The sequence below is a fragment of the Bacillus cereus genome (assembly GCF_002564555.1).
GTDB lineage: Bacteria > Bacillota > Bacilli > Bacillales > Bacillaceae_G > Bacillus_A > Bacillus_A cereus_K.
Genome location: NZ_NUVD01000020.1, coordinates 631,736 through 689,406 on the forward strand (window position 1 = coordinate 631,736; position 57,671 = coordinate 689,406).

The following is a 57,671-nucleotide window of genomic DNA, read 5'->3' on the forward strand; positions in this document are numbered from 1 at the left end:
ATCATCTACTCTTATTAAGCAAACTGTTCGTAGTCAATTGATTGAAGATGAGTATAGCGACGACAATATTTTCATCCTAGATGGAATTGTGTCAACAAAGCGTGCCAATGAAAGGCATTGGCAGCTCGTTCGTGAAATTATGAGATTGCCTGCAACGAAAGTTGTGGAACATCCTGATGTATTTGTAAGTCAGTCAGAATACACATTGGATGATTTTGATTATATTATTGAGTTGCGTAACGATTATGATGAAGAAATTCAATATAATTTAGTAGATGAAATTGAACAAGGTACGCAAAATAATTTCTCTATGTTCGACTTTTAAAGAAATATTGAGGTGTTAGTAGTGACAGAATTAGGACAAAAGCTGAAAGAAGCAAGAGAAGCGAAAGGCTTGTCTATGGATCAGCTGCATGAGATTACAAAAATCCAAAAACGCCATTTATTAGCGATTGAAGAAGGCAATTATGATGTATTGCCAGGAGCTTTTTATGCGCGTGCATTCATTAAACAATACGCAGATGCGGTTGGGTTAAATGGAGAGGAACTGCTTGTAGAATATCAGAGTACGATACCACAATCTGAAAATCGTGAAGTTCCGCAAGTATCAACTGGACAAAAAACACAAGAAACAATGCAAAAATCTTCATCATTACCAATTGCGGACCATATGCCCAAAATTTTGATTGCATTAGTAGTAATTGCATTTGGAGTAGTAATTTGGTTTGTAGTTCAAGCATTAACTGGAAAAGATAATGAACAGACTCCGAATGCTCAAAGCGAGAAAATTGAAGTTAAAAAAGCAGAAAATTCGCCGCTAGATACGAAGAAAGATGAAGCGAAAGCGGAAGAGCCAAAGAAAGAAGAACCAAAGAAAGAAGAGCCAAAGAAAGAAGAACCAAAGAAAGAAGAACCTACGCAACCAACTGGACAACAAGAAGTGAAAGTAGTTGGAACGAGTGGTAAGGTATCTACTTTGGAAATTCATAATAATAAAACATTAGAACTGGAAATTACAGCGAAGGGTACAAGCTACGTAGATGTTAAAGATGATGCGGGTAACGAAGTTCTAAACACTACAGTGCAAAGTGGTCAAACAGAAAAACGTGATTTATCAACAGTAAAAGAAGTGCGTCTCAATATTGGAAGTGCACCTAATGTTGAAATTAAACTGAATGGCCAAGTGGTTCCTTTCCCGTTAGATCCTGAAAAAGAATATCACCAAAGATTGGTGATAAAAAACCAAGGGATAGGGCAACCTGCACAATAACAGTCATCGCTTCGATGACTTTTTTCAATGAACAAATGTTTTTGATATGATGGAGGAATAGTTGTGAATTTACCAAACAAAATTACAATATCTAGAATCTGCTTAATTCCAATTTTTATGGTAATTATGTTAGTGCCTTTTAATTGGGGCTCACTTACAATTGGTGATGTTGATTTGCCAATTCAACATTTAGTAGGAGCACTTATCTTTATCGTTGCTTCAGCTACAGATTGGATTGATGGACATTACGCAAGAAAGTATAATCTTGTAACAAACTTAGGGAAATTCCTTGATCCGTTAGCGGATAAATTACTTGTTTCGGCAGCACTTATCACATTAGTAGAGATGCAATACGTACCTGCTTGGATCGTTATTGTAATTATAAGCCGTGAGTTTGCAGTAACAGGTTTACGTCTTGTACTTGCTGGAACAGGAGAAGTAGTTGCAGCAAATCAGCTAGGGAAAATTAAGACTTGGACACAAATTATCGCGATTGCAGCGTATTTACTACATGATGTACCATTAAATTTACTTCATATTCCAGTTGCAGATATCTTCATTTGGATTGCATTAATCTTTACCGTTATTTCAGGGTGGGATTATTTCTGGAAAAATAGAACTGCTTTTGTAAACTCAAAATAGAAGTTTATGGGGGAATTGGGATGAATGCTGAGATTATTGCGGTTGGAACTGAATTATTACTTGGACAAATTGCAAATACAAATGCCCAGTTTTTATCTGAAAAGTTAGCTTCAATCGGAATTAACGTGTACTACCATACTGTAGTTGGTGATAATAACAATCGATTACAAAAGGCAATTGAAGTTGCGGAAGAGCGCGCGGATATGCTCATTTTTACAGGTGGATTAGGACCGACAAAAGATGATTTGACGAAAGAAACAATAGCATCTAGCTTAAGTGAAGAGCTTGTATATGATGAAAATGCATTAGCATCGATAAGCGATTATTTTAAGCGTACAGGTCGTGAGTTCACGGAGAATAATAAAAAACAGGCACTCGTTTTGAATGGAGCAACTGTATTTGCAAATGATCACGGTATGGCACCTGGTATGGGGTTAAATAAGAACGGAAAAGTTTATATTTTGTTACCAGGACCACCGAAAGAGATGAAGCCGATGTATGTAAGTTATGTAGAGCCTTTTTTACGTAACTTTACAGTAGGAGAAAACATTTATTCTCGTGTGCTTCGCTTCTTCGGGATTGGAGAATCTCAATTAGAGGTGAAAGTTCAAGATTTAATCGATGGACAAGCGAATCCGACAATCGCCCCGCTTGCAAATGATGGAGAAGTGACACTACGCTTAACTGCCAAACATCAAAATGTTGATGAGGCGGAGAAGCTAATTCAGCATGTGGAAAATTTGATTTTAGAAAGAGTAGGAGAATTTTTCTACGGATATGACCAAGAATTTTTGCATTATAAGGCAATAGAGTTATTGAAGAAAAAAGGGTTAACTTTAGCATGTGCGGAAAGTTTAACAGGTGGTCTTTTCGGAAATCAAGTAACAGAACATGCTGGTGTTTCTTCAGTATTTAAAGGCGGTGTCATTTGTTATCATAATGATGTAAAGCAACAAATTTTAAGTGTGCCTGAAGAAGTGTTGCGTACTGATGGTGCAGTTAGTAAAGAATGTGCTCGTTATCTTGCTGAAAATGTTAAGGAATTATTAAAAGCGGATATCGGAATTAGTTTCACTGGGGTAGCAGGACCAGATGCTTCAGAACATAAAGAGCCGGGAACAGTATTTGTTGGGTTGGCGATTAAGGATGAACGGACTGTAGTCTTTCCCCTTAATTTAAGTGGAAGTCGTCAACAAATTAGGGAACGATCGGCAAAATATGGATTTTATCATTTATATAAAAAGCTAGAAGAGATATAAGTTTCTTCTAGCTTTTTTTATGGATAAATTCAGTTTTATTTGATGGAAAATAAAAAAATCGAATAAATGTTCGATTTTTGTTGGCAAATTGAATTGAAAATAGGTATAATAAGATTAGCAATTCAGTTAAGGAGGAATTTTGAATGAGTGATCGTCAAGCGGCATTAGATATGGCGTTAAAACAAATAGAGAAGCAATTCGGTAAAGGTTCAATTATGAAATTAGGAGAACAAGCGGAGCGTAGAGTTTCTACGATTTCAAGTGGTTCTTTAGCACTTGATGTGGCACTAGGGGTAGGCGGATACCCACGCGGCCGTATTATCGAAATTTACGGACCTGAAAGTTCAGGTAAAACAACAGTTTCATTACACGCAATTGCGGAAGTGCAGCGTCAAGGTGGACAAGCGGCGTTCATTGATGCGGAGCATGCGATGGATCCTGTATATGCACAAAAATTAGGTGTTAACATAGATGAATTACTATTATCACAGCCTGATACAGGGGAGCAAGGACTAGAAATCGCAGAGGCACTTGTACGAAGTGGTGCGGTTGATATTATCGTAATTGACTCTGTAGCAGCGCTTGTACCGAAAGCGGAAATCGAAGGGGACATGGGTGACTCTCACGTTGGTTTACAAGCACGTTTAATGTCACAAGCACTTCGTAAACTTTCAGGTGCAATCAACAAATCAAAAACAATCGCAATCTTTATCAACCAAATTCGTGAAAAAGTTGGGGTTATGTTCGGGAACCCAGAAACAACTCCAGGTGGTCGTGCGTTGAAATTCTATTCAACTGTCCGTCTTGAAGTACGTCGTGCTGAGCAATTAAAGCAAGGTAACGACATCGTTGGTAATAAAACGAAAGTAAAAGTAGTTAAAAATAAAGTAGCACCACCATTCCGTGTTGCTGAAGTTGATATTATGTACGGAGAAGGTATTTCAAGAGAAGGCGAAATCTTAGATATGGCTTCTGAACTTGATATCGTTCAAAAGAGCGGTGCTTGGTACTCTTATAATGAAGAACGCTTAGGACAAGGTCGTGAAAATTCGAAGCAATTCTTAAAAGAGAATACGGATTTAAGAGAAGAAATTGCTTTCTTTGTTCGTGATCATCACGGAATTGGTGAAGATTCTGGTGTTGAAGACACGGAAGATGCAACTCTTCAAGATTAAAAAATAAAAGACACGNNCGTGTCTTTTATTTTTTAATACATTATGAAAGCGTTGTATATAGCTGGAGATAAAATATTTATTCTATCCCAAAGTCTATGTGTATCAGGGAATATTTATATGTTTTAAGGGAATGAATTGAGATTTACTAAGGTTTTCCAGGATAATATGCTATCTATTTTTCAAATACAGATAACATTCAGGGCTGAAGGTAAAGAAAGTAAAAGTAGACAACGCTTGACAATGAAAATTGCGATAGATACAATGAGAATGTATATTTTTTCTTATATACGATACACTCTTCTCAAGAAGAGAAGTAATATTCGGAGTAAGACTTAAATCTTGCCGAAATAATAATATGACATTTTAATTGTGAAATGAAGAAAGTCCCTTAAAAAAGCGGGACGACGGTCTTTGCTGTACGTTGTAATTCAATGTACATGCCGACAGTCTTTTTTCATTCATAGCAAGGGGAGGTGAAATCATGACGAGTACAGTTTGGATACTCATCTCCATTTTGCTTGCAACAGTCGGTGCAGTTGTTGGCTTTTTTGTTCGAAAGTCTATTGCTGAAGCGAAGATTAATGGTGCAGCTAATGAAGCGAGACGTATTTTAGACGAAGCGAATCGTGATGCTGAAGCACTTAAGAAAGAAGCGCTTTTAGAAGCAAAGGATGAAATTCATACACTTCGTACAGAAGCTGAATTAGAAATTCGTGACCGTAGAAGCGAATTACAAAAACAAGAAAATCGTTTAATGCAAAAAGAAGAGAACCTTGATCGTAAAGACGAAACGCTCGATAAACGCGAGCAGCAGTTAGAAAAGAAAGAGGATTCTCTTGTAGCGAGACAACAACAGATTGAAGAGTTGGAAAGCAAAGTGGGAGAGATAGTTCAAAAGCAACAAACAGAATTAGAGCGCATTTCCAATTTAACACGCGAACAAGCGAAAGCAATTATTCTTGGTAAAGTAGAAAGTGAAGTTTCTCATGAAATCGCTGTTATGGTAAAAGAAAGTGAAGTTCGCGCGAAAGAAGAAGCGGATAAGAAGGCAAAAGAGATTTTATCTCTTGCAATGCAAAGATGTGCAGCTGATCATGTTGCTGAAACAACCGTTTCGGTTGTAAATCTTCCAAATGACGAAATGAAGGGACGTATTATCGGACGTGAAGGTCGTAACATTCGTACACTAGAGACGCTAACAGGTATTGACCTTATTATCGATGATACACCAGAAGCGGTAATCCTATCAGGATTCGATCCAATTCGTCGTGAAACAGCTCGTATCGCTCTTGATAAACTGGTACAGGACGGACGTATTCACCCAGCGCGTATTGAAGAGATGGTCGAAAAATCAAGACGTGAAGTGGATGAGTATATTCGCGAAGTCGGAGAGCAAACAACGTTTGAAGTGGGTGTTCACGGTTTACATCCAGATTTAATTAAAATTTTAGGTCGTTTGAAATACCGTACAAGTTATGGGCAAAACGTCTTAAAACACTCTATGGAAGTTGCATACCTAACTGGACTTATGGCAGCAGAGCTTGGCGAGGATGAAAAACTAGCAAGACGTGCAGGTCTATTACATGATATCGGAAAAGCGATTGATCATGAAGTAGAAGGTAGCCACGTTGAGATTGGTGTTGAACTCGCAACGAAATATAAAGAGCATCCTGTAGTTATAAACAGTATCGCATCTCACCATGGTGACACAGAACCAACTTCTATCATTGCAGTTCTAGTTGCTGCAGCAGATGCATTATCAGCTGCAAGACCAGGAGCTCGTAGTGAAACGCTTGAGAACTACATTCGTCGTCTTGAAAAGTTAGAAGAAATTTCAGAGTCTTATGAAGGCGTAGAAAAATCTTTCGCAATTCAAGCAGGACGTGAAGTTCGTATTCTGGTAAAACCAGATACAATCGATGACTTAGAAGCTCATCGTTTAGCTCGTGATATTCGAAAACGTATTGAAAATGAACTGGATTACCCAGGACATATTAAAGTAACTGTTATTCGTGAAACACGTGCAGTGGAATACGCAAAATAAAGTGGTGAAACACCACTTTATTTTTTTGTGTTGGAATTGGATAAAATAAAGAAAAACAAGTGAAACGAACTTATAATAAATATATTGTAAGGAAGTCGCTTGAAGCTACAGCAATAAAAAATGCAGTACATAGAAAGGGTAAGACATATGAGAATATTATTTGTTGGAGATGTAGTAGGATCTCCTGGTAGAGACATGATTCAACAGTACGTACCGGCATTAAAGAAAAAATATACACCTACAGTAACAATCATTAATGGAGAAAATGCAGCAGGTGGACGTGGTATTACAGAAAAAATATACCGAAACTTTTTAGAGTGCGGAGCACAAGCAGTTACGCTTGGAAACCATGCTTGGGATAATCGTGAAGTATTTGAATTTATTGATGACGCAAAATATCTTGCACGACCAGCTAACTTCCCAGAAGGAACTCCAGGGAAAGGTCTTATTTTTGTGAACTGTAATGGAACAGAAGTTGCGGTTATTAACTTACAAGGACGTACTTTCCTTCCTCCGATTGATTGTCCATTCCGTAAAGTGGATGAATTAATTAGCATTGCAAAAAAACGTACGAATATTATCTTTATTGATTTTCATGCTGAAACGACAAGTGAGAAACAAGCGCTAGGTTGGTATGTAGATGGACGTGCTACAGCGGTAGTAGGTACACATACGCATGTTCCTACAGCGGATAATCGTATTTTACCAAGCGGAACGGCATACATTACGGATGTTGGTATGACAGGACCGTATGATGGAATATTAGGTATGGACCGTGAAGCAGTATTGAAGAAGTTTTTAACAAACTTACCAGTACGATTTGAAGTGACAAATGGCAGAACACAATTAAGTGCAGTGCTAATTGATGTGGATCCGAATACAGGAAAAGCAAAGAAAATTGAACGTATTTTAATTAATGACGATCAACCATTTTTTGAGTAAATCCTTATGAAATTTTAGATAAGTTATTATATTTTAATTTTTTAGAAAAATTACAGAAATTTAGCAGGAATACGCGCCATTCCTCGTGAATATAAGTTAAAGTGAAATAATTGCTAATACTTTTTAAAGAAACGAGGAGGAAACGCGGAATGGAAATATTAAAAGTTAAAGCAACGTCGGTCCCTAATTCTGTAGCTGGTGCACTTGCAGGTGTTATTCGCGAACGCGGAACAGCAGAAATTCAAGCTATTGGTGCAGGTGCATTGAATCAAGCGGTAAAGGCAGTAGCAATTGCAAGAGGATTTGTAGCGCCTAGTGGTTTGGACCTGATTTGTATCCCAGCGTTTACAGATATTATGATTGATGGAGAAGAGCGTACAGCAATAAAGTTAATTGTAGAACCTCGTTAAGTTTAGACAACCTGTTTGCATACTGCAAACAGGTTGTTTTTATAGTGGAGGAATGAAAATGAAAATTTTTGATGCTCATTGTGATGTACTCTTTCAGTTATGGCGTGCACAGGGAAAAAAGAATTTTAAAGATGATTCACAATTACATATTACATTTGAACAATTAAAGAAAAGAAAAGGAAGTATACAATGCTTTGCTGTATATGTACCAGAAACAGTAGCATATGAAAAACGTTTTGAAGCAGCATTACAAATGATAGATATTTTTTATAATGAAATTCTATCGTTACCAGGTGTGAAGTTTATCCGAACAAAAGATGATATAAGTATGTTAAAACAGGATGAGATTGGAGCGCTATTAACATTAGAAGGATGCGAAGCAATTGGGAAAGAAGCGATGAAATTACGTTTGTTTTATCAGTTAGGTGTGCGTTCTTTTGGATTGACATGGAACTATGCGAATTTGTTAGCTGATGGGGCGCTAGAGACCCGTGGAGCAGGTTTAACTACTTTTGGTAGACAAGTTGTACAAGAACTTAATACGTTACAGTTATGGACCGATCTGTCCCATTTAAATGAGAGAAGCTTTTGGGATGTTATAGAAATTGCTAATAACCCTGTTGCATCTCACTCAAATTGTTATAAACTTTGTCAGCATCCACGCAATTTAAACGAGGAACAAATTAAAGCCCTTATACAGCGAAATAGCATAATCGGTGTCACTTTTGTACCTCAGTTTCTAAACAGTGAAAGACAAGCGAATATAACAGACATAGTAAAACATATCGAATATATTTGTTCGCTAGGTGGAGAGAATAATATAGGGTTTGGTTCAGATTTTGATGGGATTTTAGAAACTGTTATAAATGTATCAGCGTATAGAGATTATGAAAATGTAGTGAATGAGCTGTATAAACACTATGCCGCATCTACTATAGAACGATTTTTATATAATAATTTTGTCGAACGAATAAGTTTTTAATTTTGTTTTAATAATTCAGAAAATTTGAAATTAATTCACTTGATTTTATTGCTTTTTTTAAGACCTAATACTAGAATGAAAAACAAAATAGTTTTATACTAAAGATTCAGGGAAATCAGAAGAGGCATAATTTGCGTCCATTGTAGTTTATTTGCATAAAAAATGCTAAACTAATACTGTAAAAAAATACACTACAATGAATGCAGCCAAAAGGGGTGTAGGAGATGATTAGTCAACTTTCATGGAAAGTTGGAGGCCAACAAGGTGAAGGAATTGAAAGTACAGGGGAAATCTTCTGTATAGCATTAAACCGATTAGGATATTACCTATACGGTTACCGCCACTTCTCATCACGTATAAAAGGCGGCCATACAAATAATAAAATTCGCGTAAGTACAACAGAAGTACGTGCGATCTCAGATGATTTAGATATTTTAATTGCTTTTGACCAAGAAACAATTGATTTTAACTTCCACGAACTGCGTCCAGGCGGAATTGTAGTTGCGGATGCGAAATTTAATCCAACTATACCTGATAATGCAGATGTAAATCTATATGCGATACCGTTTACAGATATTGCTTCGGAATTAGGCACATCATTAATGAAAAATATGGTTGCTGTTGGGGCATCTAGTGCGGTATTAGGATTAGATGAAACAGCTTATTTAGAGGTAGTTGAAGAAATCTTCGGTCGTAAAGGAGAGCAAGTCGTTCAAAAGAATATGGAAGCAATTAAACGCGGCTCTCAATATATGAAAGAATTGCTAGGTGAGAAAGTAAACATGATGCAGCTTGAAAAAGCTGATGGCAAGAAACGTATGTTTATGATTGGAAACGATGCAATCGCATTTGGTGCGGTAGCTGGTGGCGCTCGTTTCATGTCTGCATATCCAATCACACCTGCATCTGAAATTATGGAATACTTAATTAAAAAATTACCGAAAGTCGGCGGAACAGTAATCCAAACTGAGGATGAAATTGCAGCTTGTACAATGGCAATTGGTGCAAACTATGCTGGTGTTCGTACTTTAACAGCATCTGCGGGTCCGGGTCTTTCTTTAATGATGGAAGCGATTGGCTTAGCAGGTATTACAGAAACACCATTAGTAATTGTTGATACACAACGTGGTGGTCCAAGTACGGGATTACCAACGAAACAAGAGCAGTCTGATCTAATGGCGATGATTTACGGTACGCATGGTGAAATTCCAAAAATCGTAATGGCGCCAAGTACAGTTGAAGAAGCTTTCTATGACATTGTAGAAGCGTTTAACTTAGCTGAAGAATATCAAGTACCTGTTATTTTCTTAACGGATTTACAGCTTTCCTTAGGGAAACAAACTGTAGAACCACTTAAATTAGATAGAGTGGAAATTCGTCGTGGTAAGCTTGATTTAGAAATAGAATTACCAGAACGTGAAAATAAAGCATACTTCAAACGTTATGAAGTAACAGAAGATGGCGTTTCACCACGTGTTTTACCTGGTATGAAAAATGGTGTTCACCATGTTACAGGTGTAGAACATGATGAAACGGGTAAACCATCTGAATCAGCAATAAACCGTAAAGATCAAATGGACAAACGTTTCCGTAAAATGGAGAACTTAAAGTTTAATACCCCTGTTTATAAAAATGTTAAGCATGAAGAAGCAGACGTATTGTTAGTTGGATTTAACTCAACTCGTGGTGCGATCGAAGAGGCAATGCAGCGTTTGGAACAAGAAGGAATGAAAGTAAACCATGCTCATATACGTTTAATTCACCCGTTCCCAACAGCTGAAATCGATCCACTTGTGAAAAATGCGAAGCGTGTTGTAGTTGTAGAAAACAATGCAACTGGTCAGCTTGCTAACATTATGAAAATGAATCTTGGTAATGGTGAGAAAATTTCTAGTCTTTTAAAATATGACGGAAACCCATTCTTACCGAAAGAGATTTACAACGAATGTAAAAAAGGGGTTGTATTAAATGGCAACATTTAAGGACTTTCGTAACAGTGTAAAACCGAACTGGTGCCCAGGTTGCGGAGACTTCTCAGTACAAGCTGCGATTCAACGTGCGGCAGCTAATGTTGGTTTAAATCCAGATGAACTAGCTGTTATTTCTGGTATCGGCTGTTCAGGTCGTATTTCAGGTTATATTAATTCATACGGTTTGCATAGTATTCATGGACGTGCTCTTCCAATCGCACAAGGTGTGAAAATGGCAAATCGTGATTTAACAGTTATCGCATCAGGTGGTGACGGTGATGGATTTGCGATTGGTATGGGACATACAATTCATTCTATTCGTCGTAACATTGACATTACGTACATCGTAATGGATAACCAAATTTATGGATTAACAAAAGGGCAAACTTCACCACGTAGTGAAGCTGGGTTTAAAACGAAAAGTACACCACAAGGCTCAATTGAACCATCACTAAATGTTATGGAAATGGCTTTAACAGCTGGTGCGACATTTGTGGCACAAAGCTTTTCAAGTGATTTAAAAGAATTAACACAAATTATTGAAGCTGGTATTAACCATAAAGGATTTTCATTAATTAATGTATTTAGTCCGTGTGTTACTTACAATAAAGTAAATACGTATGATTGGTTCAAAGAGAACTTAACGAAACTAAGTACAGTAGAGGGATACGATCCATCTAATCGCATGATGGCAATGCAAACGTTAATGGAAAATAACGGATTGGTAACAGGTTTGATTTATCAAAATACAGCACAACCGTCATACCAAGAACTTGTAAAAGGTTATAGTGAACAGCCTTTAGTGCAAGCTGATTTAAATATGGATCAGAAAATGTTTGATGAGTTAGTTGCTGAATTTATGTAATATAAGAAGATCAGGTTGCCATTTGGCAACCTTTTTTAATGAATGAAAAATATAGGTTGGTTTTATTTACTTAGAATATTCAGAATGGTAAAATAATATATAAGTCGTTGTATGAAAATGTCAAGTTCATTGCTTATGAAATGTAAAATAAGACAGAACCTATTTATTGTTAAAATTGGCGAAACGCTTCATACTATGGTAATGTGTATAGGGATAAAGCAATATGCTTTTCAATAGGACAACAAGAAATAATAAAGTGAAACTTTAATCAGTGATGGGAGTTTTACTGTCCGCAAATAGCGGGATAAAAGGGAATGTCTATTTGTGTGGGGAAGACTGCATTCTTACGGATGATTAGATCGATTACTCAAGTTTCAAAGGACAAGTTATCTCTCAAACTATCTAACATTCTTGGGGCGGGTCTAAGCGCATGGAAATGGACTGTGTATAGTTAAGGTTGAAAGGAGATTACCGATGAACGAGCAACAACGATTGGCAAGTCAACAAGCAAATTCCTCTACGAAAAAAGAAGAGAAAGATTATAGTAAATACTTTGAAAGTGTATATCAACCACCTTCTTTGAAATTGGCGAAAAAACGCGGGAAAGAAGAAGTTAAAATTGAACGGGATTTTGGCTTACCTGAAGAGTTCCGCAATTTTGGATCAGGAAGAAAGTTTTACATTCGTACATATGGCTGTCAAATGAATGAGCATGATACAGAAGTAATGGCTGGGATTTTTACAGCGCTTGGATATGAGCCTACATTTTCAACAGAAGACGCAGATGTAATTTTATTAAACACTTGCGCAATTCGTGAAAACGCTGAAAATAAAGTGTTCGGTGAACTTGGTCATTTAAAATCATTAAAACGTAGAAATCCGGACCTTTTAATTGGTGTATGTGGTTGTATGTCTCAAGAGGAATCTGTTGTAAATAAAATCATGCAAAAAAATCAGCATGTAGATATGGTATTTGGAACGCATAATATTCATAGATTACCGTACATTTTAAAAGATGCGATGTTCTCGAAGGAGACAGTAGTTGAAGTTTGGTCAAAAGAAGGAGACGTAATTGAAAACCTTCCGAAAGTACGCCGTGGTGATATTAAAGCGTGGGTAAATATTATGTATGGCTGTGATAAATTCTGTACATATTGTATTGTACCGTATACACGCGGAAAAGAGCGAAGCAGACGTCCGGAAGATATTATTCAAGAGATTCGTCATTTAGCTGCGAATGGTTATAAAGAAATTACGTTACTTGGACAAAACGTAAATGCATATGGTAAAGACTTTGAAGATTTAGAATATGGCCTTGGCGATTTAATGGACGAACTCCGTAAAGTTGATATTGCTCGTATTCGCTTTACAACAAGTCATCCACGTGACTTCGATGATCACTTAATTGAGGTACTTGGAAAAGGTGGAAACCTAGTAGAACATATTCATTTACCAGTTCAATCTGGTAGCACAGATATGCTTAAAATTATGGCGCGTAAATATTCACGTGAGCACTATTTAGAGCTTGTAAGAAAAATTAAAGAAACAATTCCAAACGCAGTATTAACAACTGATATTATCGTCGGTTTCCCAAATGAAACGGATGAGCAGTTTGAAGAAACAATCTCGCTATATCGTGAAGTAGAATTTGATACTGCATTTACATTTATTTATTCCCCGCGCGAGGGTACACCAGCTGCAAAAATGAAAGATAATGTACCGATGGAAGTGAAGAAAGAACGTCTTCAACGTTTAAATACACTAGTAAATGAATTGGCGGTTGAAAAGAATAATCGTTATAAAGGTCAAATTGTAGAAGTATTAGTTGATGGAGAAAGTAAGAATAACCCTGAAGTACTTGCAGGTTATACACGTACGAATAAACTTGTAAACTTCGTTGCCCCAAAAGCTTTAATTGGTCAGCTTGTAAAGGTAAAAGTAACGGAAGCAAAAACTTGGTCTCTTAACGGTGAATTAGTTGAAGAGCCGATTGAGGTGAAATAATAGATGAAAGCATATACGAAAGATGAAATTGTTGAACAAGCGAAAGAATTAGCAAAAATGATTTCTGAAACAGAAGAAGTTGATTTCTTTAAGCGTGCAGAGGCACAAATTCATAAAAATGAAAATGTAAAACGCGCAATTGATGAAATTAAAGCTCTGCAAAAGCAAGCAGTAAACTTGCAACATTACGGGAAATGGGAAGCTTTGAAAAAAGTAGAAGCTGAAATTGATGCCCTGCAAGATAAGTTAGACAGTATTCCAGTTGTGCAGGAATTTAAATCTTCACAAACATATGTAAATGACTTACTACAATTAGTTGCTAGTACCATTTCTAACAATGTTACAGATGAAATATTAGTTTCAACTGGCGGCGATGTACTCAAGGGTGAAACCGGCGCCGCGGTAGAAAGTAAAAAAGGAAATTGTGGCTGTTAAAGAGATGTCGTATTGACATCTCTTTTTTTTATGGATTAAACGTAAGTTCTTCTCAAAAAAAAGAATGACACATTCCGCTATTGTCACGCATATGATTAAGTGAATAGTGATTGAGGAGGGTTACGAATGTCCGAATTTAGAGAGATTATTACAAAAGCAGTGGTTGGAAAAGGACGTAAGTATACAAAGTCAACGCATACATGTGAATCGAATAATGAGCCAACAAGTATTTTAGGGTGCTGGGTGATTAACCACTCGTACGAAGCAAGAAAGAATGGAAAGCATGTAGAAATTGAAGGTTTCTATGATGTGAACACTTGGTATTCATTTGATGGCAACACAAAGACTGAAGTTGTAACAGAGCGTGTGAACTACACTGATGAAGTAAGCATTGGTTATCGTGATAAAAACTTTTCTGGTGACGATTTAGAAATTATTGCTCGTGTTATTCAGCCACCAAACTGTTTAGAAGCTCTTGTATCGCCAAATGGTAATAAAATTGTTGTAACTGTAGAACGTGAATTTGTAACAGAAGTAGTTGGGGAAACGAAAATTTGTGTAAGTGTAAATCCTGAAGGTTGCGTAGAATCAGATGAGGATTTCCAAGTTGATGATGATGAGTTTGAAGAATTAGATCCGAACTTTATTGTCGATGCAGAAGAAGAGTAATAGAAAGCTAGGGAGAAGTTCTTCCTAGCTTTTTACTTTACATAAGTGTTGCTGAATGAACATGAATCTTTATGAAATGTGCTATAATGAGGAGAGACTCCTGAAATAGGAGATGTGGGTGTCCGTGAAATGTGACATAGATGAATATAGATTATTATGTAAGAATTATGGAGGAAAAGTATGACTCAATATACCCCTATGATAGAGCAATATTTAAAGGTTAAGGCAGACTATCAAGATGCCTTTTTATTTTTTCGCTTAGGTGATTTTTATGAAATGTTCTTTGAAGATGCTGTTAAAGCAGCTCACGAACTTGAAATTACATTAACGAGCCGAGATGGTGGTAGCAGTGAACGCATTCCGATGTGCGGTGTACCGTACCATGCTGCTAAAAACTATATTGAACAACTTGTTGAAAAAGGATATAAAGTAGCTGTTTGTGAGCAAGTGGAAGATCCAAAAACAGCTAAAGGTGTAGTGCGTCGTGAAGTAGTACAATTAATTACGCCAGGAACGATGATGGAAGGGCGTACACTAGATGAGAAAGAGAATAACTTTTTAGCAGCATTAACGCATTTTGAAGATGGGTCTTATGCTTTAGCTTGTAATGATTTAACGACTGGACAAAATACAGTAACGCTATTAACAGGTTCAGTAGAAGATATTTTATTAGAAGTGTATGCAACTGGTTCAAAAGAAATTGTTGTAGATTCTACATTTTCTAAAGATGAACTAAGTAAGTTAACTGAAACATTAAAAATGACGATTTCATACGAAGATGTAACAACTATTCCTGAAGGATTAGAACACCTTGTGAAAAATGTTTCACAAGCAAAGTTAATTAAAGCAGTCGGACGCTTATTTAACTATGTGATAAGAACGCAAAAACGTTCGTTAGATCACTTACAACCAGTAGAAATTTATTATACAAATCAATTTATGAAAATTGATGTGCATTCAAAACGTAATTTAGAGTTAACAGAGACTCTTCGCACGAAGGAAAAGACCGGTTCATTATTATGGCTATTAGATAAAACAAAAACAGCTATGGGTGGCCGTATGTTAAAACAGTGGATGGAACGTCCACTTATCCAGAAAGAAAAAGTGGAAGAGCGTTTAGAAATGGTTGAAACATTTGTAAATGATTACTTCTTACGTGAAGATTTAAAAGAAAAGTTAAAAGAAGTATATGATTTAGAACGTTTAGCAGGGAAAGTTGCATTTGGTAATGTAAATGCACGTGACTTATTACAATTAAGACGCTCTTTACTTCAAGTACCAGCTATTTTAGAGGCGATCAGTCTTTTAGATAATGCTTATGCAGCAAGATTGATTCAAGGTGCGGATCCATGTGAGAGCTTAACTGAATTACTAGGAAGAAGTATTCAAGAAAACCCACCGCTTTCGATTAAAGATGGCGATATTATTAAAGACGGTTATAATGACAAGCTTGATCAATATCGTTACGTGAGTAAAAACGGAAAAACGTGGATTGCTGAGCTTGAAAAACGAGAGCGTGATATTACAGGAATCAAATCGCTAAAAATCGGATACAACCGTATTTTCGGCTATTACATTGAAGTAACGAAAGCAAACCTTGCAGCACTTCCAGAAGGTCGCTATGAGCGTAAACAAACGCTTGCTAATGCTGAACGTTTCATAACAGATGAACTAAAAGAAAAAGAAACATTAATCTTAGAAGCAGAAGAGAAAATTGTACAACTAGAATACGATTTATTTACAGCACTTCGTGAAGAGGTAAAGGTATTCATACCGAAATTACAACACTTGGCAAAAGTAATTAGTGAATTAGACGTACTGCAAAGCTTTGCGACAGTTAGTGAAGAAGAGCAGTTTGTAAAACCAGTTCTAACAACTAATCGCGAAATCTTTATTAAAGATGGTCGCCACCCTGTCGTTGAAAAAGTATTGAACGGGAAATTGTATGTACCAAATGATTGTATTATGCCAGAGAACATGGATGTCTTTTTAATTACAGGACCGAACATGTCTGGTAAAAGTACGTATATGAGACAATTAGCACTGGTAACGGTTATGTCGCAAATCGGTTGTTTCGTACCAGCAACAGAAGCAGTATTACCTGTATTTGATCAAATCTTTACGAGAATTGGTGCAGCGGATGATTTAATATCAGGTCAAAGTACATTTATGGTCGAAATGTTAGAAGCGAAAAATGCAATTGCAAACGCATCAGAAAGAAGTTTAATTTTATTCGATGAAATTGGACGTGGTACATCTACGTATGATGGTATGGCACTTGCACAAGCAATCATTGAACATATTCATGACCAAATTGGTGCGAAAACATTATTCTCTACACACTATCATGAATTAACGGTGTTAGAAGAAAGTTTGGATCAATTGAAAAATGTACACGTTTCAGCTATTGAAGAGAACGGGAAAGTAGTCTTCCTTCATAAAATTCAAGATGGAGCAGCAGATAAAAGTTACGGAATTCACGTTGCGCAACTTGCGGAACTTCCAGATAGCTTAATCGCTCGCGCGAAAGAAGTGTTAGCGCAGCTCGAAGGACAAGAAGAAATTATTATTCCAAAGCGTACAGAAGTGAAGGTACAAGAAGTTACTCCAGAACCAGTGGTTGTAAAAGAAGCACCGGTAGAAGTACACGAAGTGCAAGAAGAGAAAGAAGTGACTGAAGAAGACTCACAACTATCTTTCTTTAGTGCAGAACAGTCTTCGAAAAAACAAGACAAGCCAGTTTTAGATGCAAAAGAAACGGCAGTGCTTGCGCAAATTAAAAAAATTGATTTACTTGATATGACACCTTTAGAAGCGATGAACGAACTGTATCGCTTGCAGAAAAAGTTAAAGAAAGGATGAGTAAGTAGATGGGGAAAATTCGCAAACTCGATGACCAACTCTCTAATTTAATTGCGGCAGGGGAAGTAGTAGAACGCCCTGCCTCAGTCGTAAAAGAACTTGTGGAAAATTCTATCGATGCGAATAGTACATCTATTGAAATCCACTTAGAAGAAGCTGGGTTATCGAAAATTCGCATTATTGATAACGGTGATGGCATTGCCGAAGAAGATTGTATCGTCGCTTTTGAACGCCATGCAACGAGTAAAATTAAAGATGAAAACGATCTGTTTCGCATTAGAACACTCGGTTTCCGCGGAGAGGCCCTGCCGAGTATTGCCTCAGTTAGTGAATTAGAATTAATCACTAGCACAGGTGATGCACCCGGTACGCACCTTATCATTAAAGGTGGAGACATTATAAAGCAAGAGAAAACAGCGAGCCGAAAAGGAACAGATATTACAGTACAAAACTTATTCTTTAATACACCAGCGCGTCTTAAATATATGAAAACCATTCATACAGAGCTGGGGAATATTACAGATATCGTGTATCGTATAGCAATGTCACACCCAGAAGTATCGTTAAAACTGTTTCATAATGAAAAGAAATTGCTTCATACGTCGGGAAACGGTGATGTAAGACAAGTACTTGCGGCGATTTACAGCATTCAAGTTGCGAAGAAGCTTATTCCAATTGAAGCCGAATCTTTAGACTTCACAATTAAAGGGTATGTAACATTACCAGAAGTAACGAGAGCGTCTCGTAATTACATGTCAACGATTGTAAATGGGCGCTACGTTCGAAATTTCGTATTAATGAAAGCCATCCAGCAAGGATATCATACATTACTGCCAGTTGGACGATATCCAATCGGTTTCTTATCGATTGAAATGGATCCAATGCTTGTCGACGTAAACGTACATCCAGCGAAATTAGAAGTTCGTTTTAGTAAAGAACAAGAATTGCTAAAGCTTATCGAAGAGACATTACAAGCTGCATTCAAAAAAATACAGCTCATCCCAGATGCAGGTGTAACAACGAAGAAAAAAGAAAAAGATGAAAATGTGCAAGGACAGTTCCAGTTTGAGCATACGAAGCCGAAAGAACCATCTATGCCGGACATCGTTTTACCGAGTGGCATGGATGAAAAACAAGAAGAACTAAAGGCTGTGAAACAGCCAGCACAACTTTGGCAACCGCCGAAGCAAGAATGGCAGCCACCACAATCGCTTGTAAGAGAAGAACAAAGTTGGCAACCATCTACTAAACCGATAATTGAAGAACCAATTCGGGAAGAGAAATCGTGGGATAGTAATGAAGAGGACTTTGAACTAGAGGAATTAGAAGAAGAAGTTCGGGAAATAAAAGAGATTGAAATGAATGGGAATGACTTACCACCGCTTTATCCAATTGGACAAATGCACGGAACATATATTTTCGCTCAAAATGATAAAGGCTTATATATGATTGATCAACACGCAGCGCAGGAACGCATCAATTATGAATATTTCCGTGATAAAGTAGGAAGAGTAGCGCAAGAAGTACAAGAGCTACTTGTACCGTACCGTATCGATCTATCTCTTACTGAATTTTTACGGGTCGAAGAGCAGCTAGAAGAACTGAAAAAAGTCGGGCTATTTTTAGAGCAATTCGGCCATCAATCCTTTATCGTCCGCTCGCATCCAACATGGTTCCCAAAAGGACAAGAAACAGAAATTATCGACGAAATGATGGAACAGGTCGTTAAACTAAAAAAAGTTGATATTAAAAAACTACGAGAAGAAGCAGCGATTATGATGAGCTGTAAAGCTTCCATTAAAGCAAATCAATATTTAACGAACGATCAAATATTTGCTTTACTTGAAGAACTTCGTACAACAACAAACCCATATACATGTCCGCATGGAAGACCGATTCTTGTGCATCACTCTACTTATGAGTTGGAGAAGATGTTTAAGAGGGTTATGTAGGGATAATAAAATTAGGTTTCAAAAGGGAGCAGCAGTAAATGTTGCTCCCTTTTAATATGTAGAATTAATTGTTAAACGAGAATATGGCGGAGTAATTTTGTAGTTTCTTTAAATTTGAGCGTATCATACTTAAGGTTGTAAGTAGTTTATTTCTTAGCTACGTTAGCTTAAATGTATCTATGTATAAAAAAGCGCTGTATATCAGCACTTTTTAGAAGGTGCAGGAGTTGCATAATAAAGTTCTATACATTGCTAAAAACATGACTATGCATGGTCAAATATTGATTCTTATTTGGTTAATTGCTATAAGGATCTATACGATTATTTATTTTTATTATTATTAATTTTTTCAGTATATAAAACTTGCTCTTTATAATGCTTCTTAATTGGGAAATTGTGTGTACCTGTGCCATTTTTGAATTTTTTATCAATTGGATTTGTTAGAGGGATTGTTGTAGTTTCTGTAAATTCATATGGGTAATTTATTTTCGATTTATCTTCAAACATGAAAGTGCCTCCTTTTAGGATTTCCTGAATTCTTTACTATAACATGATATGCATATATATTTTTTTGGGACTAGTTATTTATATAGGTTAATGGAATTTAATTACATAACTACTGAAATATTTTAATGGAAAACAATTCGAGAAAGATATTGTATGAATCGCCGTTCACTACTATTGTTGGTTTTTTAGTTATCGTGGTGTATTTGAAATATGGCATATCGATTTATCTAACAACCATCATTTGATGGTTTTTTTATTTATCAGCGAAGGAAAAGTTGTATATATATTCGTTATAGATTGTTTTTATAATATGATTTATATAGAGTTTTCCTGATAATATAATGCGGAATATTATAGTGTTATTAGGTTATTAGGAACACTTAATGTTGTTTCACAACTGAAAGCGAATTGAAAAAGAACTGAAACTTTTCTCATAAAAATTCAATCTTACTTGAAAAATGAAAGGAAAATGAAATTTTCCAAAAGGAATTCTTTGTTAAGATAAAAAGCATACATAAAAAAAGTATTGACATATCTTAAAAGTGTGTTTTCAAGATATAGTGGGGGAAAAGATGAGAATAGAAAAACAATTAATAAAAAAGATGTATTATGAAACATTCCTAATGGAGAATGAAACAAAACCACCTCTTGACGTACTTGGGGAAGTTTATGTAAACGAAGAAAAACATGAGATTTCCGATGGGTCTTATATTCGTTTTGCACAGGGTGAATTTTATTATCATCATCAAGATTTTGAAGCAGCTATTTTTAAATGGGAGAAGGTTAGTAATGAATTAGCACCATGGGCACAAAAAAATATTGCGGATGCTTACTTCGAACTAAACCGATTATCAGTTGCTGAAGATGTTTATACTTCTATTACTACTGATAACAAAATATTGATGACTGAAATTGGCCTGCAATTACTTTCTCTTTATATTGAACAAAACAATTTTGACTCAGCTTTCGCTGCTATTAAAGAAGCAGTTTCTTTAAATCCCGATTATCCAAATGTCACAAAAATTGCCCGTTCCTTTTATGAGGAACAGCAAGATTTTGATAGTGCAGTAGATCTTGCTGTGAAGGAGTTAATTCGAACAGAATCTTATCCGTGGTTTGAGGTGTTAAAAGGATATATCGATAAAGGATTTACTAAAAATATTTCACCAGATTATTTTTATGAAGTATTAGTTACATTAAATAATGTAGATCAAGTGCAATTCACGCAAATGGTTTCATCACTTTGGAACAGTTATAAAAATGAACAAAATTACTTATTATGGCTTAACACAATAAATGAATTTTTCTTACATATCGAAATACACTCGTCCGATATATGGGACAAAATTTCTTCTCTTTATGAAGAAACGTACTTTGCATTAATTCAAGGTCAATATATGCTTAGACAATTACATGATATCATTCCAAATCTGTTAACAAACTGGTTAAAGGTAGTCAATCCTTCTCATGCTGTATTTCCATCTGCAGCTGTGTTGGCATGGGATGAAATTTTCCCTTCCAAAATAGATGCAGCAAATATAAAACATGCGGAAGACCTACTGTTATATTCTATTAATCATGTGAATGGTTTAGAGTATAGTTTACATCTTTTTGAATCTATTACACAGTGGGCACAAAAGCATGATATAGAAATGGGTCACCGATTTAGATGGTTAGTTGGTGATCTTGCAGATTTAAGAACAAATCGTATTTTAGTAACGGGAACTTCAGGAAATGGAAAAACTGCATTTATTAACTCTATATTAGGAGAAAATATATTAGAAAACTCCATCTCAAATGTAGTGGTTTTAAAAAATGATGCTCATACAGAAATTAACGCTATATCAGATTCAGCAATTACAACAACTGAAAATTTCTTTGATTACCATAATATAATGTCTTTACACCACCAAACATATAGAGATAGAGCATGTGTTGAATTTAAATTACCATGCAGATTTTTAAGTAAAAACAAACTGACATTCGTAGTTACACCTGGCTTTAATAGGAATAACGATACTAGAGATGAGATATTCGAATATTTAAATTCCGTAGACGAATTATTGTTCGTATTGAATGCGGATTCACCTTTTACTGACAAAGAACGTGACATTCTATTAAGCATTCAAGAACATACACCAAATCTACAAATTCATTTCTTATTAAATAAAATCGATAACATTTACAGTGAAGCAGAAGTAAAAAGAGTTTTACATGATACGCAAGCGAGAATAAATGCATATTTCCCGCAAGCGAGAATTTTCCCTTATTCTTCGTTATATACAAGTAATCAACAACTAAATGATTTAACTGAGTTTATTCGTTTTAACTTTAACCATAAAAATATCGATGCAGAACGTACTGAAAAGCTATTATTTTTCATTCGAAAAACAATTACATATCTTTTGGATAAACGTGTTGAGAAGGAAAACAACCTAGTGGATTCTATTAATTGGAATGAAGATATGTTAGTCAAACTAAATGGTTGTATGAATAACCTTACTGCTTTTGAGAAGGAAAAAATTCATTTCATTACAGAATCATATCGTACAATGAAAACTGAAATTACTAATGATCTTACTGAGCATATTCCAAAGCTATTGCAGAGTTGTTCAGATTTAATTAGTGAAGAAAGCGATTTCGGGCACATTGATATTGCACTAAATACAGCGATGAACGAAAGAGTACACAAATATTTAGAACAAACTGTATTACCTAATCTTGCTCGTTCTATGCAAAATTGGATTGCAACTTCTAATAATGAGCTCCTTCAAAGTCAATCGTACTTAGAAGAACTCAGTGAAGGACTTAATTCTTTATTTGGAGAAAATCGAATACAGTTAGAATGTGACTTTAAAGTACTGGATGACTGGCGCAGAGATACTGATAGAATGACGACTGGAATACAAATGGAAGAAGTAAATATTTTACGCCGATTTACGCCAGCACAATTTTTACTGAAAAGTGCCGGTAAATTATTTGGGGTTCTTCCAAAGAATAGAACTATGCTATATAACAAATACAAACAGTATTTAGAAAATGAAGATTATACTGAGGTAACAGCTTCTATTATGAAGAAATTTTTCTTGCAGTTTGAACTGTTTGAAAACACGCAAGAGCGGGATATTAATATGTTCTTTAGGAATCCATTTAACTCCTTGAAACAAGCTGTAGAAAATACTCATTTAGAAATACAAGAAAAACAAGAAATATTACATAAAATGAAATCAAATCCTGAAGTCTATCATGATTCTATAACGCTCTTTGAATTGAGATTACGTCAATGTGAAGTAATCTTAAACATAGGTGAGGATTATGCTTATACAGATTTAACTTTAGAAACAACTATAGAATAAACGTAAAACAACTCCAAAATATACAGTAAAAGTGGATTTTGGAGTTGTTCTTTGCTTACATCTATATAATATGTCAGGTCTTTAATAGCATTATGTGATATAAGAGAGTAAAAAGGGAGCAACTGTAGTTAGTTGCTCCCTTCGTATATATTTCATGTATCCCATAAAATACTGATTTTTTGTGGGTTAATCATCAGCGGGAGAGAGAAGAATTGCATTAACGTTATTACTAGATAAATAAAGTGTTGGCGGAACTTAAAATATTTGACTGGTATCTCAATTAGAGAGTTTAAAGGGCAGATAAATATTTTCCAACATATAGACCACTTGCAGCTGCTTGAGATAATGAATGAGTGACGCCTGAACAATCGCCGATTAAAAATAGCCCATCCACACTTGTTTCAAAATGATTATTGACTTTTATCGTAGGAGCATAGAATTTTCCATCAATTCCATATAATAAAGTATCTTTATCGATAGGTTCTTGGATAAATTGTTCTAAGCGTAATAAAAATTCTTTGAGCCCTTCAATATATAATGGCGGAATTTCCTTATTCAAATCTCCATAATCTCCGTGTAGTGTAGGATGTATACGATTATGTTTTATGCTGTTTTCCGCTGTAGGTTGTTTCTTTATTAAGTCCTCTAAGCGCTGTATAACAATCCGATCTCGTCCTTGGTTAATGCTTTTAATAATTGAATTTGCATATACATTTGCTTCTTTGAGAGTTGGAAAATAGCGCGGGATAAATAAAGTGAAATTTAAGTTAGGAGTGCCAGTCCCTTGCTCTCGGAAATTTTGACCGTCAGGCATAACTAAACCTTCTTCGTACTTTCGAATAATGCGTCCTTTTGGGTTCATACAGTAAGTAGTAGCTGTGAAATGTTCATGCTCATAAGAAAGCTTTGTCTCAAAAGTATCTTTTAATATAGAACGTAATTGATGCTCTTTCATTTCTACTCTAATCCCTAAGTCTACACGTGTTTGTTCCTGAGAAATATTTAGAGAAGTGCACATTTCTTTTAACCAATCTGCTCCAGAGCGCCCAGTTGCAAATACTAGTTGTTTAGAATGAATTGTTCCTTGATTTGTTTCTATTTTAAAATGATCTTTTTGTTTACTGATATGTTGTACATCTATATGAAATTGGATATTTATTTTTGTAAGTAAAAATTCATAGAGCTGCTGGAAAATGTTACTTGAAAGTGCAGTGCCAAGATGCCTTACTTCAGTTGTTAACATTTGTAAACCACACGCTTCGGCTCTCTTAGTGAGATTCAGATTTTCTGTAGAATATTTTGAAACTGAGCTTCCGCCAAACTGACATAGAATTTCATCTACTTCAGCCATGAGTTGTATAAAACCTTCTTTACCTACCTTTTGTTCAAGTTCGCCTCCAAACCCATTTGTATAATTAAATTTCCCTTCAGATTTTCCTAAACCACCAAAACCGAAATATTTATCACATGTGTGACAGGTACATGTTTTCCCTTGGTCTAAAGGACAATTCCGATGTTCTAGCGGTTTACCTTTATCAAGAATTAAAATATTTTTGTTACTTTGAGCTAATGAATAAGCAGTAAAAATGCTGCTTACTCCAGCGCCGATAATTGTAACATCATACATATTCTTTCACCTGCTAACGAATAGTTTGTTTGCTATTTTCTTAGTGTATAACAAATTAGTGAAGGTAGGAACTAGCTATATTGATAGAGGGGGAGAATGTGTTTGTTTTCGTAATGTATGTAAGATTCAAGGGAGTAATCTTTAATCACTTTCGAGTTATCTCAATCGATGTTTCATTATGAAAAGACCAAACTTTTAAATCGCATTAATTTTAAGTGAAGCTGAATATGATTAGCCTTGTAAAAAACAACTGATCCTAGGAAATCAGTTGTTTTTATTTATAAAGTGGATGAGCAAAAAAATACGAAAGTGGTTGGTCCGCTTTTTATAAACATCTATTATGATAAGAGAAGAAAGGTAGTATTTTATCGGAATTTTAAAAAGGAAGTTCTTTATGAAAATAGACTGGCCTTAGAGAGGTGAAAATACAATGAGTTTTGCAATTTCACTAGTTGTTATTATTGTAATTGTATCGCTATTTGGGACCGTACTAGTTGCGCGAAATGTGGAGGAGAATTACGGGAAGTCTACAAAGAGAAATGTGAAAAATTTATCTGCTATCTATATTCTCCTTCTTTTTGTTCTACTGGTGGGGGTAACATGGTATGCGGTAGTGATTTGATAGTATTTAGTGGTTAGAAAGAGAACCGTTTTGGATATATCCATTTAAAGATAAGAAAATGTGACTGATTAATCCTATTATTACAGTGAATACTGTTAGTAATAAATTGAGGATGGTTCGTTTTGAGAGGAGGGAACTAGATGGAATGGAAACCGAATCGTACAGATACGACACCTGTTTATAAACAAATTGCAGATTATATAGAAAGAGGCATTTCTTCAGGTGAATTTCCTTCTGATAGTAAGTTACCTTCTGAGCGTATGTTAGCAAAGGAATTACAAGTGAACCGGAGTACGATAGTAGCTGCATATGAAGAATTAAAGGCACTTGGAGTAGTAGAACGGCAAAAAGGAAGCGGAACACGGGTGAATACAGACATATGGGGTGTGTCGCATAAACGAGTACCGAACTGGGGTAGGTACGTTGAGGATGGATCGTTCTTACCTAACGTACCACTCGTTCAACAAATTCGAACGGAAACACAAAAAGATGACTTAATTAATTTAGCGAGTGGTGAATTGTCACCAGAATTAATTCCGAGTGATAGATTTCGAACGATTTTGTCGGAGAAAATATTTATGGAAAACCTCGGTTATGACCATCCACTTGGAAATGAAATGCTGAGAAAAACAATTGCAGCACATGTCGAGCAATATAAACAAATTGAAGCGGAATCAAGTTCTATTCTTATCACATCTGGAGCACAACAGGCGCTTAATCTTATCGTTCAATGTTTATTAAAACCTGGCGATGCGATTGCAATCGAGGATCCGTCGTATTGTTTCTCGCTTCCAATGTTTAAATCGGCCGGTTTAAACATATTCCATTTACCTGTTGATGAGCATGGAATGAATCCGGATGACTTAATCGATTTGCACAAAAAGCATCGTATTCGTATGGTGTTTTTAAATCCGGATTATCAAAACCCAACTGGAACAGTGCTTTCATTAGCGAGACGTAAAAAGATTTTAGAACTATCTTCTGAGTATGGTATACCAATTGTGGAAGATGATCCATATAGTTTAACTTCTTTTAATGGAGAAGTGAATCCGACATTAAAATCGATGGATCAAAATGGGAATGTTCTTTATGTAAGTTCACTATCAAAAATTGTTGCATCAGGATTACGTATTGGCTGGGTAATTGGTCCTACGCGCGTAATAGAACGTTTAGCAGATGCGAAGCAGCAAGTTGATTTTGGTCATAGTGTATTTACGCAGTGGGTAGCAAATCAATTTTTGGAATCAGAGGATTTTCATGCACATATTACAATGCTCCGTGGACAATTGAAGCAAAGAAGAGATGCATTAATTGCAAAGCTTGAAGAAACATTGGGAGACCGAGTTGAATGTTTCGTTCCAGAGGGTGGAATACATGTATGGTGTGAGGTGAAGGGAACGTTTGATGAATATCACTTATTAGGTGAATCTATCCGGAATGGTGTCGCATTTGTTCCAGGCAGTGTTTTAGGTTCTAAAAGTGAATATATCCGATTTACGTTTGGTAGAGCGAATATAGAACAAATCAAGCTTGGAATTACAAGGTTTGCGGAAACGTTAAATGAGATTTCATAATATTGATATGTAATGTTGAAATGGGGGAAAGAAATGAAGTACGTGACGCTTTTACTTCAAGTAGGCGTGCTATATGTATTTAGCTTAGCTGGTACGTGGATTCAGGAAATATTCCATCTATCGATGCCAGGAAGTTTAATAGGGATGTTAATGCTCTTCCTACTCCTTTTTACCCGTATTTTGCCATTAAAGTGGTTTGAGGTAGGCGCAGAAAAATTAATAGTATTTTTTACCGTTATTTCTAATTCCTTCGACAACAGGATTAATGAAATACGGATCTTTTCTTTTAAGTAAGGGGAGTAGCAACTACTTATTTTAAAATGTATGGAGATGATAAAAGTGACAACATGGTTTATCGTTACATTATTTATTTTTGGTGCCCTTAAAGTACTAGTTTCTAGTATGCCAACTTCTGTTGTAGAATCCATTATTAGTAGATTTGAATTACATCAAAAACTTGATGAAGAACATACGACTGTATCGCTAGATGGGAAGAATATAGAGGGAGAAAAGAAACTTCAATTTATTCACGAATTTAACGAGGCTTTATTTTTAGATAAACATTATTTTCCACCACAAGGTGAGGGGACACCAATCATCATTGAAACGAAGAAAGGAAAAAGAACAATTACTTTATCGATATATAGTTATGAGGAACATGTTGATGTAATCAAGCAATATAAGAAGAAAGTCGTTGCCTATCGTCTACGATCTAAAAGTCTTCAAACTCTTGCACCATTAGCGATAACTGAAGAGTATGCTTAAGGAGAGACCAATAATGGTCTCTTTATTTTTGTATCCAATTATATACTTTCCAAATAAAAGAAAGGAAAATCATATACCCAAATAAAGAATAAGTATGATGCCAGTCTGCACTATGAATAAATAAACCTTGTTTCTCAGCAACTTGTTCAAAAATACTAGCACAAATACCTATTGAAATAATTAATAGAGTTCTAGAAACTGCAGATAATGTTTTTGAGATTTGTATGAAAGCGGCTGTTAAAATGGGTAATACAAACAACGTAAAGCCTATGTTAACTGAAAATATGGATGGGAACGGTCTAACCGGAAAAAAATATATTTGTTTCGTAACAAAGAAAACATCTAAGCACGTTCCGATAACAGAAGAGAGAAAGATTGTAACTACTAATGCTAAAAGGTCACTCTTCTTCTCGAAGGAGGACATTTTTCTTTGCGAGAATTGCCAATTCAATTTTTTCGAGTGTTTTGCAGTAGTCTTCTGTAATTTGACCAATTATATTTTCCTCCTTATCAGTTAAATAATGTATCACTTGCCAGTCGTTAAACCAATCTTCATGTTTTGTATCCTCGTGTTTTATATTTTTCCATGCGTACATAAGAGCAGGGCTATATATACGATAGGAATCATTTTTTAATTGGCAATTTTTTATTCTTCGTTTATAAAATTCTCTTGAAAAGGATTCATTTACACTTGAGAATAAATGTGGCCAGTAATCTTTTCGTGAACCTGTATGAGGATGAGTATCTGCCCAATGTATAACTTGAGATAAAATATGTTCATTATGAAATAGCAAGGCGTATAATCTTTTCCCAAGTAAAATGCGTTCATGTAGTGAAGTGAAATGTTTCATTGTATCACCAATTAGTAATGTTTTAGCATTCATTTTATTTTCGTAAAAAGGAAAGAGGATATGATTGAACTGAAAGAAATCAAATAGTTTAAATCCAATGCTATTTAGAACGTTTTTTTTGAAGTGTTCATTTTGAATGACTCTTTTTTCTAAGTAATTTTGTTCATTAATAATAGTTGCAATTGCTAATATTTTTTTGTTTCCAGTTTTCCAAAAGGAATTCCACATCGTTTCCATAAATGTTGAAACATTGAGGTGAGGAAGAAGATAGAAAAGGTTTGTGGATTTTTTTACACTTTGTTCATATAGTAAAAATTGTGGATAAACATCTTGAAAAATAAGCCAGTTTCCTCGCTCTAAAAAAGAAAAGAAAGTAAATTGATCTTTCTCAGATAATAGCTTCGTATATAAATCCCCTTTTAAATCAGTCATGTTCCAACCGCCGTTACGTGATACCATATGTCCAAGCAGTGCCCAATGTATTTCAGGGTATTTTCTGTAAAATTGAAAGTAAGCACGCGTCCTTGTTACATTATTTTGATTTAATAATTTTGTTTGTTCTTTAATTGTATGTAGTAATATTTCTTCCTCTTTCGAAAGGGGGCAAAGGGAAGTATTTGCGTTGATGCATTTTTGTTTTAGCTCATTTTTTATAGAGAAGAGGGAAAGAGGGGTATTTTTGTGAAATTTATTATGTGAGCTGTCGTGATGCATATAATCCCCTCCTATTCCAGTCTGTTATCATAAATGTATTAATACCTACTTAAATAAATGATATGTGAAGGAAATGAAAAGTTGCAAAATATAGAGAAAGGAAAGAGGAGACGGACTCTTCTTTCCTTTTTGGTATTTATTTGAGCTGAAAATTATTGCGTAAACCTATAGAGAATGAATGCCCTTGTCCAGCAGAGTAGAAAATGAATCGGCATGAATAGGTTTACTATAATAGTAACCTTGAATAAACTGACATTTATTTTTTTGAAGGAAATTCACGTGTTCTTTCGTTTCTACACCTTCAGCAATGACAGACATTCCTAATGTATGTGCTAATGTGATGATCGTTTTAATGATTTCTATTCCATCTTCACACGTTTCAGACATTGTAATAAATTCTCTCGGTATTTTTAACGTATCGATTGGATATAAAGGTAAGTAGGCTAGGGAAGAATAGCCTGTACCAAAGTCGTCGATTGAAATGTGAATCCCTAAACTTTTTAGTGTACGCAGTTTTATCAATGTTTCTCTCTCATCCATCATTGCAATTCGTTCTGTTAACTCTAGGTCAAGTGAATTTGCTTGTAATCCGGAAGTTTTTAAAGTAGAAGAAACCGATTGTATGAAGCCTTCTTGCTCAAATTCTTTGGCGGATAAATTGACCCCTATTTTTAAATGAGAATAGCCTAGTGCGTGCCAATATTTCATTTGCTGACATGCTTGTTGTAAAGTCCATTTTCCAATTGAAATGATTTGCATCGTTTCCTCAGCGATTGGTATAAATTCATTTGGAGAAATAATACCTAAATCTGGATGATTCCAGCGAATTAAAGCTTCAGCTCCAACAATTTTATTAGAATTGCTATCAACTTGAGGTTGATATAAAAGGAACAACTCTTCATTTTGAATTGCGTTTGGTAAATCTTTTTCTAATCGTAATCGTCTTTCAATCTTTTTAGCAATGACATCGTTATAAATAGCGACAGAATTAAGCTCTTTTTCCTTTGCATCATACATTGCAACATTAGCATTTTTCAAAAGTGTAGCGGTATCGATTCCAGAATGTGGATAAATAGCGATGCCGATACTAAGCGATAAATTAAATTTGTTTTCATGTATAATAAACGGTTTTTTCATACTTTCAAATAATTGGTTACATAAATCGAATAAGGAATTATGATCAACATATTTTTCGATTAGGATTGTAAATTCATCCCCACCAATTCTTGATATATGAGCACCTGTTGAAATGCAAGATTGGAAACGTTTTGCTACTTCTTCTAATATATAATCACCTGCTGAATGCCCAAGTGTATCATTAATAACTTTAAAACGATCCAAATCTAAATATAGTAATGCAAATTCACTTTGTGTTGTTTGTACATTTCTTATAACTGTTCTTAATTTTTTTTGGAAAAAGGCCCGATTCCCAATTTTTGTTACAGTATCGTGGAATGCTAAATATTTTATTTCTTCTTGTTGTTTTTTAAAGGCAGTAATATCTTTCACCATAATATAGCTTCCTGAAATTTGTTCATCTATCATAATAGGAACGATCGTAACGTATAAAGAATAAGTAAAGCCGTTATTATATTGAGAACGCAATTGTAAAGAAGTAGATTCTTGTTTTTTTGCTTTTTCTAATGCAGATACAAGTTTATGTTTATCTTCATTTAAAATCATTGAAAGACAAGTCTCACCAAGTAATTCGCTAGTTGCGGCACCGAGTAGTATACTTCCTGCTTTATTTACATTTAAGAATATTCCATTTAAATCGATTGTAAAAATAGGGTCTGGATGATATTCATATAATGATTTGAATTTTTGTTGTTTTTGAGATAAAGCCTCTGATTTTTGGACTAAATCAGAAGTCCTTAAAGTAACTTTTTCTTCTAGTTGAGCATTAAACGCTTGTAGCCGTTTTGTTAGAGTCGCGTTTTGCATACCTACAATAGAATGTCGAATAAGTACAAAAACAAAAGCGATACAATTTCCTGTAATGAGAGTGGAAGATGATGTTTGTTTTTTTAATGTAAACCCGATTAGTACTGCAACGGCAAGGTAAGGGAATACAACTAAAACTTTTTTTCCTAGTTTAGGGTGCACAATAAAAGAATTTTTATTGCTAGTATAATCATCTGAAATAGAACCGGCTATTGCAATAAGTAATAAAGGTACTCTATATAAAAGTCGTAATAATGCTATCGTGTCAGCTGATAAAAGAGTATGTAAGTAAAAATAAATATAGTTGAAAATTGCAGAACTTATTAATACAAAAACAAAGATATACATTTTCCATTTTGATTTAAAAATTGTTGGACGTAATAAGAGACTAATACCTAGTAGTAGGAAGAGTAAGTCTGCAATTGGATATAGAAATGAAAGGAAAATCTCTCCTATCGGAAGCGATAATATATTTGAATCTGATTGATCAAATAAATACCATTCTAATGTAAGTATGGAAGTGAGTACTACACATATATCGCAAATAAAGAAAACTTTTTCCCATTTATTGTATTCTTTTAAAATTTTATAGCTGAAAGCGATAAAGAAAAAGCATAGAAATATCATGTAAAACACGTCAGAAATAGTGAAATGATGAATTGGAAATTGAAAATATTCATGTTGAAATGTATAAAGTATTTTTCCGAATAAAAAACTGCCTATTGCAATCGTAATACAGATCCAAAAAAGATTTACATGAACCTTTTTAGAATATAAAGAGTATAGTAATGAAATAAATGTAATGCCTTCAACGATTAGTGAAGAAAAGCGTACATTGAAATCAGAAAAATGAGTGGAGAATAAAAAGAAATATATAAGACAATAGCTGAAATAACAAATTAAAATTGTTGTTAATATACAAAAATGTAAATTTTTATTTAATTTCAAAGTAATCACCTACTTAAAATATGTATTAAATTCATAATATCTATACGTAATAATATTACTTGAAGATTGTATCAGATTTCCTTATAAAAATCATGTTTATAAGTGAAAAATTACAAAGTGTAATGATTTTAGAATTGAAGAGAAATTACAGTAAACAACTTTTGGTTTATGAGAGATTTATATAAGGATTGTATATTTAGTCATTTCGTACATTTTAATGATTTTTTAGTAGTTTGCAAGTGGATATGCAAAATTACATATAAAATGATGAGGGAATTCTTTCAGTGTTGATGGATTTTTGTTAAGGAGCATTAAGTAATACCTTTGTATGTATCGGTTCTCATACTCATGGGGGATTTCAGAAATGTGTTGCATGTATACAATAATAATAAATCGTTTGTTAAATTTCTAGTATGGGGGAAGAGCATGAAAAATTGGGTGAAGTTTAGAATAGCACGTCCAACAGACAAATTTGAAGATGTTATAGCATTCTATGAAAAAGGATTAGGTTTGAAGCGTATAGGTGAGTTTTATGGTCATGAGGGGTATGATGGAGTCATGTTTGGTCTACCGGATGAAGAGTATCATTTAGAGTTTACAAGACATACAGGTGGAAGTCCATGTCCAGCTCCAACAAAAGATAATTTACTAGTATTTTATATGCGAGAAGATAGTGAAATGGAAAAAGTGAGCAAGAGGCTGCATGTAATGGGATACGAAGAGGTAGAGCCAGAAAATCCGTATTGGAAAGAGAAGGGGATAACGATAGAGGATCCAGATGGTTGGAGAATTGTGTTGATGAAAATAGAGGAATAAAGTGTAGTGAAACTAAGAAGAACAAGTTTTCGAATTTCGATGGTGTGAAAAATATATAGGCATCCTTACTGGGGATAAACTCAAAGGGGAAGCATTTTTAGTTTGGATTTTTACAACATACTTTTTTAAAATCATTATTGCAGTCAAAAAAGTTAAAATATTTCATTGTAAGGATTATAATAGAGAAAGAAATATAAAAGGGAGTGAACGAATTTGAAACAAGAACTTATTGAAAGATTTACGAGATATGTAAAGATTGATACACAATCAAATGAAGAAAGTCATACAGTACCAACAACACCTGGACAAATTGAGTTTGGTAAGTTATTAGTTGAAGAGCTAAAAGAAATTGGGTTAACAGAAGTGACGATGGATGATAATGGCTATGTTATGGCAACACTTCCTGCTAATACGGATAAAGATGTTCCTGTAATCGGATTTTTAGCACATTTAGATACAGCAACAGACTTTACAGGAAAAAACGTAAAACCACAAATTCATGAAAATTTTGATGGTAATGCGATTACATTAAATGAAGAGCTAAATGTTGTGCTAACGCCAGAACAGTTCCCAGAATTACCATCTTATAAAGGGCATACGATTATTACAACGGATGGTACGACACTTCTTGGAGCAGACGATAAAGCTGGTCTGACTGAAATTATGGTTGCAATGAATTATTTAATACATAATCCGCAAATTAAACATGGGAAAATAAGAGTTGCATTTACGCCAGATGAAGAAATTGGCCGTGGACCAGCGCATTTTGATGTAGAAGCGTTTGGTGCATCATTTGCTTATACGATGGATGGAGGTCCATTAGGTGGTTTAGAGTATGAAAGCTTTAATGCTGCAGGTGCTAAGTTAACGTTTAACGGAACAAATACACATCCTGGAACAGCGAAAAATAAAATGCGTAACGCAACTAAACTTGCTATGGAGTTTAACGGGCATTTACCAGTAGAAGATGCACCGGAATATACTGAAGGCTATGAAGGATTCTATCATTTACTTTCTTTAAATGGTGATGTTGAGCAAAGTAAAGCGTATTATATTATTCGAGATTTTGATCGCGAAAACTTTGAAGCGCGTAAACATAATGTTAAAAATATCGTGAAGCAAATGCAAGAGAAGTATGGGAAAGATGCAGTCGTTTTAGAAATGAATGATCAATACTATAATATGCTTGAAAAAATTGAACCGGTGAGAGAAATTGTTGATATTGCGTATGAAGCAATGAAAAGTTTAGACATTGAGCCAAACATTCACCCAATTCGTGGTGGAACAGATGGATCACAATTATCGTATATGGGATTACCAACGCCGAATATTTTCACTGGTGGTGAAAACTATCACGGTAAATTTGAGTATGTTTCGGTAGATACTATGGAAAAAGCCGTTCAAGTTATTGTAGAAATCGCAAGAAGATTTGAAGAACAAGCTTAAAAAAGAACCAAGTAGTACGGATGTGCTACTTGGTTCTTTTAGTATAGTACTCGCCATAAATAAAAAGTTGCATAAGAGTCCCAATTCCCCCAGTTTGCCGCAAAATCTTTTATTTCATGTTTAGTCGGTTTACTTTCGGAACCTGTTATAAATTTAATTGCATTATGCAGACCAACATCATCAATTGGAAAAGCGGAAGGGAATCGTAAACAGCGCATTAAAACATAGTTGGCAGTCCATGGTCCTATACCATGGATAGTGGTTAATTGTTTTTCAGCAAGCTTTACATCTTGTGTTTGTAGTAAATCCTCTTTTGACAGTTTTCCTTCTGTAATAAGCTTCGCAATACCAATTAAATATTCACATTTTCTAGTTGTCATTTTTAATTTTTTAAGATCCTCTACATGTAGAGTTGCAATTATTTCAGGAGAGGGGAATATCCAATGCTTTCTATCGTTCCATTCTACATAACTTCCAAATGTCTCAACTAATCTTCGTTTTAGCGTATAAGCATATGTGAGATTAATTTGCTGACCGATAATTCCCCAGGAAAGTGCTTCAAATAAATCTGGAATACCTAAATTTCGAAGTCCATGAAAATTTTGAATAGGACCCCGAAGGAGTAGATCAAGTTTAGCTAATTTATAAAAGGGAGCTAAATTAGTATTTAAATCAAACCATTCAGTTACATAGTTAGTTACAGCATTGCATATCCATTTTTCAGAGATATAGGATTCTCCTAAAAAACGTATTTCCAAATTGCCATCAGTGTTCATACTAATTTCAACCAAAGGGTTTATATTTTGAACAGGGATCACTTTGTAAATTTTATTATCTTCAATATGAAACATACATTCATTGTTAGAACGGGAAAGATAGCGTAAGTTTTCATGGAAACTAAATTCTTTTGGAACTGCTAATGTTAACGCGCTAGTATATTCTATTGTCATATGAATTCCGCCTGTGACTTTTCTAATGTAAGCAATTCTTTCTTCATTTTTAATCCTCCTCTAAAACCGGTTAGTTTCCCATTCTTTCCAATAACACGGTGGCAAGGAATCGTAATAAGAAGTGGGTTGGCAGCAATAGCGGTAGCAACGGCACGCACAGCTGTAGGTTTTTGAATTCTTTCGGCAATTTCTGAATAAGAGTATGTCTTCCCGTAAGGAATTTCACGTACCGTATTCCAAACAGATAATTGAAATGCAGTTCCGTAAGCATCGATAGGGAATGTAAAAGTTTCTCGTTTGTTTTCTAAATACTCGATAACTTCTTTTGTATATGTTTGCAGGTAATCTGGATTGCAGACCAATACATGTTGTGGCAGTTTTTTTCTAGCCCATATATTTAGTTCTTCAAAATTTTCGTCTTGCGATCCTATGAAACATAGTCCATTTTCAGTTGCAGCAATATGAAAGTTCCAATTTTCATGTGTAAATAGCGTCCAATATATAGATTTATTTTTATCGGAATTCATTATTGTATCCCTCTCTCATTTCGTTCTTTTTTCGATATTCAGTAGGAGTAAATCCGGTTTTCTTTTTAAATAAAGTTGCGAAATACTCTGGGTTTTCTATCCCGACAGCAGTACTAATTTCCTTAACGGATTGATTTGTATGTGAAAGGAATTCTGCGGCTTTAACAATTCTGAATCGCTGTATATATTCTATTGGACTTATTCCTATTAGTCTTTTGAAAGTGCGTTGTAAATGAAATGGGCTACCGTGGCACATTTCCGCAAGTAGGTCGAGAGTTAATCCTTCGTCATAATGTTTTTCAATATAGTCTTTAATTTGTTCTACCCATTCTTCATTAGGTAAAGTGAGCCCATTTGGTTTACAGCGTTTGCACGGACGAAAGTTTTCATGCAATGCTTGCTCTGCATTTAGAAAGATTCGTACGTTGTTTTTATTCGGTATTCTTGATTTGCACGATGGTCGGCAAAAGATCCCAGTTGATTTCACAGCATAAAAGAATTTGTTATCATAGGAAGAATCATTGTGAATAATTGCTTGCCAATACTCACTTGTTAACGTAAATCCTTCATTGTACAAAGATCATCACCTCTGAAATTAGTATAACCTGAATAATGTGCGTATGTACGTATTCACAAATGTAAGAGCAAGATTACAAAGGTGAAAATATGATTGTTTTTCTATTTTGTGATAGCATGAACTTTGAAAGTGAACATCAAGAGGAGGGCTATAAGTGAAGTTGATTTCATGGAATGTAAATGGCTTGCGTGCAGTTATCGCAAAGGGTGGATTTTTAGAATATCTCGAGGAATCTAATGCAGATATATTTTGCCTACAAGAAATTAAATTACAAGGTGGGCAAATTGATTTAAATCTAGAGGGATACTATACATACTGGAATTACGCTGTGAAAAAAGGGTATTCGGGAACAGCTATTTTTACGAAAAAAGAACCTCTTTCAGTTGCATATGGTTTAGGTATTGAGGAGCATGACCAAGAAGGAAGAGTCATTACGTTAGAATTCGAAGATTTTTACATGATAACGTTATATACGCCAAACTCAAAACGTGGATTAGAACGATTAGATTACAGAATGAAATGGGAAGACGATTTCCGGGCTTATATTAAACGATTAGATGAAGAAAAACCAGTTATTTTTTGCGGTGATTTAAATGTTGCTCATAAAGAAATAGATTTAAAAAATCCAAAAAGTAACCGTAAAAATCCTGGTTTTTCTGATGAGGAAAGGGAGAAGTTTACACGTGTTTTAGAAGAAGGATTTGTAGATACGTATCGTTATCTGTATCCTGATCAGGAAGGTGCATACTCGTGGTGGTCTTATCGTATGGGAGCAAGAGCGAAAAATATTGGATGGCGTTTAGATTATTTTGTTGTCTCTGAAAGAATGAAAGAGCAGATAACGGATGCGAAAATTAACAGTGAAGTAATGGGGTCAGACCATTGCCCAGTTGAATTACATATAGATTTCTAAAAAAGAAGTATCTTCCCAGAAAAAGGAGGATACTTCTTTTGTATTCAGTTTGTTGAAATTTTTCAAATCATTCTTGAAATAATTACATATTAAATATATACTTAATAACGATAATCATTATCAATGATAATGATTATCGTTTGTGGGACGGTAAAGAATTTAATACTAGGGGAAGTGAACGAGGATGAATCGTCATTTTACGTAGGTTTGTTAACAATGTGAAAAATAGATGAGGATTATGTTTCATATAATTAAATTTTATTGTTGGAATAATATATTTAAAGGTTTCGAGAGGAGATAAATATGAACAAGAAATTATTTACATTAGGGATGGTTACAGTTTTAAGTGTAGGTTTAGCAGCATGTAATAGTGCGGACAAAACTTCAGGGGAACAAAAGCAACAAACAAAAGCTACTGAAACGAAAAAAGATGAAAAGCGAAAGATTACATATTTAGGTAAAGAATATACAGTACCAGCAAAAGTAGATAAAATCGCGACAGCTAGTTTAGAGTCAATGGAGGATGCGGCAGTACTTGGTATTAAACCAGTAGGTGCAATTACTGTAGGGGGGAAATTACCGAAGTACCTTGAAAAAGAATTAGAGGGTGCAAAATCTGTAGGTGAGAAAATGCAACCGAATTTTGAAACATTACTTCAATTAAAACCAGATGTTATTACATCTAGTACGAAATTCCCAGCAGAAACAGCTGAAAAGTTTACGAAAGTAGCTCCAACATTCCCAGTATCACATGTTTCAACAGATTGGGAAGATAACTTGAAGTTAATGGGAGAATTAACTGGTAAAAAAGATAAAGCAGAAAAAATTATTAAAGATTACAATGCGGACGCGAAAAAAGCAAAAGCAAAATTAGGAGATAAGTTAAAGGATAAAAAAGTACTTGTCATTAGACTAAGAGCAAACGAATTATTCCTATATCCAGAAGGAGTATACTTTAATCCTGTCATTTATAAAGATCTTGGACTAACTGTTCCAGAACAACTTAAAAATGTAAAAGCACAAGAGAAAATTTCATTTGAAAAACTTGCTGAACTTAACCCTGATTATGTTTTCTTACAATATGAGGAAAGTGAAAATAAAAACCCGAAAGTGCTAGAAGAAATTGAAAGTAATCCAATTTGGCAAAGTATGAATGCTGTGAAGGAAAAGAAAGTATTTGTAAACGTTGTGGATCCGATGGCACAAGGTGGTACGGCTTGGAGTAAAACAGCATTCTTAAAAGAAGCAGTGGAAAAATTATCTAAATAATACAATAAGTAAGGTGCGTTGAATGATATGCAGAAAACGAATGCGGTACCAGTAACCATTTTATGTATAGCACCCATATTGATTTTATTTACAGTCATACTTTCTGTTTTATATGGTGCAAAAAACATTGATGCTGAAACAGTGTGGAATGCATTATTTCATTTTGATTCAAGCGATGTAAATCATAATATTATTATTACTTCACGTTTACCAAGGGTAGTTGCAGCTCTTTTAGTCGGAGCATTTCTAGCCATATCAGGAGCACTTATGCAGGGGATGACAAGAAACTATCTTGCATCCCCTTCTATTATGGGTGTGACCGATGGTGCAGCTTTTGTTATTACACTTAGTATGATTTTTCTTCCGGGAATGTCATCGATCGGAATGGTCTTATGTTCAATGGTTGGATCTGCGCTAGGAGCCGGTATCGTGTTTGGTTTTGGTTCACTCCTTCAAAATGGCTTATCCCCAGTTAGATTAGCAATTATAGGAACTGTTATTGGGACATTTTTAAGTAGTGTATCGGCCGCGATGGCTTCGTATTTCCAAATTTCTCAAAATGTTAGTTTTTGGTTTAATGCAAAGTTAGATCAAGTGGATCCTAATATCATTAAAATCACGATACCTTTTGGGATAATTGGGATAATTTTAGCGCTGCTCATATCAAAATCTATTACCATTCTTTCGTTAGGAGAAGAAGTTTCTATTAATCTAGGACAGCGTACAAAACTAGTTAAAGCGATGGCAATTTTATCAGTTGTTTTTTTAACAGGAACAGCAGTTGCTTTAGTGGGGAAAATAGGTTTTGTAGGTTTAATTATTCCGCACATTACTCGCTTTTTAATTGGGGTAGATTATAAGTGGATTTTGCCATGTGCAGGCATTATTGGTGGAGTTTTCTTAGCATTATGTGATGTATTAAGTAGGTTTGTAAACTATCCATTTGAAACGCCGATTGGAGTCGTGACCTCCTTAATTGGAATTCCTTTCTTCCTTTATTTAATCCGTACAAGAGGAGGAAAGAGACATGCCTAAAAGTTCAAGTCAACGTTTTGTAATGACGATGGGAATCATTATATTTTTAATTTTGGGTGCTACTTATATTAGTTTAACAAATGGTACGTTCGATATTACGATTACAGATGTATGTAAAACACTCCTTAGAATTGATCCAGTACCAGATCATGATTTAGTTATATTTGAATTTCGTCTTCCGCGCATTGTAATTGCTGGATTAGTAGGATTAGGTCTTGGTGTTGCGGGTGCTGTTATTCAAGGGATTACGAGAAATGGCTTGGCGGACCCAGGTATTTTAGGAGTAAATGCTGGGGCAGGTACAGCCATCGTAATTTTTATGTTTTTCTTTCAAGGACAATTAAAGAGCACAGACTGGGTTTCTATTATGATGATGCCGATGTTTGGCCTAATAGGTGGATTAGGTGCAGCCATTATAATCTATCTGTTTTCTTGGAAAAACGGTACGTTAGATTCGCAGCGACTTTTATTAACAGGGATTGCAATTGGATCAGGATTTGGAGCCTTTTCTATGTATTTATCACTCAAAATGAAGTCAACAGATTTTGAAATGGCTGCAGTTTGGGTGTCGGGAAGTATATATAGTGCAAACTGGAAGTATATTGTTGCCATGTTACCGTGGCTTATCATATTAATTCCTCTTATACAAAAGAAAGCTTATTTATTAGATTTATTTCAATTGGAAGAAACGAGTATTACAAGTTTAGGTGTTTCAGTAGAACGAGAGAAATCGATCTTACTATTAAGTAGTATCGGACTTGTAAGTGCATGTGTTGCTGTTTCCGGAAGTATTGGTTTCATTGGATTAATGGCACCACATATAGCGAAAAGACTTGTTGGTATTCAACATAAGCACATAATTCCTACGTGCGGGGCAATCGGAATGTTTCTCGTAATTGCTTCAGATTTTATTGCAAAAACAGTTTTCACACCTGTAGAGTTACCAGTTGGAATTGTTATTTCTATTGTCGGTGTACCGTATTTCTTATATTTACTTTATAAGGCGAAAGCGTAAGAGGGGGAATAAAAGTGAGTATTTTAAGTGTAAAAAGTTTAGAAACGAGTTATGAAAAGCTTACAGTGTTTCGCGATTTAAATGTGGAAATACAAAAGGGAAAAGTAACGACAATTATAGGGCCAAACGGATGCGGGAAATCAACACTATTAAAAACGATGGGACGAATTTTAAAACAAAAAAGTGGTAAAGTGTATTTGCAAGGACAGGATTTAAGCACGATTCCAACGAAAGAAATTGCCAAGCAGTTAGCTTTACTCCCGCAAAATCCGATTGCACCAGGAGAACTTAAAGTAGAAGAATTAATTTCTTATGGACGTTATCCACATCGGAATAACGTAAACAAATTAACGTCCAAAGATAAAGAGATGATTGATTGGGCATTAGATATAACGAAAACATCTACGTTTCGAACGAGACAAATTGCAAATTTATCAGGTGGTCAACGACAAAAGGTATGGCTAGCGATGGCTTTAGCACAAGAGACAGAAGTGCTTCTATTAGATGAACCAACTACATACCTCGATATGTCCCACCAATTAGATGTATTGCAAATAGTAGAAAAGTTAAATAGAGAACATAATTGTACGGTCGTAATGGTATTACATGATATTAACCACGCAGCGAGATTTTCAGATGAAATTATTGCAATGAAGGAAGGGAAAATTATTACAACTGGTAGTCCAGAAGAAATAATTACAAATGAAGTATTAAAAGAAGTATTTCATATTGATGCGCGTGTCATGATTGATTCGTATAATGGGTCTCCTGTTTGTTTCGGCTATGATAGCGTTGTATCTCAAGAAGAAAAAGTAGAAATATATGTAACGAGTTAAAAGGGGGGGATTTACAATGAATATGACAATTGAAAAACAGCAGATTATTACATCTAATACAGAACAGTGGAAAATGTATTCAAAATTAGAAGGTAAAGAATATCAAATTCATATTTCAAAGCCGAGGCAACCAGCGCCAGAATCAGGATATCCTGTCATATACGTATTAGATGGTAATGCCTTTTTTCAAACATTCCATGAAGCGGTTAAAATACAATCGGTTAGATCAGAAAAAACAGGTGTTTCACCAGCCGTTATAGTAGGTATTGGGTATCCAATTGAAGGGGCATTTTCAGGAGAAGAAAGATGCTATGATTTTACACCTGTCGTAATTTCAAAAGAGGCTCCTTTAAAACCGGATGGTAAGCCGTGGCCTAAAACAGGAGGAGCACATAACTTCTTTACTTTTATTGAAGAAGAATTGAAACCACAAATTGAAAATGCTTTTGAAATCGATAAAGAAAAGCAAACGTTATTTGGTCATTCGCTAGGCGGATTATTTGCATTACATATACTATTTACAAATGTAAATGCCTTTCAAAATTATTTTATTAGTAGCCCATCTATTTGGTGGAATAACCAATCTGTACTTGAAAAAGAAGAGAACCTTATAAATGAATTAAACAATGCTAAGCTTGAAACAGGCGTATTCCTTACAGTTGGGTCATTAGAACGAGAGCATATGGTTGTAGGTGCAAATGAATTATCAGAGCGCCTTCTCCAAGTAAAACACGATAAACTTAGATTTAGGTTTTATGAAGCTGAAGGGGAGAATCATGCATCTGTAGTGCCGACCTCTTTAAGTAAAGGATTAAGATTCGTTAGTCATTTATAGAAGAATTAATAGCATAAAAAAGAATCCCATATTATGTGGGATTCTTTTTGTTAGATAGACATATTTAAGGTATTAACCAAAAACATTCANNTGAATGTTTTTGGTTAATACGGTATACTACATACATAATCAAATATATATTTGAATAAGAGGTGTTACATATGAGTGAAGAACATTGTGAACTTTGTTATCATGATGAGAAAAAAGTCAAACATGCAAGTGACATGTTGGAGAAAGAAAATATAAGTAGTGTAGCGAAAATGTTTAAGGCACTTGCAGATGAAACACGATTAAAAATTGCTTATGCATTGTATACGGAAAAGGAACTTTGCGTACGTGATGTCGCAAGTATTATTCATAGTAGTATTGCAACAGCCTCGCATCATTTAAGGTTGTTACAAACAATAGGATTAGCAAAAAAGCGTAAAGAAGGGAAACTTGTTTTTTATTCATTAGATGATTCTCATGTAGATGGATTAATTGAATTAGCGTTTAGTCATAGTAGTGAAATGAACAAGAAAGAATTCAATAAGTAATCGTGCATTTTCATAAAGATATTTCTTTATGAAAATGCAACTTTAAAAGGAGAGGAGATAATAAGTATGATAAAGTTAGTTTTAATACGACACGGAAACAGTGAATGGAATGTTGAAAATCGGTTTACAGGTTGGACGGATGTTGATTTATCAAATACTGGTCTTAGAGAGGCAAGAGAAGCTGGAGAGATTTTGAAAGCCAATGGATTCTCATTCGATATAGCATATACATCTGTTTTAAAAAGAGCGATGCGAACTTTATGGATTACTCTTGAGGAAATGGATTTAATGTGGATACCTGTTCATAAAACATGGAAATTAAATGAGAGACATTACGGTGCACTTCAAGGGTTAAATAAAGAAGAAACGGCAAGGAAATATGGTGATGAGAGAGTAACTTTATGGAGACGTTCAACAAATGTACGCCCACCAGCTCTTACAAAAGATGATGAGAGGTATGAAGCGGCACATCCGAAGTATAGAAAATTAAAAGATAGTGAGTTTCCTCTTACAGAAGATCTAGAAGATACAGAAAAACGAGTGGTTTCATATTGGGATGAAGAGATAGCTCCTAATGTAAAAGCTGGTAAAAAAGTAATTATTGCAGCGCATGGAAATACAATACGTGCGTTAGTAAAACATTTAGATCAAATATCAGATGAAGATATAGAGAATGTAAACATTCCAACAGGAACACCATTAGTTTATGAATTAGATAACGATTTAAAACCGATCTCCCATTATTATTTAAATAGGAAAGTGGAGACATTAGAAGGAAATTTGGTATAAAACAAACAGCTTTATATACCCTACCTATGTATTGTATATGAGTAATGGAGGTGATTTATATTGTTACATTATACTGTCGTAAATAAAAAGAATTGTGAGTCATGTGGATTATGTATTTCCGTAGCTCCTGATATATATCAATTAGATGGAAATGAAAAATCATTTGGTGTATTAGATAACAATCAAGGAATAATGGGAATCCCAAAAACTTTCTTAAAAGCAATGTTGGCAGCTAGAGACGGCTGTCCAACAAGTTCAATTCAAGTTAGAAAAGAGCCGTTTATAAATAAAGTGAAAATTCAATAGAGGAATTATTAAAAACAAAACAAGATTAAAAGGAGGAATTTATATGGGACATCATCACGGTCACCAACATCATGGGCATACTCACGGGCATTCCCATGGACATCATCATTTTGAAGAGAGTAGAGAAGGGAATAAGAAAGGTTTAATTACGGCATTAGTAATTACGGCAATTATTATGTTCCTTGAATTTTTTGGAGGATTACTTACAAATAGTTTAGCTTTATTATCTGATTCAGGACATATGTTAAGTGATACAAGTTCATTATTATTAAGTTTAATCGCAATTGGATTAGCAGCTAGAACTGTTACTTCTACAAAAACGTATGGATATTATCGTTTTGAAATTTTAGCTGCATTAATTAATGGAATTACGTTATTTGTTGTGGCGGGACTTATCGTATGGGAAGCAATCGGTCGTTTTTTTGAACCACCAACTGTAGCAAGTGGTCCAATGATGTTAATCGCATCAATTGGTTTACTAGCAAATTTAATTAGCGCATGGGCGCTTATGAGACAAGGTGATGTGAAAAATAATGTGAATTTACGTAGCGCATATTTACATGTTCTTGGAGATGCTCTAGGTTCAGTTGGTGCATTAGTTGCTGGTGTACTTATGTCACTATTCTCATGGTATATTGCAGATCCAATTATTTCAGTAGTTGTAGCTTTATTGATTTTAAAGAGCGCATGGGGAGTAACAAAACATTCCATTCATATACTTATGGAGGGTACACCTGTTTCAATTGAATTAGAGAAAGTGAAGCAAGCGATTAGAGAAGTAGAAGGTGTACGGGATATACACGACCTTCATATTTGGACAATTACATCGGGGTTAGATGCATTAAGTGTCCATGTAATGATTGATAAAAAGAAAGACGATCAAGAAGTGCTTCAAAATATAATTGATATGTTAAAACAAGAGTTCCATATTGAACATACTACAATTCAAATTGAAACACTTAAAATTAAACATACTGAAATGATTGTTTAATAAAATGCAAACAAAAGGCTGTGGGGAATTCCCATAGCCTTTTGTTTGTGCAAGTAGAATTGTCCTTTTTGAAAGTTTTGTTTCAACTTTTCGTCTAAGGAGACAAAAAGTTGTCACATTTCCGTCACAATTAGCATAAACATAAAATAGACGAAATGAACTTACCCCATAAAAGCTCGACTGATTCAACTAATGATTAGTAGGGCTGAAATAAACACCGATTAAAAGTTCACTTTATTCTCAAGGAGGTAGATCGTATGAAAACTATTCTTGCTATCGCTGGGCTTATTTGGGTTTTATCACATGGCATTCCAATTTATGAAGGAGAGCAAATTCGCAGTGCTCTTAATAAACAATTTAATGAATATCATATCATTGATCGACAAGATAATGTTGTTACTGTTCGAGTAAATGACTGTTTTCATACGGTAACCGTTGAGGGAACTTCAGTAGTAAATGATACAAAAGTATGTGATCAGCAATAATTATATATAGGAAGAAAAAAGTCTCGATTCAAATATGTGAAGATTGAGACTTTTGTATTTGTGGATGAATAATAAGTGGGGATGGACAATCCCTGCTTATTATTGTTTCACTTTATCCCGCATTAACGGCCGATAAAAGCCCGATTGGTGTGGCTAATAATTAGAGGGGATGGACAAAACCCCTCTGATTAAAGTTTCACTTTATTGAGTTTTGATGGGAGATGAAATGATTTTTTGAAAAAAAGGAAAGGGTATAATGATAATTGGGACTGAGAAGCTAGTAATTTGTTAAGAATAATCATAAAGCGGAAATATACTCATATGGGGTATCATACATAGATATTTAATGCTATAATTGGTATACTCGTAAAAGCAATTGTTTTATTGGATGAAGAGAAACTTTAAGAAGGTGATAATATGGATCATAAAGAGCATGAGGCAGTAACACATAGATCAGAAAAAGAAAAAGAACAAATTATTAATAGATTAAAGAGAATTGAAGGACAAGTCCGTGGTATTCAAAATATGATTGAAAATGATCGTTATTGCGTTGATATTTTAGTGCAAATTTCAGCGATTAATGCAGCGATGAAAAAAGTGGGAATGGGCGTTCTCAAAAATCATACGAGTCATTGTGTTTCAGGAGCTATTAAAAATGGAAATGGTGACGAAGCAATTGAAGAATTAATGACAGTATTTGAACGTTTTTCAAAAGCGTAAAAACCAAGCTAGTATAAGACTAGCTTGGTTTTTTTACATATAGGGGTATGGAAAGCTGCTATAAAAAATAGATGCTTGGAGCACAGGAAAGATAAAGATTTTAGAAAAAATATAAAATCATGATACAAAACCATTGATTACCTTAGGGGGGTATGGTAAGATGTAGTTGTGATTAACAAACAATGAAGAAACAAGAGGAGGATTTTAAATGGAACAGTTTACATTACAAGTTGAAGGTATGTCTTGTGGACATTGTGTAAATTCTATTGAAGGCAGTGTTAAGGAATTAAACGGTGTTGAACAAGTGAAAGTTCAATTAGCAGAAGGAACTGTTGAAGTTACTATTGATTCATCAGTCTTAACGTTAAAAGATATCGTTGCGGTCATTGAAGATCAAGGATACGATGTTCAATAATTATTTTTAGATACGGAAATAAATCGTACTTTAAATGAAGTACGATTTATTTTGCTAATAATTATACCTCATAAGGGTATATAGAGGTGAGAGACATGAATGAACAAAAAGAGGCCAATCTTCAAATATCAGGAATGACATGTGCGGCATGTGCAAATAGAATTGAAAAAGGTCTTAAAAAAGTAGAAGGTGTTCAAGAGGCAAATGTAAATTTTGCACTTGAAAAAACAAAAATAATGTATGATCCCCAAAAAACAAATCCGCAACAATTTAAGGAAAAAGTTGAATCGTTAGGATATGGAATTGTAAGTGATAAAGCTGAATTTACTGTTTCAGGAATGACATGCGCAGCATGTGCCAATAGAGTAGAAAAGCGTTTAAATAAGTTAGAAGGTGTGAACGAAGCGACAGTAAATTTCGCTTTGGAATCGGCTACAGTAGATTTTAATCCTGATGAAATTAATGTAAATGAAATGAAGAGTACAATTACGAAATTAGGATATAAATTGGAAGTGAAATCAGATGAGCAAGATGGATCAACTGATCATCGCTTACAAGAAATTGAGCGACAAAAGAAGAAATTTATCATTTCGTTTATTTTATCATTCCCGTTACTGTGGGCAATGGTAAGCCACTTCTCATTTACATCGTTTATTTATTTACCTGATATGCTTATGAACCCTTGGGTGCAGCTAGCTCTTGCAACACCAGTTCAATTTATCATTGGTGGACAGTTTTATGTTGGGGCTTATAAAGCGTTACGTAATAAAAGTGCTAACATGGATGTTCTTGTGGCACTTGGAACATCGGCTGCTTATTTCTATAGTGTATATTTAAGCATTCAATCTATCGGTTCTTCGGAACATATGACAGATTTATATTTTGAAACGAGTGCGGTACTTATTACACTAATTATTTTAGGTAAATTATTTGAAGCAAAAGCAAAGGGACGTTCATCAGAAGCAATTAAAAAGTTGATGGGTTTACAAGCAAAGACAGCTACAGTTGTGCGAGATGGCACAGAAATGAAAATTTTAATCGAAGAAGTGGTAGCTGGTGACATCGTTTATGTGAAACCTGGTGAAAAAATCCCAGTAGATGGAGAAATTGTAGAAGGAAAATCAGCAATAGATGAATCGATGTTAACGGGTGAAAGTATTCCAGTTGATAAAACAATTGGAGATGTAGTCATCGGTTCTACTATGAATAAAAATGGGTTTTTAAAAGTTAAAGCAACTAAAGTAGGCAGAGATACTGCATTAGCTCAAATCATTAAAGTAGTAGAAGAGGCTCAAGGTTCAAAAGCTCCTATTCAAAGGGTTGCAGATCAAATTTCAGGTATCTTCGTACCAGTTGTAGTTGTGATTGCTATTATTACATTTGCGGTGTGGATGATATTTGTTACACCGGGTGATTTTGGCGGGGCACTTGAGAAAATGATAGCAGTACTTGTTATCGCTTGTCCGTGTGCTTTAGGCCTTGCAACACCTACATCTATTATGGCTGGATCAGGAAGATCAGCTGAGTATGGCATTTTATTTAAAGGTGGAGAGCATTTAGAAGCAACGCACCGATTAGATACGGTTATTCTGGATAAAACGGGTACAGTAACAAATGGAAAGCCAGTATTAACAGATATAATTGTAGCAGATGGATTTGAAGAGAAGGAAATATTACAATTAGTCGGTGCAGCAGAAAGAAATTCTGAACACCCACTTGCAGAAGCGATTGTAGAAGGAATTAAAGAAAAGAAAATTGATATCCCAAGTTCAGAAACGTTTGAAGCGATTCCGGGATTCGGTATCGAATCAGTTGTAGAAGGGAAACAACTATTAATTGGTACACGTCGATTAATGAAGAAATTCGATATTGATATTGAAGAAGTTTCTAAATCGATGGAAGAGCTAGAACGAGAAGGAAAAACAGCAATGCTTATTGCGATTAATAAAGAATATGCTGGTATAGTGGCCGTTGCAGATACTGTAAAAGATACTTCAAAAGCAGCTATCGCAAGACTTAAGAAAATGGGTCTAGACGTTGTTATGATTACAGGAGATAATACACAAACTGCTCAAGCAATCGCTAAGCAAGTTGGTATTGACCACGTAATTGCAGAAGTCTTACCAGAAGGAAAAGCAGAAGAAGTGAAAAAACTTCAAGCAAAAGGTAAGAAAGTAGCAATGGTTGGAGATGGAATAAATGATGCACCTGCTCTTGCTACAGCCAACATTGGTATGGCAATTGGAACAGGAACTGATGTAGCGATGGAAGCAGCGGATATAACGTTAATCCGCGGTGACTTAAATAGTATTGCAGATGCGATCTATATGAGTAAAATGACGATAAGAAATATCAAACAAAACTTATTCTGGGCATTAGCTTACAACGCTTTAGGAATTCCTATTGCGGCGCTTGGTTTCTTAGCACCTTGGGTAGCTGGAGCCGCGATGGCATTTAGTTCTGTATCAGTCGTATTAAATGCATTACGATTACAAAGAGTTAAATTAAAATCTTAAAAAGCTACATGAATGAATTGAATATAATTAAAAAACAATACTTTGAATAAGTATTGTTTTTTGTTCGTATAGAAACTAAAACGATATAATAAAGAAGAAAGATTGAATCGTATATAGTAGAAAAGCTAAGAGGAGTTTGGTAAGGAGACTCGTATATGTTAAAAGATATTATAATTAGAACATTCCAGAAAAAAGATTTAGAGCAAGTATTACAATTGTTCTATGAAACAGTTCATACGGTTAATGCAAAGGATTATAACGAGTTACAACTACAGGCTTGGGCACCAGAGCAGCTGGATAGGGAAAATTGGCTGCAGTCTTTAGAAAAGAATAGGAGCTATGTAGCGGATAATAATGGTGTGACAGTAGGATTTGGCGATTATAATGATAATCATTATGTAGATCGGTTATTTACGCATAAGGATTATCAAGGAAAGGGAATAGCTTCATACATACTACAGAAGTTAGAAGAAGAAGCAGTGAACATGGGGCATAGGGATATATATACAGAAGCGAGTATAACAGCAAAACCTTTCTTTGAGAGTAAAGGTTTTATGTGCATAAAGGAACAAAAGAAACAGCATAATGGTCAGTTTTTTATTAATTATATCATGAAAAAAATAGCCTTCTCATAAATGAGAAGGCTATTTTTCATTATTTTACAGCTTCTTTTAGTTCTTTACCAGCTTTGAAAGCAGGTACTTTAGAAGCTGCGATTTGCATTTCTTCACCAGTTTGTGGGTTACGGCCTGTACGAGCAGCTCTTTCGCGAACTTCGAATGTACCGAATCCGATAAGTTGTACTTTTTCACCAGCAGCTAAAGTGTTAGTGATTGATTCTACTACAGTTTGTAAAACTACAGTAGCTTCTTTTTGAGAAATCTCAGCATTTTGTGCTACGCTTTTAATTAATTCTGTTTTGTTCATGTTTTTCACCTCATATGTAAATAATGCTATTTAAGTTGTTATTATAACGTATAAAACATTCGAGAACAAGTGTACGTACATATATTCACGAAAAAAATGATATTTGTAATATTTTTTAGGATCACTTTACAGACATTCAATTTAAGCGGATATAGATTTATTCTTTATTTCCGTCTTCTCTGTAGAGGAAGATAGTTTCTTATTATAAGCTATGAAATAAGGTAGTGCTACAAATAACATACCTCCTACTAAATTTCCAAAGAAAACAAAAATGAAGTTTGGAAAGTATTCAGCCCAAGTTAAATGACCAGCAAAAATGGCAGCAGGGATGACAAACATATTGGCAACAACGTGTTGAAATCCAATCGCAACAAAGGTCATAACTGGGAACCAAATTCCGATAATTTTTCCGATAAATTCTTTACTTCCCATACTGAGCCAAACAGCTAAACAAACAAGCCAATTACATCCAATTGCAGAAATGAAGGCCTGTAGTGGTGTGTCTTGTAGTTTTGCTTGTGCAATTGAAACTGTCTTCGCTAGAAAAGCTCCCTCTGTTAATCCGACGATATGGCCGAAAAAATAAGCTACGAATATAGCACCGATGAAATTGCTAAACGTAACAATAACTAAATTGCGGATGAAGTGAAACAAAGTGATTTTCTTTTGAAGCCAAGCCATTGAAACTGTCATCATATTACCAGTTACTAGTTCACCGCCGGCAAGAATAACGAGTATAAGACCGATAGGGAATACAGCGGCACCTAAGAAACTAGTAAATGATCCCCAAGATTTTGGCATTGTCCCAATAACATGAATATCTAGTAAATATCCTAATGCTATGAAAGCACCACCAAAAAAACCGAGAATTAGCATAGGGAGTAAAGATAAATGAGCCTTTTTTCTTCCGGAATTAGCAGCAAGTTCAGTAATTTCTTCTGGTGTACATACAGACATGAATAACCCCTCCATAAATATTGTGATGGAACGAATAAAAGAAAAAATTTTAAAAATCTATGTATTATAAAATTATGTTATGGAATGTGTATAAATTTGTCAAATTTATACGTGGATAAAACCGAGTATAGCTTAACATTTTTTCATGTTGTCACATCGATGTAACAAAAAGATTTTAAACTACATTAAGAGGTGAAAACGTGAATACGCATCATGTAAAGAAAAATCCAAAAAAATCAATTTTAAAGAAATTTATTATTAGTTTCATAAGTATATTAATTATTCCAGTAAGCTTGTATTTCTATGCAACAGAAATAGAACGAAGATTGGTATCGGTCACGTTGAATGAAATAGAAGCTCCTACGATTCCTAAAGAGTTTAATAATAAAAAGATATTGCAATTCTCAGATGTACATTTAGGGCCAGAGTTTACACTGAAACAATTAGAAAATTTGGTGGAGAAGATGAATGAGTTACATCCAGATATAGTAGTTTTTACAGGAGATTTAATAGATAGGTTTGGATCTTATAATGCGGAAAGAGAAGAAGCGAAAGGCATTTTGCAGAAAATTCATGCTCCCCTAGGGAAATATGCTGTGTTTGGGAATCATGATAGAGGTGGGGGCGGTAGTTTGTTTTACAAAAAGTACATGGAGGAAGCTGGTTTTTCGGTTTTAGTAAATGAAGTGCAGAAAATTAAAGTGGAAAATGGCAAGTATATTACAATATCAGGTTTGGATGATTTCTTATTAGGGAAACCACAAATAGACTTGACTTTAAAAAACTTAAAACAACAAGATTTCAATATGCTATTAGTACATGAGCCGGATGTTGTAGACAAAGTAGCTCGTTATCCAGTTGATTTTCAAATGTCAGGACATAGTCACGGAGGACAAGTTCAGATTCCCTTTGCAGGTCCTTTAATTACCACAAAATTAGCTGAGAAGTATGTTGAAGGAATGTATGAATTAGAAGGAAAGAGTAAGCCGTTACATTTATACGTAAATCGCGGTATTGGGACGACTCGAATACCTGTAAGATTTTGGAGTGTTCCGGAACTTTCAGTTTTTGTATTGAAGCAAAATAGTAATTAGAATAGGGCGTTTAACATGTTTGAAAAGAAGAATTTGTTCGATTCTAATTTCTTGTTTTCAAAGGAAGTTATATCCAAGCATTGCTAGAAAAGATTCATATATAAGTAAAGAAATAAATAATTACTATTGTCATAGTGGAAATACACTTTTTTCTTGACTTTTTATATGAAGGAGAGCAGAATGGTAAAAAAGGAAGGGGGGATGATGATGGAAGAGTACGTATTAGAGCTGTATAACCTGTTATATACGACAGAATGGCAAGATATTGTTTCGTTTCTTGGGATAGTATTTTGTATGAAAATTATAATCGTATATGTGGAAGAGCAAGGTATGTTCTATTCCTTCTCATCCCCGTTCGAGTTGCGACGTGAGCCGTTGCTAAACTATGCCAATAGAAATGAGGAACAAATTCCTTTTGTTATCTTCTTTATGATTCGTTTTATAACAGCGATCGTAAAGAAAAAGGAAAGTGATGATGAAGAGTGCCACTCAACTTGTAATATAGCGAACGTTTTTTAAGCTAAATACAAGGAGGAGATTTATATGTGGTTTCGATTTCTTATGATTGGTTTCTTTTCATTAACAGCAATTACATTAATGGGATATCAAGTGTCTGAAATTTTTCAAGCATATAGCAGTACGTTTTTTAACAAAAACTAATCGCATTGCTATTTGAATAATAAAGCGATAAAATCCTTCTTAAGAAGTATTGTTAAGAAGGATTTTTTCTTTGCCCTGTCTTACTGTGTCAAACTATTGTCACATTTACACCGTGAATAATATGTTAAAATAGTGAGGTTAATTATACATATTTGAAAGAAGAGGAGTGACCAATTTGGTGGATCAATCAACAAATCAGAAAAGCTATGCTCCTATTGTGATAACGCTTTCTGTAATTGTAAACGCGATTATTTTATTTTTGTTCTTTGGACCTGTTGGCTATGAAGGAGAATTACATTTTGATGTAACTATCTTACCAATGTTAAATGCAATTTTTAATAGTTTTACGTTTGTATTTTTATTAGCAGCTTTATTCTCTATTATTAAAAAGAACGTAAAAATGCACCGTGGTTTTATTCTTGCAGCATTTACAACGACTTTATTATTTTGTGTGTCATATTTATCGTATCATTACTTGGCGCCAGCAACGCATTTCGGTGGAGAAGGATTCATTAAATATGTGTATTTCTTCATTTTAATTACACATATTTTCCTTGCGGCAATTATTGTACCACTTGCATTGTTCGCACTTGTATTTGGTTTTACAAATCAATTAACGCGTCACCGTAAAATCGTACGTTGGACGATGCCAATTTGGTTATATGTAAGTTTATCTGGTGTTATTGTTTACTTAATGATCTCACCTTATTACCAATAAAATGTCTCAGCCTTTAGGCTGGGACTTTTTTGTTAAGCAAATATTTTTGTGATATGAAAAAAATATGGTATATAAAAGTATAGTTGCTTTTCATAAGGAAGGGATGGTAAAGGTATATGCAAAATTTTGTATTTCGTAATCCAACGAAACTTATTTTCGGTAAAGGACAGTTAGAACAGTTGAAAACCGAAATTCCACAGTTTGGTAAAAAAGTTCTTCTCGTATATGGGGGAGGAAGTATTAAAAGAAACGGTATTTATGATAATGTAATTTCTATTTTAAAAGATATAAATGCGGAAGTATTTGAATTGACAGGTGTTGAACCGAATCCTCGTGTATCAACTGTAAAGAAAGGGATTCAAATTTGTAAAGATAATGATGTTGAATTTATTTTAGCGGTTGGTGGAGGAAGTGTAATCGACTGTACGAAAGCAATTGCAGCTGGTAGTAAGTACGATGGAGATGTATGGGACATTGTAACGAAGAAAGCATTTGCTAGTGAGGCGTTACCATTTGGTACTGTGCTTACTCTTGCCGCGACGGGCTCTGAAATGAATGCAGGATCAGTAATTACAAACTGGGAAACGAATGAAAAATACGGATGGGGTAGCCCTGTTACTTTCCCTCAGTTTTCGATTTTAGATCCAGTTCATACTGCATCTGTACCGAAAGATCAAACAATTTACGGTATGGTAGATATTATGTCACACATATTAGAACAATATTTCCACCATGGAACAAATACAGAACTACAAGATCGTTATTGTGAGTCTGTTTTAAGAACAGTAATTGAAACAGCTCCTAAGCTGTTAAATGATCTAGAAAATTATGAGCATAGGGAAACAATTTTATATTGCGGAACGATGGCGTTAAATGGGATTTTAGCAATGGGAGTAAAAGGAGACTGGGCAACTCATAATATTGAGCATGCAGTTTCCGCTGTTCATGATATACCGCATGGGGGTGGTTTAGCAATTTTATTCCCAAATTGGATGAAACATGTTCTAGATGAAAATGTGAATCGTTTTAAACAATTTGCTGTGCGTGTGTTCAATATAGAAACGGAAGGAAAAGCGGATAAAGAAATTGCGCTAGAAGGAATTGAGGCACTGCGTCAATTCTGGACTTCAATTGAAGCACCAGTAAGATTGGCTGATTACGGTATTGGGGAAAATGAAATTGACTTAATGGCGGATAAAGCAATGGCTTATGGTGAATTTGGTAACTTTAAAATATTAAATAAAGATGATGTTCTAAATATATATAAAGCTTCTCTATAAGTGGATTGAAAGAAGAAACCTATTTGATTATTGCATCAAATAGGTTTCTTTTTTGTTGTTTACAATTGTTTTTGACTGTTAATGATTACTTTTGATTGTTTGTGGTTGATTTTTGTGATCGTTTTCATTATACTGTAATCAAAGAAGAGGTGAATAAAATGTTAACTCCTGAACGTCATCAAATGATATTGCAACTTGTAAAAGAACAGAAAGTCGTTAAATTACAGCAATTAGTTGAAAGAACAGACAGCTCTGAATCAACAATTCGTCGTGATTTAGCACAACTGGAAAAACAAAGGTTATTAAAAAGAGTCCATGGTGGTGCCTCTGTTTTAACAGGAAAAGGACAGGAGCCAACGATGATTGAGAAATCATCCAAAAACATTCAAATAAAACAACAAATTGCCAAGTGTGCGGCTACCATTGTTGAACAAGGTGATTGTATTTATTTAGATGCAGGAAGTACAACATTTGAAATGATTCCGTTTTTAATAAATAAAGATGTTACTGTCGTTACGAATGGTCTTATGCATATTGAAGCTTTAGTTGAAAATAATATTCGGGCCTATTTACTAGGCGGGATGATGAAGAGTAGGACGAAAGCTTTAATTGGTGCTATGGCGCAAGAAAGTATGCAGAAATATCGCTTTGATAAATGTTTTTTAGGAGCGAATGGTGTACATGAACAGTTAGGATATACAACACCAGATCCAGAAGAGGCGCTTTTGAAACAAATGGCATTATCATTAGCGAACGAAGGATACATCTTAATTGATGAAAGTAAGTTTTCGGAAGTTGCGTTTGCGAAAATTGCAAATGTTGAAGAGGCAAGCATTATTACAAACCATTTAGAAATTGATTTAGAAAAATATAAAAGACAAACCAATGTAATTGAGGCTGATAAACAATGATCTATACAGTTACTTTAAACCCATCTATTGATTACGTAGTACAAGTTAATTCTTTCGATTTAGGAACAGTAAATCGAGCGGAGAAAGATATGAAATTTCCTGGGGGAAAAGGGATTAATGTTTCTCGCGTTCTTCATCGTTTAGGTATTGAAAATGTATCGCTCGGATTTACGGGTGGATTTACCGGTCAATTTATTAAAGATGTATTACATGATGAAGGCGTGATAACAAACTTCGTCCAAGTAGACGGAGATTCTCGAATTAATGTGAAAATAAAAGGGCAAGAAGAAACAGAATTAAATGGGCAAGGTCCTAGTGTGACAAATGAGCAATTTGAACTATTAATGAAACAAATCGAAAGTATGAAGCAGGGAGATTGTGTTGTACTAGCTGGAAGTGTACCGGCGTCTATCCCAACTACTTTTTATGAATCAATCGCAGCGTTCGGAGCTAAAAAAGGTATTCGTGTAGTAGTGGATGCGAGTGGAAGTGCATTGCAGCATGTAATTAAAAATAAACCATTTTTAATAAAGCCGAATCATCATGAACTTGGTGAGTTGTTCGGAGTAGAGCTTTCAACAGTAGAAGATATTTTACCGTATGGAAGAAAATTAATCGAACAAGGTGTAGAGCACGTTATCGTATCAATGGCCGGAGATGGAGCTTTATTATTTACGGCAGAAGGTATATATGAAGCAACTGTTCCGAAAGGTGTTGTAATTAATTCGGTTGGAGCTGGAGATTCACTCGTTGCAGGATTTGTAGGTAAATATGAACAGACAAAAGATATTGAAAAGGCATTTCAATATGGCGTTGCAACGGGGAGTGCAACAGCATTTTCAGCTGATTTATGTGAAAAGGAAAAAGTAGAAGAATTATTGTCGCAAGTAATTGTAGCTAAGCGATAGGGGGAAGCAACATATGAAAATTACAGAACTACTAAAAAGGGATACGGTCATTATGGATTTGACAGCTTCGAATAAAGAAGCTGTCATAGATGAATTAGTTGAGAAATTAAACGGAGCAAATCGTTTAAATAGTAAAGTGGAATTTAAAGAAGCTATTTTAAAGCGGGAGTCACAAAGTACAACTGGAATAGGTGAAGGTATTGCTATACCTCATGCGAAGACAAATGCTGTTAAGCAACCAGCGATTTGCTTTGGTAGAAGTGTAAGCGGTATCAATTACGAATCGCTTGACGGACAGCCTGCACATTTATTCTTTATGATTGCTGCGAGTGAAGGGGCAAATAATACTCATTTAGAAACGTTGTCACGTCTCTCTACAATATTAATGGATGGAGGGTTTCGCAAGCAATTATTAGAAGCGAGGGATGAAGAGGAACTTCTTCGTTTATTTGATGAAAAAGAGAATGAAAAAGAAGAAGAAATTGAAGTTGCAAAACCAGAAGGCAATGAACCATACGTGTTAGCTGTTACAGCTTGTCCGACTGGTATCGCTCACACATATATGGCTGCTGATAGTTTAAAAGCAAAAGCAGCAGAGCTGGGGATTACGATTAAAGTTGAAACGAACGGATCGACGGGTGTAAAGAACGGTTTAACGAAAGAGGATATTGAGCGTGCAACAGCGATTATTGTTGCGGCAGATAAACAAGTAGAAATGAACCGTTTTGCTGGAAAACATGTCATTCAAGTGCCAGTCGCTGATGGGATTAGAAAAACGGAAATCCTTCTTAATCGTGCTGTAAAACAAGATACACCAATCTTTAAAGGGGTAAAAGAGGATGGGAAGGCA

At 34.8% G+C, this 57,671-nt stretch carries 54 protein-coding genes and 2 pseudogenes (2 of these 56 running past the window's edge); 46 read left to right on the forward strand and 10 right to left on the reverse strand.

From position 1 onward, the window contains the following. From COI75_RS13840 to mutL, 16 genes are all read left to right on the forward strand, one after another. Window positions 1–325 carry the 3' end of a DUF3388 domain-containing protein gene (locus tag COI75_RS13840; protein ID WP_000574107.1) on the forward strand. The gene continues 461 nt to the left of window position 1, outside the view, so the window shows 325 of its 786 coding nt (coding positions 462–786); the start codon falls outside the window, past its left edge; the stop codon is at window positions 323–325. A 21-nt stretch (window positions 326–346) separates the two neighbouring features. Then, window positions 347–1,270 carry a helix-turn-helix domain-containing protein gene (locus COI75_RS13845; protein ID WP_000137471.1) on the forward strand — a complete coding sequence of 308 codons (924 nt, stop codon included), beginning with the start codon at window positions 347–349 and terminating at the stop codon, window positions 1,268–1,270. Between the two features lie 63 nt (window positions 1,271–1,333). Then, window positions 1,334–1,912, forward strand: coding sequence for a CDP-diacylglycerol--glycerol-3-phosphate 3-phosphatidyltransferase (gene pgsA, locus COI75_RS13850; RefSeq protein ID WP_001052966.1), 579 nt, complete (start codon window positions 1,334–1,336; stop codon window positions 1,910–1,912). A gap of 20 nt (window positions 1,913–1,932) precedes the next feature. Beyond that, complete coding sequence (gene cinA, locus COI75_RS13855; protein WP_098448390.1) at window positions 1,933–3,171, forward strand: competence/damage-inducible protein CinA; 1,239 nt, start codon at window positions 1,933–1,935, stop codon at window positions 3,169–3,171. Between the two features lie 143 nt (window positions 3,172–3,314). Further along, entirely contained in the window at window positions 3,315–4,346 is a 1,032-nt protein-coding gene (gene recA / locus COI75_RS13860) for a recombinase RecA (RefSeq protein WP_001283857.1), read from the forward strand. Window positions 4,347–4,827: 481 nt separating this feature from the next. Further along, window positions 4,828–6,390 carry a ribonuclease Y gene (rny, locus tag COI75_RS13865; RefSeq protein WP_000204909.1) on the forward strand — a complete coding sequence of 521 codons (1,563 nt, stop codon included), beginning with the start codon at window positions 4,828–4,830 and terminating at the stop codon, window positions 6,388–6,390. A 147-nt stretch (window positions 6,391–6,537) separates the two neighbouring features. Continuing rightward, entirely contained in the window at window positions 6,538–7,332 is a 795-nt protein-coding gene (locus COI75_RS13870) for a TIGR00282 family metallophosphoesterase (protein ID WP_001221089.1), read from the forward strand. A gap of 149 nt (window positions 7,333–7,481) precedes the next feature. Beyond that, entirely contained in the window at window positions 7,482–7,742 is a 261-nt protein-coding gene (gene spoVS / locus COI75_RS13875) for a stage V sporulation protein SpoVS (RefSeq protein WP_000404341.1), read from the forward strand. 58 nt (window positions 7,743–7,800) lie between these two features. Beyond that, window positions 7,801–8,724, forward strand: a complete 924-nt coding sequence (locus COI75_RS13880) for a dipeptidase (RefSeq protein ID WP_000688011.1) — start codon at window positions 7,801–7,803, stop codon at window positions 8,722–8,724. 224 nt (window positions 8,725–8,948) lie between these two features. Beyond that, the gene (locus COI75_RS13885; protein WP_000625410.1) at window positions 8,949–10,706 is read left to right on the forward strand and encodes a 2-oxoacid:acceptor oxidoreductase subunit alpha; all 1,758 of its coding nucleotides are present in this window, start codon (window positions 8,949–8,951) and stop codon (window positions 10,704–10,706) included. Continuing rightward, window positions 10,693–11,559 (forward strand): 2-oxoacid:ferredoxin oxidoreductase subunit beta, encoded by an 867-nt coding sequence (locus COI75_RS13890; protein ID WP_000190148.1) that lies wholly within the window; start codon window positions 10,693–10,695, stop codon window positions 11,557–11,559. Before COI75_RS13885 ends, COI75_RS13890 begins: the two co-directional genes overlap by 14 nt. A gap of 474 nt (window positions 11,560–12,033) precedes the next feature. Next, window positions 12,034–13,563: a tRNA (N6-isopentenyl adenosine(37)-C2)-methylthiotransferase MiaB gene (miaB, locus tag COI75_RS13895; RefSeq protein WP_001005395.1), complete on the forward strand. Its 1,530-nt coding sequence runs from the start codon at window positions 12,034–12,036 to the stop codon at window positions 13,561–13,563. A gap of 3 nt (window positions 13,564–13,566) precedes the next feature. Further along, window positions 13,567–13,998, forward strand: a complete 432-nt coding sequence (locus tag COI75_RS13900) for a RicAFT regulatory complex protein RicA family protein (RefSeq protein ID WP_000649447.1) — start codon at window positions 13,567–13,569, stop codon at window positions 13,996–13,998. A 126-nt stretch (window positions 13,999–14,124) separates the two neighbouring features. After that, window positions 14,125–14,667: an outer spore coat protein CotE gene (cotE, locus tag COI75_RS13905; RefSeq protein WP_001288802.1), complete on the forward strand. Its 543-nt coding sequence runs from the start codon at window positions 14,125–14,127 to the stop codon at window positions 14,665–14,667. 180 nt (window positions 14,668–14,847) lie between these two features. Further along, window positions 14,848–17,529: a DNA mismatch repair protein MutS gene (gene mutS, locus COI75_RS13910; protein WP_000195986.1), complete on the forward strand. Its 2,682-nt coding sequence runs from the start codon at window positions 14,848–14,850 to the stop codon at window positions 17,527–17,529. An 8-nt stretch (window positions 17,530–17,537) separates the two neighbouring features. Beyond that, window positions 17,538–19,481, forward strand: a complete 1,944-nt coding sequence (gene mutL, locus COI75_RS13915; RefSeq protein WP_098448391.1) for a DNA mismatch repair endonuclease MutL — start codon at window positions 17,538–17,540, stop codon at window positions 19,479–19,481. Between the two features lie 321 nt (window positions 19,482–19,802). On the opposite strand, the gene COI75_RS13920 is transcribed toward mutL, so the two are convergent. Next, window positions 19,803–19,988, reverse strand: a complete 186-nt coding sequence (locus COI75_RS13920; RefSeq protein WP_000461132.1) for a hypothetical protein — start codon at window positions 19,986–19,988, stop codon at window positions 19,803–19,805. Window positions 19,989–20,560: 572 nt separating this feature from the next. On the opposite strand from COI75_RS13920, the gene COI75_RS13925 reads away from it, so the two are divergent. Next, window positions 20,561–23,344, forward strand: coding sequence for a dynamin family protein (locus tag COI75_RS13925; protein WP_001217638.1), 2,784 nt, complete (start codon window positions 20,561–20,563; stop codon window positions 23,342–23,344). Window positions 23,345–23,633: 289 nt separating this feature from the next. Here the strand turns inward: COI75_RS13925 and COI75_RS13935 are convergent, their stop codons facing one another. After that, window positions 23,634–24,971 carry a hypothetical protein gene (locus tag COI75_RS13935; protein ID WP_000272426.1) on the reverse strand — a complete coding sequence of 446 codons (1,338 nt, stop codon included), beginning with the start codon at window positions 24,969–24,971 and terminating at the stop codon, window positions 23,634–23,636. A gap of 150 nt (window positions 24,972–25,121) precedes the next feature. On the opposite strand from COI75_RS13935, the pseudogene COI75_RS27130 reads away from it, so the two are divergent. From COI75_RS27130 to COI75_RS13955, 5 genes and pseudogenes are all read left to right on the forward strand, one after another. Further along, window positions 25,122–25,190, forward strand: a pseudogene (locus COI75_RS27130) (GntR family transcriptional regulator); the annotation flags it as partial. A 211-nt stretch (window positions 25,191–25,401) separates the two neighbouring features. Beyond that, a complete protein-coding gene (locus tag COI75_RS13940) occupies window positions 25,402–25,593 on the forward strand; it encodes a hypothetical protein (RefSeq protein ID WP_000006461.1) in 192 nt (63 codons plus the stop codon). Between the two features lie 140 nt (window positions 25,594–25,733). Next, window positions 25,734–27,167: a MocR-like pyridoxine biosynthesis transcription factor PdxR gene (locus tag COI75_RS13945; protein WP_000454991.1), complete on the forward strand. Its 1,434-nt coding sequence runs from the start codon at window positions 25,734–25,736 to the stop codon at window positions 27,165–27,167. Window positions 27,168–27,200: 33 nt separating this feature from the next. Continuing rightward, window positions 27,201–27,480, forward strand: a pseudogene (locus tag COI75_RS13950) (CidA/LrgA family holin-like protein); the annotation flags it as partial. A 26-nt stretch (window positions 27,481–27,506) separates the two neighbouring features. Then, on the forward strand, window positions 27,507–27,932 hold the full coding sequence (locus COI75_RS13955; protein WP_002095405.1) for a YfmQ family protein: 426 nt from the start codon (window positions 27,507–27,509) through the stop codon (window positions 27,930–27,932). A gap of 22 nt (window positions 27,933–27,954) precedes the next feature. Here COI75_RS13955 and COI75_RS13960 read toward each other — a convergent pair whose 3' ends face one another. From COI75_RS13960 to COI75_RS13970, 3 genes are all read right to left on the reverse strand, one after another. Beyond that, window positions 27,955–28,356, reverse strand: coding sequence for a CBO0543 family protein (locus COI75_RS13960; RefSeq protein WP_000093853.1), 402 nt, complete (start codon window positions 28,354–28,356; stop codon window positions 27,955–27,957). Continuing rightward, on the reverse strand, window positions 28,331–29,497 hold the full coding sequence (locus COI75_RS13965; protein WP_000546386.1) for a DUF2515 domain-containing protein: 1,167 nt from the start codon (window positions 29,495–29,497) through the stop codon (window positions 28,331–28,333). Before COI75_RS13965 ends, COI75_RS13960 begins: the two co-directional genes overlap by 26 nt. Window positions 29,498–29,662: 165 nt before the next feature. After that, window positions 29,663–32,389, reverse strand: coding sequence for a sensor domain-containing protein (locus COI75_RS13970; protein WP_000773528.1), 2,727 nt, complete (start codon window positions 32,387–32,389; stop codon window positions 29,663–29,665). Between the two features lie 426 nt (window positions 32,390–32,815). Between COI75_RS13970 and COI75_RS13975 the strand changes: the two genes are divergently transcribed. Further along, on the forward strand, window positions 32,816–33,205 hold the full coding sequence (locus COI75_RS13975; RefSeq protein ID WP_000800655.1) for a VOC family protein: 390 nt from the start codon (window positions 32,816–32,818) through the stop codon (window positions 33,203–33,205). 213 nt (window positions 33,206–33,418) lie between these two features. Next, window positions 33,419–34,651, forward strand: a complete 1,233-nt coding sequence (gene pepT / locus COI75_RS13980) for a peptidase T (RefSeq protein WP_000807018.1) — start codon at window positions 33,419–33,421, stop codon at window positions 34,649–34,651. A 38-nt stretch (window positions 34,652–34,689) separates the two neighbouring features. Here pepT and COI75_RS13985 read toward each other — a convergent pair whose 3' ends face one another. Genes COI75_RS13985 through COI75_RS13995 form a run of 3 tightly spaced genes read right to left on the reverse strand, consistent with a single transcriptional unit; the run spans window position 34,690 to window position 36,705 of the window. Continuing rightward, entirely contained in the window at window positions 34,690–35,601 is a 912-nt protein-coding gene (locus COI75_RS13985; protein WP_000151607.1) for a DNA-3-methyladenine glycosylase family protein, read from the reverse strand. Further along, window positions 35,598–36,128, reverse strand: coding sequence for a methylated-DNA--[protein]-cysteine S-methyltransferase (locus COI75_RS13990; RefSeq protein ID WP_001083482.1), 531 nt, complete (start codon window positions 36,126–36,128; stop codon window positions 35,598–35,600). The genes COI75_RS13985 and COI75_RS13990 overlap by 4 nt, the downstream gene beginning before the upstream one ends. Continuing rightward, window positions 36,115–36,705 (reverse strand): bifunctional transcriptional activator/DNA repair enzyme AdaA, encoded by a 591-nt coding sequence (locus COI75_RS13995; RefSeq protein ID WP_000282153.1) that lies wholly within the window; start codon window positions 36,703–36,705, stop codon window positions 36,115–36,117. The genes COI75_RS13990 and COI75_RS13995 overlap by 14 nt, the downstream gene beginning before the upstream one ends. 154 nt (window positions 36,706–36,859) lie before the next feature. Between COI75_RS13995 and COI75_RS14000 the strand changes: the two genes are divergently transcribed. The 15 genes from COI75_RS14000 to COI75_RS14070 all read left to right on the forward strand — a co-directional run bounded on the left by COI75_RS14000 (window position 36,860) and on the right by COI75_RS14070 (window position 50,001). Continuing rightward, window positions 36,860–37,618 carry an exodeoxyribonuclease III gene (locus COI75_RS14000; RefSeq protein ID WP_000767605.1) on the forward strand — a complete coding sequence of 253 codons (759 nt, stop codon included), beginning with the start codon at window positions 36,860–36,862 and terminating at the stop codon, window positions 37,616–37,618. 303 nt (window positions 37,619–37,921) lie between these two features. Next, the gene (locus tag COI75_RS14005) at window positions 37,922–38,887 is read left to right on the forward strand and encodes an iron-hydroxamate ABC transporter substrate-binding protein (protein ID WP_001035503.1); all 966 of its coding nucleotides are present in this window, start codon (window positions 37,922–37,924) and stop codon (window positions 38,885–38,887) included. A gap of 27 nt (window positions 38,888–38,914) precedes the next feature. Next, the gene (locus COI75_RS14010) at window positions 38,915–39,922 is read left to right on the forward strand and encodes a FecCD family ABC transporter permease (RefSeq protein ID WP_001173070.1); all 1,008 of its coding nucleotides are present in this window, start codon (window positions 38,915–38,917) and stop codon (window positions 39,920–39,922) included. Then, the gene (locus COI75_RS14015) at window positions 39,915–40,937 is read left to right on the forward strand and encodes a FecCD family ABC transporter permease (RefSeq protein ID WP_001126728.1); all 1,023 of its coding nucleotides are present in this window, start codon (window positions 39,915–39,917) and stop codon (window positions 40,935–40,937) included. Before COI75_RS14010 ends, COI75_RS14015 begins: the two co-directional genes overlap by 8 nt. Window positions 40,938–40,951: 14 nt before the next feature. Continuing rightward, window positions 40,952–41,773 carry an ABC transporter ATP-binding protein gene (locus tag COI75_RS14020; RefSeq protein WP_000025821.1) on the forward strand — a complete coding sequence of 274 codons (822 nt, stop codon included), beginning with the start codon at window positions 40,952–40,954 and terminating at the stop codon, window positions 41,771–41,773. A 16-nt stretch (window positions 41,774–41,789) separates the two neighbouring features. Beyond that, window positions 41,790–42,608 (forward strand): alpha/beta hydrolase, encoded by an 819-nt coding sequence (locus tag COI75_RS14025; RefSeq protein ID WP_001057436.1) that lies wholly within the window; start codon window positions 41,790–41,792, stop codon window positions 42,606–42,608. Window positions 42,609–42,769: 161 nt separating this feature from the next. Next, the gene (locus tag COI75_RS14030) at window positions 42,770–43,144 is read left to right on the forward strand and encodes an ArsR/SmtB family transcription factor (protein ID WP_001287979.1); all 375 of its coding nucleotides are present in this window, start codon (window positions 42,770–42,772) and stop codon (window positions 43,142–43,144) included. A gap of 66 nt (window positions 43,145–43,210) precedes the next feature. Further along, on the forward strand, window positions 43,211–43,933 hold the full coding sequence (gene gpmA / locus COI75_RS14035) for a 2,3-diphosphoglycerate-dependent phosphoglycerate mutase (RefSeq protein WP_000594119.1): 723 nt from the start codon (window positions 43,211–43,213) through the stop codon (window positions 43,931–43,933). 60 nt (window positions 43,934–43,993) lie between these two features. Next, a complete protein-coding gene (locus COI75_RS14040; RefSeq protein ID WP_000903571.1) occupies window positions 43,994–44,239 on the forward strand; it encodes a ferredoxin in 246 nt (81 codons plus the stop codon). Between the two features lie 43 nt (window positions 44,240–44,282). After that, a complete protein-coding gene (locus tag COI75_RS14045; RefSeq protein WP_000509826.1) occupies window positions 44,283–45,230 on the forward strand; it encodes a cation diffusion facilitator family transporter in 948 nt (315 codons plus the stop codon). Between the two features lie 257 nt (window positions 45,231–45,487). Next, a complete protein-coding gene (locus COI75_RS14050) occupies window positions 45,488–45,715 on the forward strand; it encodes a hypothetical protein (RefSeq protein ID WP_000849107.1) in 228 nt (75 codons plus the stop codon). 417 nt (window positions 45,716–46,132) lie between these two features. After that, window positions 46,133–46,435 (forward strand): metal-sensing transcriptional repressor, encoded by a 303-nt coding sequence (locus COI75_RS14055; protein WP_000349637.1) that lies wholly within the window; start codon window positions 46,133–46,135, stop codon window positions 46,433–46,435. Between the two features lie 208 nt (window positions 46,436–46,643). Then, window positions 46,644–46,850 (forward strand): copper chaperone CopZ, encoded by a 207-nt coding sequence (gene copZ, locus COI75_RS14060; protein ID WP_000434760.1) that lies wholly within the window; start codon window positions 46,644–46,646, stop codon window positions 46,848–46,850. A 95-nt stretch (window positions 46,851–46,945) separates the two neighbouring features. After that, window positions 46,946–49,366 (forward strand): heavy metal translocating P-type ATPase, encoded by a 2,421-nt coding sequence (locus COI75_RS14065; protein WP_001005324.1) that lies wholly within the window; start codon window positions 46,946–46,948, stop codon window positions 49,364–49,366. A gap of 155 nt (window positions 49,367–49,521) precedes the next feature. Beyond that, window positions 49,522–50,001: a GNAT family N-acetyltransferase gene (locus COI75_RS14070; protein ID WP_000910170.1), complete on the forward strand. Its 480-nt coding sequence runs from the start codon at window positions 49,522–49,524 to the stop codon at window positions 49,999–50,001. Between the two features lie 19 nt (window positions 50,002–50,020). On the opposite strand, the gene COI75_RS14075 is transcribed toward COI75_RS14070, so the two are convergent. Together COI75_RS14075 and COI75_RS14080 are read right to left on the reverse strand one after the other, a co-directional pair. Continuing rightward, a complete protein-coding gene (locus tag COI75_RS14075; RefSeq protein WP_001043913.1) occupies window positions 50,021–50,293 on the reverse strand; it encodes an HU family DNA-binding protein in 273 nt (90 codons plus the stop codon). Window positions 50,294–50,434: 141 nt separating this feature from the next. Further along, window positions 50,435–51,250 carry a formate/nitrite transporter family protein gene (locus tag COI75_RS14080; protein WP_000109698.1) on the reverse strand — a complete coding sequence of 272 codons (816 nt, stop codon included), beginning with the start codon at window positions 51,248–51,250 and terminating at the stop codon, window positions 50,435–50,437. Window positions 51,251–51,450: 200 nt separating this feature from the next. Between COI75_RS14080 and COI75_RS14085 the strand changes: the two genes are divergently transcribed. The 7 genes from COI75_RS14085 to COI75_RS14120 form a co-directional block, all read left to right on the forward strand. After that, complete coding sequence (locus COI75_RS14085; RefSeq protein WP_001091718.1) at window positions 51,451–52,344, forward strand: metallophosphoesterase; 894 nt, start codon at window positions 51,451–51,453, stop codon at window positions 52,342–52,344. A 180-nt stretch (window positions 52,345–52,524) separates the two neighbouring features. Then, the gene (locus tag COI75_RS14090) at window positions 52,525–52,863 is read left to right on the forward strand and encodes a hypothetical protein (RefSeq protein WP_000239218.1); all 339 of its coding nucleotides are present in this window, start codon (window positions 52,525–52,527) and stop codon (window positions 52,861–52,863) included. 316 nt (window positions 52,864–53,179) lie between these two features. Continuing rightward, a complete protein-coding gene (locus COI75_RS14100; RefSeq protein ID WP_000228313.1) occupies window positions 53,180–53,722 on the forward strand; it encodes a DUF420 domain-containing protein in 543 nt (180 codons plus the stop codon). 116 nt (window positions 53,723–53,838) lie between these two features. After that, the gene (locus COI75_RS14105) at window positions 53,839–55,002 is read left to right on the forward strand and encodes an iron-containing alcohol dehydrogenase (RefSeq protein ID WP_001179077.1); all 1,164 of its coding nucleotides are present in this window, start codon (window positions 53,839–53,841) and stop codon (window positions 55,000–55,002) included. 158 nt (window positions 55,003–55,160) lie between these two features. After that, window positions 55,161–55,913 (forward strand): DeoR/GlpR family DNA-binding transcription regulator, encoded by a 753-nt coding sequence (locus COI75_RS14110; protein WP_000957271.1) that lies wholly within the window; start codon window positions 55,161–55,163, stop codon window positions 55,911–55,913. Further along, window positions 55,910–56,821 carry a 1-phosphofructokinase gene (gene pfkB, locus COI75_RS14115; RefSeq protein WP_000640838.1) on the forward strand — a complete coding sequence of 304 codons (912 nt, stop codon included), beginning with the start codon at window positions 55,910–55,912 and terminating at the stop codon, window positions 56,819–56,821. Before COI75_RS14110 ends, pfkB begins: the two co-directional genes overlap by 4 nt. A gap of 13 nt (window positions 56,822–56,834) precedes the next feature. Then, window positions 56,835–57,671 carry the beginning of a PTS fructose transporter subunit IIABC gene (locus COI75_RS14120; RefSeq protein WP_000704613.1) on the forward strand. The gene runs 1,020 nt beyond the window's last position, so the window shows 837 of its 1,857 coding nt (coding positions 1–837); its start codon is at window positions 56,835–56,837; its stop codon lies off the right edge, out of view.

Excerpts from the sequence above, each read along its gene's own strand:
- mutS (WP_000195986.1), top strand. The coding sequence starts at position 14,848 with ATGACTCAATATACCCCTATGATAGAGCAATATTTAAAGGTTAAGGCA.
- COI75_RS13900 (WP_000649447.1), top strand. The coding sequence starts at position 13,567 with ATGAAAGCATATACGAAAGATGAAATTGTTGAACAAGCGAAAGAATTA.
- spoVS (WP_000404341.1), top strand. The coding sequence starts at position 7,482 with ATGGAAATATTAAAAGTTAAAGCAACGTCGGTCCCTAATTCTGTAGCT.
- gpmA (WP_000594119.1), top strand. The coding sequence starts at position 43,211 with ATGATAAAGTTAGTTTTAATACGACACGGAAACAGTGAATGGAATGTT.
- COI75_RS14005 (WP_001035503.1), top strand. The coding sequence starts at position 37,922 with ATGAACAAGAAATTATTTACATTAGGGATGGTTACAGTTTTAAGTGTA.
- COI75_RS14065 (WP_001005324.1), top strand. The coding sequence starts at position 46,946 with ATGAATGAACAAAAAGAGGCCAATCTTCAAATATCAGGAATGACATGT.
- COI75_RS14110 (WP_000957271.1), top strand. The coding sequence starts at position 55,161 with ATGTTAACTCCTGAACGTCATCAAATGATATTGCAACTTGTAAAAGAA.
- copZ (WP_000434760.1), top strand. The coding sequence starts at position 46,644 with ATGGAACAGTTTACATTACAAGTTGAAGGTATGTCTTGTGGACATTGT.
- cotE (WP_001288802.1), top strand. The coding sequence starts at position 14,125 with ATGTCCGAATTTAGAGAGATTATTACAAAAGCAGTGGTTGGAAAAGGA.
- COI75_RS14075 (WP_001043913.1), bottom strand. The coding sequence starts at position 50,293 with ATGAACAAAACAGAATTAATTAAAAGCGTAGCACAAAATGCTGAGATT.
- cinA (WP_098448390.1), top strand. The coding sequence starts at position 1,933 with ATGAATGCTGAGATTATTGCGGTTGGAACTGAATTATTACTTGGACAA.
- COI75_RS13990 (WP_001083482.1), bottom strand. The coding sequence starts at position 36,128 with ATGAATTCCGATAAAAATAAATCTATATATTGGACGCTATTTACACAT.
- COI75_RS14030 (WP_001287979.1), top strand. The coding sequence starts at position 42,770 with ATGAGTGAAGAACATTGTGAACTTTGTTATCATGATGAGAAAAAAGTC.
- COI75_RS14050 (WP_000849107.1), top strand. The coding sequence starts at position 45,488 with ATGAAAACTATTCTTGCTATCGCTGGGCTTATTTGGGTTTTATCACAT.
- COI75_RS14025 (WP_001057436.1), top strand. The coding sequence starts at position 41,790 with ATGAATATGACAATTGAAAAACAGCAGATTATTACATCTAATACAGAA.
- COI75_RS13940 (WP_000006461.1), top strand. The coding sequence starts at position 25,402 with ATGAGTTTTGCAATTTCACTAGTTGTTATTATTGTAATTGTATCGCTA.
- COI75_RS13985 (WP_000151607.1), bottom strand. The coding sequence starts at position 35,601 with ATGACAATAGAATATACTAGCGCGTTAACATTAGCAGTTCCAAAAGAA.
- mutL (WP_098448391.1), top strand. The coding sequence starts at position 17,538 with ATGGGGAAAATTCGCAAACTCGATGACCAACTCTCTAATTTAATTGCG.
- COI75_RS14015 (WP_001126728.1), top strand. The coding sequence starts at position 39,915 with ATGCCTAAAAGTTCAAGTCAACGTTTTGTAATGACGATGGGAATCATT.
- rny (WP_000204909.1), top strand. The coding sequence starts at position 4,828 with ATGACGAGTACAGTTTGGATACTCATCTCCATTTTGCTTGCAACAGTC.
- recA (WP_001283857.1), top strand. The coding sequence starts at position 3,315 with ATGAGTGATCGTCAAGCGGCATTAGATATGGCGTTAAAACAAATAGAG.
- COI75_RS13870 (WP_001221089.1), top strand. The coding sequence starts at position 6,538 with ATGAGAATATTATTTGTTGGAGATGTAGTAGGATCTCCTGGTAGAGAC.
- COI75_RS13965 (WP_000546386.1), bottom strand. The coding sequence starts at position 29,497 with ATGCATCACGACAGCTCACATAATAAATTTCACAAAAATACCCCTCTT.
- COI75_RS13935 (WP_000272426.1), bottom strand. The coding sequence starts at position 24,971 with ATGTATGATGTTACAATTATCGGCGCTGGAGTAAGCAGCATTTTTACT.
- COI75_RS14090 (WP_000239218.1), top strand. The coding sequence starts at position 52,525 with ATGGTAAAAAAGGAAGGGGGGATGATGATGGAAGAGTACGTATTAGAG.
- COI75_RS14070 (WP_000910170.1), top strand. The coding sequence starts at position 49,522 with ATGTTAAAAGATATTATAATTAGAACATTCCAGAAAAAAGATTTAGAG.
- COI75_RS14105 (WP_001179077.1), top strand. The coding sequence starts at position 53,839 with ATGCAAAATTTTGTATTTCGTAATCCAACGAAACTTATTTTCGGTAAA.
- COI75_RS14045 (WP_000509826.1), top strand. The coding sequence starts at position 44,283 with ATGGGACATCATCACGGTCACCAACATCATGGGCATACTCACGGGCAT.
- COI75_RS13945 (WP_000454991.1), top strand. The coding sequence starts at position 25,734 with ATGGAATGGAAACCGAATCGTACAGATACGACACCTGTTTATAAACAA.
- COI75_RS13880 (WP_000688011.1), top strand. The coding sequence starts at position 7,801 with ATGAAAATTTTTGATGCTCATTGTGATGTACTCTTTCAGTTATGGCGT.
- COI75_RS14010 (WP_001173070.1), top strand. The coding sequence starts at position 38,915 with ATGCAGAAAACGAATGCGGTACCAGTAACCATTTTATGTATAGCACCC.
- pfkB (WP_000640838.1), top strand. The coding sequence starts at position 55,910 with ATGATCTATACAGTTACTTTAAACCCATCTATTGATTACGTAGTACAA.
- miaB (WP_001005395.1), top strand. The coding sequence starts at position 12,034 with ATGAACGAGCAACAACGATTGGCAAGTCAACAAGCAAATTCCTCTACG.
- COI75_RS13960 (WP_000093853.1), bottom strand. The coding sequence starts at position 28,356 with ATGTCCTCCTTCGAGAAGAAGAGTGACCTTTTAGCATTAGTAGTTACA.
- COI75_RS13920 (WP_000461132.1), bottom strand. The coding sequence starts at position 19,988 with ATGTTTGAAGATAAATCGAAAATAAATTACCCATATGAATTTACAGAA.
- COI75_RS13925 (WP_001217638.1), top strand. The coding sequence starts at position 20,561 with ATGAGAATAGAAAAACAATTAATAAAAAAGATGTATTATGAAACATTC.
- COI75_RS14080 (WP_000109698.1), bottom strand. The coding sequence starts at position 51,250 with ATGTCTGTATGTACACCAGAAGAAATTACTGAACTTGCTGCTAATTCC.
- COI75_RS13890 (WP_000190148.1), top strand. The coding sequence starts at position 10,693 with ATGGCAACATTTAAGGACTTTCGTAACAGTGTAAAACCGAACTGGTGC.
- COI75_RS14055 (WP_000349637.1), top strand. The coding sequence starts at position 46,133 with ATGGATCATAAAGAGCATGAGGCAGTAACACATAGATCAGAAAAAGAA.
- COI75_RS13975 (WP_000800655.1), top strand. The coding sequence starts at position 32,816 with ATGAAAAATTGGGTGAAGTTTAGAATAGCACGTCCAACAGACAAATTT.
- COI75_RS13885 (WP_000625410.1), top strand. The coding sequence starts at position 8,949 with ATGATTAGTCAACTTTCATGGAAAGTTGGAGGCCAACAAGGTGAAGGA.